General features: G+C 58.7%; 54 protein-coding genes and 1 riboswitch (1 of these 55 cut by a window edge). Of the genes, 14 read left to right on the top strand and 40 right to left on the bottom strand.

The window, feature by feature from the left end; genetic code table 11:
- Positions 1-429: the 3' portion of a TetR/AcrR family transcriptional regulator gene (locus K5E40_RS19740; protein ID WP_221732214.1), read on the top strand. 111 nt of this gene lie to the left of the window's left edge; the window shows 429 of its 540 coding nt (coding positions 112-540); the start codon falls outside the window, past its left edge; the stop codon is at positions 427-429.
- Positions 430-651: 222 nt separating this feature from the next.
- Complete coding sequence (locus K5E40_RS19735; RefSeq protein ID WP_221732213.1) at positions 652-4122, top strand: PAS domain-containing hybrid sensor histidine kinase/response regulator; 3471 nt, start codon at positions 652-654, stop codon at positions 4120-4122.
- 92 nt (positions 4123-4214) lie between these two features.
- Here K5E40_RS19735 and rmuC read toward each other — a convergent pair whose 3' ends face one another.
- Both rmuC and K5E40_RS19725 read right to left on the bottom strand, forming a co-directional pair.
- Entirely contained in the window at positions 4215-5579 is a 1365-nt protein-coding gene (gene rmuC, locus K5E40_RS19730) for a DNA recombination protein RmuC (protein ID WP_221732223.1), read from the bottom strand.
- 175 nt (positions 5580-5754) lie between these two features.
- Entirely contained in the window at positions 5755-6078 is a 324-nt protein-coding gene (locus K5E40_RS19725; RefSeq protein WP_221732212.1) for a sel1 repeat family protein, read from the bottom strand.
- Between the two features lie 964 nt (positions 6079-7042).
- Here K5E40_RS19725 and K5E40_RS19720 point away from each other — a divergent pair.
- The 3 genes from K5E40_RS19720 (at position 7043) to K5E40_RS19710 (ending at position 9444) form a co-directional block, all read left to right on the top strand.
- Positions 7043-7267, top strand: a complete 225-nt coding sequence (locus tag K5E40_RS19720; protein WP_221732211.1) for a hypothetical protein — start codon at positions 7043-7045, stop codon at positions 7265-7267.
- A 276-nt stretch (positions 7268-7543) separates the two neighbouring features.
- A complete protein-coding gene (locus tag K5E40_RS19715; protein ID WP_221732210.1) occupies positions 7544-8026 on the top strand; it encodes a hypothetical protein in 483 nt (160 codons plus the stop codon).
- Positions 8027-8172: 146 nt separating this feature from the next.
- Positions 8173-9444: an OmpP1/FadL family transporter gene (locus K5E40_RS19710; protein ID WP_221732209.1), complete on the top strand. Its 1272-nt coding sequence runs from the start codon at positions 8173-8175 to the stop codon at positions 9442-9444.
- A gap of 75 nt (positions 9445-9519) precedes the next feature.
- Here K5E40_RS19710 and K5E40_RS19705 read toward each other — a convergent pair whose 3' ends face one another.
- The 14 genes from K5E40_RS19705 to cobO all read right to left on the bottom strand — a co-directional run bounded on the left by K5E40_RS19705 (position 9520) and on the right by cobO (position 20968).
- On the bottom strand, positions 9520-10080 hold the full coding sequence (locus K5E40_RS19705) for a glutathione peroxidase (protein ID WP_221732208.1): 561 nt from the start codon (positions 10078-10080) through the stop codon (positions 9520-9522).
- 54 nt (positions 10081-10134) lie between these two features.
- On the bottom strand, positions 10135-10257 hold the full coding sequence (locus K5E40_RS35065; RefSeq protein WP_260455855.1) for a hypothetical protein: 123 nt from the start codon (positions 10255-10257) through the stop codon (positions 10135-10137).
- On the bottom strand, positions 10254-11462 hold the full coding sequence (locus tag K5E40_RS19700; RefSeq protein WP_221732207.1) for an MFS transporter: 1209 nt from the start codon (positions 11460-11462) through the stop codon (positions 10254-10256). Before K5E40_RS19700 ends, K5E40_RS35065 begins: the two co-directional genes overlap by 4 nt.
- Positions 11463-11514: 52 nt before the next feature.
- Positions 11515-11919, bottom strand: a complete 405-nt coding sequence (locus K5E40_RS19695) for a MarR family winged helix-turn-helix transcriptional regulator (protein ID WP_221732206.1) — start codon at positions 11917-11919, stop codon at positions 11515-11517.
- Between the two features lie 89 nt (positions 11920-12008).
- Positions 12009-12740 carry an adenosylcobinamide-GDP ribazoletransferase gene (locus K5E40_RS19690; RefSeq protein ID WP_221732205.1) on the bottom strand — a complete coding sequence of 244 codons (732 nt, stop codon included), beginning with the start codon at positions 12738-12740 and terminating at the stop codon, positions 12009-12011.
- Between the two features lies 1 nt (position 12741).
- Positions 12742-13317, bottom strand: a complete 576-nt coding sequence (gene cobC, locus K5E40_RS19685) for an alpha-ribazole phosphatase family protein (protein ID WP_221732204.1) — start codon at positions 13315-13317, stop codon at positions 12742-12744.
- Positions 13314-14369, bottom strand: coding sequence for a nicotinate-nucleotide--dimethylbenzimidazole phosphoribosyltransferase (gene cobT, locus K5E40_RS19680; RefSeq protein WP_221732203.1), 1056 nt, complete (start codon positions 14367-14369; stop codon positions 13314-13316). Before cobT ends, cobC begins: the two co-directional genes overlap by 4 nt.
- Positions 14366-14887 (bottom strand): bifunctional adenosylcobinamide kinase/adenosylcobinamide-phosphate guanylyltransferase, encoded by a 522-nt coding sequence (gene cobU / locus K5E40_RS19675; RefSeq protein ID WP_221732202.1) that lies wholly within the window; start codon positions 14885-14887, stop codon positions 14366-14368. Before cobU ends, cobT begins: the two co-directional genes overlap by 4 nt.
- Before the next feature lie 87 nt (positions 14888-14974).
- On the bottom strand, positions 14975-16426 hold the full coding sequence (locus K5E40_RS19670; RefSeq protein ID WP_221732201.1) for a cobyric acid synthase: 1452 nt from the start codon (positions 16424-16426) through the stop codon (positions 14975-14977).
- A complete protein-coding gene (cobD, locus tag K5E40_RS19665; protein WP_221732200.1) occupies positions 16423-17415 on the bottom strand; it encodes a threonine-phosphate decarboxylase CobD in 993 nt (330 codons plus the stop codon). Before cobD ends, K5E40_RS19670 begins: the two co-directional genes overlap by 4 nt.
- Positions 17408-18316 (bottom strand): adenosylcobinamide-phosphate synthase CbiB, encoded by a 909-nt coding sequence (cbiB, locus tag K5E40_RS19660; protein ID WP_221732199.1) that lies wholly within the window; start codon positions 18314-18316, stop codon positions 17408-17410. The genes cobD and cbiB overlap by 8 nt, the downstream gene beginning before the upstream one ends.
- On the bottom strand, positions 18313-18963 hold the full coding sequence (bluB, locus tag K5E40_RS19655) for a 5,6-dimethylbenzimidazole synthase (RefSeq protein ID WP_221732198.1): 651 nt from the start codon (positions 18961-18963) through the stop codon (positions 18313-18315). The genes cbiB and bluB overlap by 4 nt, the downstream gene beginning before the upstream one ends.
- Complete coding sequence (locus tag K5E40_RS19650) at positions 18960-20360, bottom strand: cobyrinate a,c-diamide synthase (RefSeq protein WP_221732197.1); 1401 nt, start codon at positions 20358-20360, stop codon at positions 18960-18962. Before K5E40_RS19650 ends, bluB begins: the two co-directional genes overlap by 4 nt.
- The gene (cobO, locus tag K5E40_RS19645) at positions 20357-20968 is read right to left on the bottom strand and encodes a cob(I)yrinic acid a,c-diamide adenosyltransferase (RefSeq protein WP_221732196.1); all 612 of its coding nucleotides are present in this window, start codon (positions 20966-20968) and stop codon (positions 20357-20359) included. Before cobO ends, K5E40_RS19650 begins: the two co-directional genes overlap by 4 nt.
- A gap of 81 nt (positions 20969-21049) precedes the next feature.
- A riboswitch (cobalamin riboswitch) is annotated at positions 21050-21276 on the bottom strand.
- Positions 21277-21429: 153 nt separating this feature from the next.
- Here cobO and K5E40_RS19640 point away from each other — a divergent pair.
- Positions 21430-22014 carry a hypothetical protein gene (locus K5E40_RS19640; protein WP_221732195.1) on the top strand — a complete coding sequence of 195 codons (585 nt, stop codon included), beginning with the start codon at positions 21430-21432 and terminating at the stop codon, positions 22012-22014.
- 66 nt (positions 22015-22080) lie between these two features.
- Complete coding sequence (locus K5E40_RS19635) at positions 22081-23394, top strand: sorbosone dehydrogenase family protein (protein WP_221732194.1); 1314 nt, start codon at positions 22081-22083, stop codon at positions 23392-23394.
- A gap of 66 nt (positions 23395-23460) precedes the next feature.
- Here the strand turns inward: K5E40_RS19635 and K5E40_RS19630 are convergent, their stop codons facing one another.
- The 5 genes from K5E40_RS19630 to K5E40_RS19610 form a co-directional block, all read right to left on the bottom strand.
- Positions 23461-23997, bottom strand: a complete 537-nt coding sequence (locus tag K5E40_RS19630) for a C40 family peptidase (protein ID WP_221732193.1) — start codon at positions 23995-23997, stop codon at positions 23461-23463.
- A 220-nt stretch (positions 23998-24217) separates the two neighbouring features.
- Positions 24218-24832: a C40 family peptidase gene (locus K5E40_RS19625; protein WP_221732192.1), complete on the bottom strand. Its 615-nt coding sequence runs from the start codon at positions 24830-24832 to the stop codon at positions 24218-24220.
- A 214-nt stretch (positions 24833-25046) separates the two neighbouring features.
- A complete protein-coding gene (gene hda / locus K5E40_RS19620; RefSeq protein ID WP_221732191.1) occupies positions 25047-25751 on the bottom strand; it encodes a DnaA regulatory inactivator Hda in 705 nt (234 codons plus the stop codon).
- Positions 25752-25968: 217 nt separating this feature from the next.
- Entirely contained in the window at positions 25969-27042 is a 1074-nt protein-coding gene (locus tag K5E40_RS19615) for an AI-2E family transporter (protein ID WP_221732190.1), read from the bottom strand.
- A 34-nt stretch (positions 27043-27076) separates the two neighbouring features.
- A complete protein-coding gene (locus tag K5E40_RS19610) occupies positions 27077-28135 on the bottom strand; it encodes a DUF2066 domain-containing protein (RefSeq protein ID WP_221732189.1) in 1059 nt (352 codons plus the stop codon).
- Between the two features lie 370 nt (positions 28136-28505).
- Here K5E40_RS19610 and purM point away from each other — a divergent pair, with 370 nt between their 5' ends.
- The 3 genes from purM to K5E40_RS19595 are packed head-to-tail and all read left to right on the top strand — an operon-like array spanning position 28506 to position 30936.
- Entirely contained in the window at positions 28506-29564 is a 1059-nt protein-coding gene (gene purM, locus K5E40_RS19605; RefSeq protein ID WP_221732188.1) for a phosphoribosylformylglycinamidine cyclo-ligase, read from the top strand.
- Positions 29564-30214, top strand: coding sequence for a phosphoribosylglycinamide formyltransferase (gene purN / locus K5E40_RS19600; protein ID WP_221732187.1), 651 nt, complete (start codon positions 29564-29566; stop codon positions 30212-30214). The genes purM and purN overlap by 1 nt, the downstream gene beginning before the upstream one ends.
- Before the next feature lie 8 nt (positions 30215-30222).
- The gene (locus K5E40_RS19595; protein WP_221732186.1) at positions 30223-30936 is read left to right on the top strand and encodes a DUF3108 domain-containing protein; all 714 of its coding nucleotides are present in this window, start codon (positions 30223-30225) and stop codon (positions 30934-30936) included.
- Between the two features lie 111 nt (positions 30937-31047).
- Here the strand turns inward: K5E40_RS19595 and K5E40_RS19590 are convergent, their stop codons facing one another.
- On the bottom strand, positions 31048-32673 hold the full coding sequence (locus K5E40_RS19590; protein WP_221732185.1) for a methyl-accepting chemotaxis protein: 1626 nt from the start codon (positions 32671-32673) through the stop codon (positions 31048-31050).
- A 130-nt stretch (positions 32674-32803) separates the two neighbouring features.
- A complete protein-coding gene (locus K5E40_RS19585; RefSeq protein ID WP_260455854.1) occupies positions 32804-33859 on the bottom strand; it encodes an amidohydrolase in 1056 nt (351 codons plus the stop codon).
- A gap of 128 nt (positions 33860-33987) precedes the next feature.
- Between K5E40_RS19585 and K5E40_RS19580 the strand changes: the two genes are divergently transcribed.
- Both K5E40_RS19580 and K5E40_RS19575 read left to right on the top strand, forming a co-directional pair.
- Positions 33988-34404 carry an OsmC family protein gene (locus K5E40_RS19580; protein WP_221732183.1) on the top strand — a complete coding sequence of 139 codons (417 nt, stop codon included), beginning with the start codon at positions 33988-33990 and terminating at the stop codon, positions 34402-34404.
- 61 nt (positions 34405-34465) lie between these two features.
- Positions 34466-35329 carry a pirin family protein gene (locus K5E40_RS19575; protein WP_221732182.1) on the top strand — a complete coding sequence of 288 codons (864 nt, stop codon included), beginning with the start codon at positions 34466-34468 and terminating at the stop codon, positions 35327-35329.
- Positions 35330-35429: 100 nt separating this feature from the next.
- Here K5E40_RS19575 and K5E40_RS19570 read toward each other — a convergent pair whose 3' ends face one another.
- The 4 genes from K5E40_RS19570 to K5E40_RS19555 all read right to left on the bottom strand — a co-directional run bounded on the left by K5E40_RS19570 (position 35430) and on the right by K5E40_RS19555 (position 39139).
- The gene (locus tag K5E40_RS19570; RefSeq protein ID WP_221732181.1) at positions 35430-36158 is read right to left on the bottom strand and encodes a dienelactone hydrolase family protein; all 729 of its coding nucleotides are present in this window, start codon (positions 36156-36158) and stop codon (positions 35430-35432) included.
- A gap of 69 nt (positions 36159-36227) precedes the next feature.
- Positions 36228-38132, bottom strand: coding sequence for a molecular chaperone HtpG (htpG, locus tag K5E40_RS19565; RefSeq protein ID WP_221732180.1), 1905 nt, complete (start codon positions 38130-38132; stop codon positions 36228-36230).
- Between the two features lie 81 nt (positions 38133-38213).
- On the bottom strand, positions 38214-38666 hold the full coding sequence (locus K5E40_RS19560) for a PaaI family thioesterase (protein ID WP_221732179.1): 453 nt from the start codon (positions 38664-38666) through the stop codon (positions 38214-38216).
- A complete protein-coding gene (locus tag K5E40_RS19555; protein WP_221732178.1) occupies positions 38663-39139 on the bottom strand; it encodes a PaaI family thioesterase in 477 nt (158 codons plus the stop codon). The genes K5E40_RS19560 and K5E40_RS19555 overlap by 4 nt, the downstream gene beginning before the upstream one ends.
- 158 nt (positions 39140-39297) lie before the next feature.
- Here K5E40_RS19555 and K5E40_RS19550 point away from each other — a divergent pair, with 158 nt between their 5' ends.
- On the top strand, positions 39298-39534 hold the full coding sequence (locus tag K5E40_RS19550; protein WP_221732177.1) for a hypothetical protein: 237 nt from the start codon (positions 39298-39300) through the stop codon (positions 39532-39534).
- A gap of 77 nt (positions 39535-39611) precedes the next feature.
- Here the strand turns inward: K5E40_RS19550 and K5E40_RS19545 are convergent, their stop codons facing one another.
- The 12 genes from K5E40_RS19545 to sdhC form a co-directional block, all read right to left on the bottom strand.
- Entirely contained in the window at positions 39612-40013 is a 402-nt protein-coding gene (locus K5E40_RS19545) for an MAPEG family protein (protein WP_221732176.1), read from the bottom strand.
- Positions 40013-40750 (bottom strand): DUF599 domain-containing protein, encoded by a 738-nt coding sequence (locus tag K5E40_RS19540; RefSeq protein WP_221732175.1) that lies wholly within the window; start codon positions 40748-40750, stop codon positions 40013-40015. Before K5E40_RS19540 ends, K5E40_RS19545 begins: the two co-directional genes overlap by 1 nt.
- Before the next feature lie 195 nt (positions 40751-40945).
- Positions 40946-42259 (bottom strand): branched-chain amino acid transport system II carrier protein, encoded by a 1314-nt coding sequence (gene brnQ, locus K5E40_RS19535; protein WP_221732174.1) that lies wholly within the window; start codon positions 42257-42259, stop codon positions 40946-40948.
- Positions 42260-42589: 330 nt separating this feature from the next.
- Entirely contained in the window at positions 42590-43471 is an 882-nt protein-coding gene (gene sucD, locus K5E40_RS19530; protein ID WP_003172813.1) for a succinate--CoA ligase subunit alpha, read from the bottom strand.
- Positions 43471-44637, bottom strand: a complete 1167-nt coding sequence (gene sucC, locus K5E40_RS19525; RefSeq protein WP_085732277.1) for an ADP-forming succinate--CoA ligase subunit beta — start codon at positions 44635-44637, stop codon at positions 43471-43473. The genes sucD and sucC overlap by 1 nt, the downstream gene beginning before the upstream one ends.
- A gap of 183 nt (positions 44638-44820) precedes the next feature.
- Positions 44821-46257, bottom strand: a complete 1437-nt coding sequence (lpdA, locus tag K5E40_RS19520; RefSeq protein ID WP_221732173.1) for a dihydrolipoyl dehydrogenase — start codon at positions 46255-46257, stop codon at positions 44821-44823.
- 97 nt (positions 46258-46354) lie between these two features.
- Complete coding sequence (gene odhB, locus K5E40_RS19515) at positions 46355-47578, bottom strand: 2-oxoglutarate dehydrogenase complex dihydrolipoyllysine-residue succinyltransferase (protein ID WP_221732172.1); 1224 nt, start codon at positions 47576-47578, stop codon at positions 46355-46357.
- A 42-nt stretch (positions 47579-47620) separates the two neighbouring features.
- Positions 47621-50452, bottom strand: a complete 2832-nt coding sequence (locus tag K5E40_RS19510) for a 2-oxoglutarate dehydrogenase E1 component (protein ID WP_221732171.1) — start codon at positions 50450-50452, stop codon at positions 47621-47623.
- Positions 50453-50703: 251 nt separating this feature from the next.
- Positions 50704-51408: a succinate dehydrogenase iron-sulfur subunit gene (locus tag K5E40_RS19505; RefSeq protein WP_003223007.1), complete on the bottom strand. Its 705-nt coding sequence runs from the start codon at positions 51406-51408 to the stop codon at positions 50704-50706.
- 11 nt (positions 51409-51419) lie between these two features.
- Entirely contained in the window at positions 51420-53192 is a 1773-nt protein-coding gene (gene sdhA / locus K5E40_RS19500; protein ID WP_221732170.1) for a succinate dehydrogenase flavoprotein subunit, read from the bottom strand.
- Between the two features lie 3 nt (positions 53193-53195).
- The gene (gene sdhD, locus K5E40_RS19495) at positions 53196-53564 is read right to left on the bottom strand and encodes a succinate dehydrogenase, hydrophobic membrane anchor protein (RefSeq protein ID WP_221732169.1); all 369 of its coding nucleotides are present in this window, start codon (positions 53562-53564) and stop codon (positions 53196-53198) included.
- On the bottom strand, positions 53558-53932 hold the full coding sequence (sdhC, locus tag K5E40_RS19490; RefSeq protein ID WP_015096190.1) for a succinate dehydrogenase, cytochrome b556 subunit: 375 nt from the start codon (positions 53930-53932) through the stop codon (positions 53558-53560). The genes sdhD and sdhC overlap by 7 nt, the downstream gene beginning before the upstream one ends.
- Positions 53933-54294: 362 nt before the next feature.
- Here sdhC and gltA point away from each other — a divergent pair, with 362 nt between their 5' ends.
- Positions 54295-55584 carry a citrate synthase gene (gltA, locus tag K5E40_RS19485; RefSeq protein WP_221732168.1) on the top strand — a complete coding sequence of 430 codons (1290 nt, stop codon included), beginning with the start codon at positions 54295-54297 and terminating at the stop codon, positions 55582-55584.
- Positions 55585-56006: 422 nt separating this feature from the next.
- Here the strand turns inward: gltA and K5E40_RS19480 are convergent.
- A partial coding sequence (locus K5E40_RS19480) for a hypothetical protein (RefSeq protein ID WP_221732167.1) occupies positions 56007-56278 on the bottom strand: 272 nt, incomplete at its 5' end.

Raw genomic sequence — 56278 nt, 5'->3', positions numbered from 1 at the left:
GTCCCGCAAATCGCGGCGCGCGCAGGCGTTACGCCGTCGACGATCTATCGGCGCTGGGGTGATTTGGCTGCGTTGCTGGCCGACGTCGCCCTCGCCCGCATGCGCCCCGACAGCGCGCCGGCTGAAACCGGCAGCCTGCGCGGCGATATTCGCGCGTGGGCCGAGCAGTATCTCGATGAAATGAGTTCCGAGCCTGGGCGCAACATGATGCGCGACGTGCAGGCGAGCGCGACGCCAGGCCATTGCGTGACGATTATCGGGGCGCAGTTGCAGACCATCATTGAGCGCTACCCCGATGAGCCGGCACCAAGCGTTGATCGGCTGATCAATCTGGTGGTGTCGCCGGTGGTGTTTCGCATTCTGTTTTCGGCGTCGGCGCTTGAGGTGCAAGAGCTGCATCGGTTGATTGATATCGCGTTGCAGGGCTGACGTCTTCGCGAGCACGCTCGCTTCCACAGGGGAATACGTTCCAAATGTGGGAGCGAGCCTGCTCGCGAAAAAGCCCGACAAGTCACCATGAAAACCACCCGGTTCCACATCTGCGACACCCCGCCACGCCAAGACCTTGGTCGACACTGACTAACCGCCACACTCATGCGAGACTGTCCGCCCGGGCAGGAGTGCCAGGGAGTCTTCTGTCGGGAGTGTTGCATGTCGTTGTCCACCGGGCTGATCGCCGCCGTCGCCCTGGCCTATATGGCCATCATGTTCGCCATCGCCTTCTACGGCGACCGTCGCAGCACACCGCTGCCACCGCGAATGCGTGCCTGGGTGTACAGCCTGTCGCTGGCCGTTTACTGCACCAGTTGGACATTCTTCGGCGCAGTCGGCCAGGCCGCCGAGCAATTGTGGGCATTTCTGCCGATTTACCTCGGGCCAATCCTGCTTTTAGTGGGCGCGCCGTGGGTTCTGCAAAAAATGGTGATGATCAGCAAACAGGAGAACATCACCTCCATCGCCGACTTCATCGCGGCGCGCTACGGCAAATCACAATCGCTGGCGGTGGTCGTGGCGCTGATCTGCCTGGTTGGCGTCCTGCCCTATATCGCCCTGCAACTCAAAGGTATCGTCCTGGGCGTTAACCTGTTGATCGGCGCCGGCGTCGACGCCATGGGCACTCGCGGCCAGGACACGGCGCTGATCGTGTCACTGGTGCTGGCGCTGTTCACCATTGTCTTCGGCACCCGCAACCTCGATGCCACGGAACACCACCGGGGCATGGTGTTGGCGATTGCGTTCGAATCACTGGTCAAACTCTTCGCGTTTCTGGCCGTCGGCGCCTTCGTGACCTATGGCCTCTACGACGGTTTCGACGATCTGTTCAACCAAGCGATGCTCGCCCCGCGCCTTGAGCAATACTGGAAAGAGACCATTAACTGGCCTTCGATGGTGGTGCAGACCGGCGTGGCGATGATGGCGATCATCTGTCTGCCCCGGCAGTTCCACGTCACGGTGGTCGAGAACATTGATCCGCAGGATCTGCGCCTGGCCAAATGGGTGTTCCCGGCATACCTCGCCTTGGCCGCGCTGTTTGTGGTACCGATCGCCCTCGCCGGTCAGATGCTGCTACCGAGCGACGTGCTGCCCGATTCGTTCGTGATCAGCCTGCCACTGGCGCAGGCCCATCCGGCGCTGGCGTTACTGGCGTTTATCGGCGGCGCTTCGGCGGCCACCGGCATGGTGATTGTCGCCAGTGTGGCGCTGTCGACGATGGTCTCCAACGACATGCTGTTGCCGTGGTTGCTGCGACGCAATAACGCCGAGCGCCCGTTCGAAGTGTTCCGTCAGTGGATGCTCTCGGTACGGCGCGTAAGCATCGTGGTGATCTTGCTGCTGGCTTACGTCAGCTATCGCTTGCTGGGCTCGACGGCGAGCCTGGCGACCATTGGCCAGATCGCCTTCGCCGCGGTCACCCAACTCGCCCCGGCCATGCTCGGCGCCTTGTACTGGAAACAGGCGAACCGCCGTGGCGTCTTTGCCGGCCTCGCCGCTGGCACGTTCCTGTGGTTTTACACGCTGGTTCTGCCTATTGCTGCCCACAGTCTGGGTTGGTCGCTGAGCAGCTTCCCGGGGTTGGCTTGGCTGCACGGCAACCCGCTGAACCTGCCGATCTCGCCGTTGACTCAAGGCGTGGTGCTGTCACTGGCGGGTAACTTCACCCTGTTTGCGTGGGTCTCGGTGTTATCCCGCACACGGGTGTCGGAGCACTGGCAGGCCGGGCGTTTTATCGGCCAGGAAATCAGCGCCCGCCCGAGCGCGCGCTCGATGCTGGCGGTGCAGATCGACGACTTGCTGCAACTGGCGGCGCGGTTTGTCGGTGAAGAACGCGCGCGGCAGAGCTTCATTCGTTTCGCTTATCGTCAGGGCAAAGGCTACAACCCGAACCAGAACGCTGACGGCGAATGGATCGCCCACACCGAGCGCTTGCTGGCCGGTGTACTCGGCGCTTCTTCGACGCGCGCTGTAGTAAAAGCCGCTATTGAAGGTCGGGAGATGCAACTGGAGGACGTCGTGCGTATCGCTGACGAAGCTTCCGAGGTCCTGCAATTCAATCGTGCGCTGCTGCAAGGTGCGATTGAAAACATCACCCAAGGCATCAGCGTGGTCGACCAGTCGCTGAAACTGGTGGCCTGGAACCGTCGTTATCTGGAACTGTTCAACTACCCGGAAGGTTTGATCAGCGTCGGCCGGCCGATTGCCGACATCATTCGCTACAACGCCGAGCGCGGTTTGTGTGGCCCCGGCGAAGCGGAAGTACATGTTGCCCGACGCCTGCACTGGATGCGCCAGGGTCGCGCGCACACTTCCGAACGACTGTTCCCCAACGGCCGGGTGATCGAGCTGATCGGCAACCCGATGCCCGGCGGCGGTTTCGTCATGAGTTTCACCGACATCACCGCGTTCCGCGAAGCCGAGCAAGCACTGACCGAAGCCAATGAAGGATTGGAGCAACGGGTCAGCGAACGGACGCAGGAATTGTCGCAACTCAACGTCGCGTTGACCGACGCCAAGGGCACCGCCGAGGCGGCGAACCAATCGAAAACCCGTTTCCTCGCCGCCGTCAGTCATGACCTGATGCAGCCATTGAACGCCGCACGACTGTTCTCTGCCGCCCTCTCCCATCAGGACGACGGCTTGAGCAGCGAGGCGCAGAAACTGGTCCAGCACCTCGACAGTTCGTTGCGCTCGGCTGAAGACTTGATCAGCGATCTGCTGGACATTTCGCGCCTGGAAAACGGCAAGATCAATCCGGATCGCAAGCCGTTTGCAGTCAATGAACTGTTCGACACGCTGGGGGCGGAGTTCAAGGCGCTGGCCCAGGAACAAGGTTTGACGTTCCGCGTGCGTGGGAGTCATTTGCGCATCGACAGCGACATCAAGTTGCTGCGCCGGATTTTGCAGAACTTCCTCACCAACGCTTACCGTTACGCCAAAGGCCCGGTTTTACTGGGTGTGCGGCGACGTGACGGGGAATTGTGTCTGGAGGTCTGGGATCGTGGGCCTGGTATTCCGGAAGACAAGCAGCACGTTATTTTCGAGGAGTTCAAACGCCTCGACAGCCACCAGACGCGCGCCGAAAAAGGCCTCGGCCTTGGGTTGGCGATCGCCGATGGCTTGTGTCGCGTGCTCGGTCATACGCTGCGGGTGCGCTCTTGGCCGGGGCACGGCAGTGTGTTCAGTGTCAGTGTGCCGTTGGCTCGCACGCAAACCACACCGGTGGGCGTGGTTGCCGAGATCAATGGCAAGTTGCCGAGCGGCGCTCAGGTGCTGTGCATCGACAACGAAGACAGCATTCTGATCGGCATGAACAGCTTGTTGAGCCGCTGGGGCTGCCAAGTGTGGACGGCGCGCAATCGTGAAGAATGCGCCGCACTGCTCAGCGAGGGGGTGCGGCCGCAACTGGCGTTGGTCGACTATCACCTTGATCACGGCGACACCGGGACCGAGTTAATGGCGTGGTTGCGCACAACTCTGGGCGAGCCGGTGCCGGGCGTGGTGATCAGCGCCGATGGGCGCCCCGAGATGGTCGCGCAGGTACACGCGGCGGGCCTGGATTATCTGGCAAAACCGGTGAAACCGGCGGCGTTGCGGGCGTTGTTGAGTCGGTATTTACCGCTGTAAATCTCGGTTTGCAGCGAAACGGCTGATGCCTTCGTGAGCAAGCTCGCGCGCCCAGAGTTCAGGTGACCCTCGTGGGCGCGCACTGGTGGTGATTATTCGGGTAGCTCGACCAGCCCATCGACATCCGTCATTGCCCGCTCGAGCAAACCTGCCGGCAAGCTCTTACTGGCCCGCGCACCCAGCAGCTTGAGCTGTTCACTGCGACTGACCAGATTGCCGCGCCCTTCTGTCAGTTTGTTACGCGCTGAGCTGTAGGCTTTGTCCAATTGCTGCAGGCGATTGCCAACCTCGTCCAGATCCTGAATGAACAGCACGAACTTGTCGTACAGCCATCCGGCGCGCTCGGCGATTTCCCGGGCGTTCTGGCTCTGGCGTTCCTGCTTCCACAGGCTGTCGATCACTCGCAGAGTCGCCAGCAACGTGGTCGGGCTGACGATGACGATATTGCGGTCGAACGCTTCTTGAAACAGGCTGGGCTCAGCCTGCAATGCTGCGGAAAACGCCGCTTCGATCGGTACGAACAGCAAGACGAAATCCAGGCTGTGCAAGCCCTCCAGGCGCTTGTAATCCTTGCCGGCCAAGCCTTTGACGTGATTGCGCAGGGACAGCACATGTTGCTTGATTGCCACCTGCCCCAGCGTGTCGTCATCCGCTGCCACATATTGTTGATAGGCCGTGAGGCTGACCTTGGAGTCGACCACCACTTGCTTGTCGCCCGGCAGGTAAATGATCACGTCGGGCTGGAAGCGCTCACCGTCCGGGCCTTTGAGATTGACCTGGGTCTGATATTCGCGGCCCTTCTCCAGACCTGCGTGTTCCAGCACCCGCTCAAGAATCAGCTCACCCCAGTTACCTTGGGTTTTCTGGCCTTTCAGGGCGCGGGTCAGGTTGGTCGCCTCGTCGCTCAAACGCAGGTTGAGCGCTTGCAAACGCTCCAGTTCCTTGGCCAGCGAGAAACGCTCACGGGCCTCGGCCTGATAGCTTTCTTCCACGCGTTTTTCAAAGGACTGAATGCGTTCTTTCAGCGGATCGAGCAACTGGCCGAGACGCTGCTGACTGGTTTCGGCGAAACGTTGTTCACGCTCATCGAAGATCTTGCCCGCCAGTTCGGCAAACTGCGCACGCAGCTCATCGCGCGAGCCTTGCAGGTCGTTGAGGCGTTGTTGATGGCTTTCCTGCTGCTCACGCAGTTCGGCGTTCAGCGAAGCCGCCTGAGCGTCGAGGCGCCGCAGTTCAGCCTCTTTGTTGGCACGCTCGATATTCCAGGCATGGGAGGCGTCACGGGCATCGTCGCGCTCGATTTGCAGCAGTTCGACTTCGCGGCGCAGTGCCGCCAGATCGGCCTGTTTGGTCGCGTTGGCCTGCCCTAGGTCAGCGACTTCGTCGCGGCTGGCATCAAGCTGAGCGTTGAGCCCGTCCTGCGCCAGTTGCGCCATGGCCAGCCGCTCTTCGAGCAAGGCCACCTCGGCTTGTCCGGTGCTCGCCCGCCGTTGCAGTTGCCAGGCCAGCGCCAACAATGGCAGCCCAGCGCCTGCGAGACCGAGCAATACGCTGGTCAAGTCCATAGCCATAGCGACTCCTGCCGATCCGATAAAGCCTGAAGGGTAACGAAGGTGTCAGAACTTGGACAGCTCAGTCTTCGATGAGACCAAGTTCCTGTTGAGCACGACGGTCGCCGGCACGGGCCGCCTGACGCAGCAGTTCCTGACCGATGCGACGGTCCCGGGCATTACCGCACTCGCGGCACATCAACTGACCGAGGCGGCTTTGTGCGGCAACCACGCCTTCACGCGCCGGTTGCTTCAGCAAGCGCCCCGCCAAGTGTTTGGCGTTATGGCTGTCACTCAGGCGCGGACTGTCGAGCAACCATTCGGCCACACGCACGGAAAATCGCTTGGGAGAGGTAACACGGAGATGTTCTGAGGTAACAGAGTCTGGTACTGAGCGAAACTTCATAAAGCACTGTGGGACAGATCGGAAGGCGCGCCACTCTACTCTCTTTTTCTTACAGGTAAAGTCGAAAAATAACCCGGCACGCCCGTGCTAGAGCAAGCGCTCGGGACAATCCACAGAAGCTGTGGATAACTCAGTGGACAACCGCTCTCCAACCCTCGCAAAGCCTTGTGGAATGGGGCCCGCAGTCAAACTGACGATTTTTTCACCAACAAAAAAAAGCGATGTTTTTCATTGACTTAAACTTTCGATACAGGCAGCCACTGGAGTCAGGATTGATGTGACAGCGTCGTTACAGCCTGCGCAACTAATGTGCACAAGTGCCTGTTACCCGGTTATATCAATGCGCTTTTTCGGTTCGTTTTGGCACCCTGACTGGGGATAAAGGGCTCTGAGGCGCCGTTTCACGGATATATCTTCGCCGACCGACGGTCGAGATGTGTGCCAATACGGGGCGCCCTGCGGGGTCGTATCGCGAACTCCGCTCGCTACTGCAATCTTTTTCAACGCAGGGTTTGCTTTGTCCAATTCGATCCGTTAGTATCCGCAGCGTTAGTACCAAGCTGAAAGTCAATTCCGGTCGAACACATCCCCACGGTCAACCTTCTTCCAAGAAGCCACTACCGAAAAAAGCGGGACCGACCCCTCGATGGTTTCCAGGTAAATCTTGCGACAACACAGCCTTTGAATGAATGCAAAGGGTGTTGCGAAGGGCACTTACTCTGACCGAACCAACCTGCAAATTGATCAGGATCTTCACCCCGGGCCCAGAACCTTTGCCCTTGATGTGTTGCCTGCCCTCCTAAGTACCTACCTGCCAGCCCAAGCGCGCCAACTTAATAGCGCTTCAAACTGGCTGCTTTGTTCCAGTCGGGTTCTTCGTTCGACCAATGGTGGTCGACGTTACTGGAACGTTTTAACGTTGCACGGTTCTTATCCGTGTCATTTGTAGGAACACCTAATAACTATGTCTGCTCAAATTCATACTCAGGATGCCATTCGCACCCTAACCAACGCTTTTGCACCAATGAACTGCCTGATCATGGCCGCTCGCAAAGGCTGCTTCAGCTTCACCGTGGTCAATGAACACGGGATCGCCCGCCACAGCGAGCGTCTGTACCCCGATCAATACTCCAGCGCCGAACCGCTGCAGGCCGTGATCGATCGTACACGTCAGGCCTTGATTGCCTGAGAGCCGAAAAGGCTGCAAAAAGCAAAAGCCCTGCTTAAAACGCAGGGCTTTTTATTGCCTGATGTTTCACTTTTCACCCTCGACGCCTAAGCACTATCGGATATAACGGTTATAACTCACTGCCGGAAATATTTTAAAAACAGGCCTTTACGTCGCAAATATGACACTACACTTCAACTCAAGCGGCGTGATCCGCTTCCGGCGAGCCTGAGTCGATCCACCGCTGCCAAGGCCACCTTCAGGTATCGCCGCCCAATAACAAGATCCGAGGGTTTTATGGGTATCGCTGCCAGCGAACTGTGTCGCTACGTGATCCGTCCTACGCTGATTTATCTGGGACGCCACTGCGCAACTGCCGAATCCCTTTTGCTGGGCATTGCCGCCAGCCAGTCCGACCTCGGGTCCGCCCTGCATGACCGCCGAGGCCACGGCCTCTACCGCATCGCCGAGCATCGCCATCAGGCACTCTGGGATGACTATCTGGCGCTCGATCCGGAACGCGCCAGCCTGGTTCGCGGACTGGCCAGCCAGCATGCCTTTCTCAGCAGCCCGCACCTGGAATTGACCGTCAACCTGCGTTACGCCACGGCCATCGCCTGGCTGCTGGTGGAAGAACAAAACCCCACCCTTCCCGCCCCCAATGATCTGCTCGGCATGGCGCGTATCTGGCGTCAGACTTTTCAACCCCAGGGTCGCTTGCGGGACTTCACTTATGCATGGCAAACCTGTGTTTCACCACTGAATCAGGTCGCTTGCTGACTGACCAGTTTTTCAAGATCGCCCATCATGTCGCCATTCTGGTCGGATTGTCCTACAAAACCGCTCTAACTCAACGCATACGGACTATAGCGCCGGAACGAAAATGTTGGTAATTTTCGCCCCGGTGATCACCAGGAGTTCTAATAATGAAAAAAGTAATGCTCAAAACCACCCTTAGCCTCGCCGTTGCCATGGCATCCACGCAGATTTTCGCCGCCGGCTTTGCCATCAACGAACACAGCATTAGCGGGATGGGGACGGGTTACGCCGGGCGATCTTCTTCTGCCGACGACGCAAGCACTGTTTATGGCAACCCTGCCGGCATGTCGCGCCTCAAGCGCGAACAAGTCACTGGCGGTGTTGCATTCCTCGACGCCAAGACCGATATCAGCGACGGTAGCTCCAGCCCTAACGGCGGCAGCAACAAAGGCGACATGGTGCCCTTCACCTCCGTACCTATGGGCTTCTACGTCAAACCGATCGATGAACATTGGGCATTTGGTCTGGGGGTTTATGTACCGTTTGGCCTGATTACCGACTACGAAAAAGGGTTTGCCGGTCGTTACTTCGGCAGCAAGTCCGAAGTACAGGTCATCACCTTTCAGCCAACTGTCAGCTACGCCTTCAACGACAAGGTGTCGATCGGTTTCGGCCCGACCATCAACCGCATCGACGGCACGCTGGAATCCAACCTGTCGATCACTCAGGCCCTGCCGGATGGCAAGGTCAAGATCAAGGGTGACGACACCGCACTGGGCTACAACATCGGCGTGCTGGTACAAGCCACCGACACCACGCGACTGGGTCTGACGTATCACTCCAAAGTCGACTACAAGCTTGAAGGCAACACCAAGGTCAACTACGGCGCATTGGCCCTGGCAGGCCTTAGCGCCAGCCAGAAGTACGATGCTTCGCTGAAGATCACCACGCCTGAGTCCATCGACTTCTCGGTCACCCAAGCGATCAACGACCGCTGGAACGTCTATGCCGGTTCCACCTGGACCCGTTGGAGCCAACTGGAAAAAATCACCGTCAAGAACTCCGGCGTACAGCCTGCATTGGCCGGTCAGTTCGGTGAAATCACCGAAGACCAGAACTGGCACGATTCCTGGGCTTATGCCGTCGGCACGTCGTACCAGTTGAACAAGGAGTGGGTACTGCGTACCGGCCTGACGTTCGACCAGTCGCCGACCAACAACGTCGACCGTTCGCCACGCATTCCTACCGGCGACCGGACGATCTTCAGCATCGGCGCTGGCTGGAGCCCGACCGAAGACCTGACGATCGACGTCGCTTATTCGTACCTGAAGGAAGAGTCGGTCAAGATCCGCAACGAAAACGATCGCGGCCAGACCTACAACTCCAAGTATGAAAACTCGGCAAACGGTTTCGGTCTCGGCGCAACCTACCGCTTCTGATGCTGTCAGGCGAGGCTAACCCCTCGCCCACTAAAAAGCCCCGCCTCGGTAAAGAGCGCGGGGCTTTTTTATGGATCAGGGTTTCAGCGGCTTTGAGGCAATGGCTTTCTCGATCGCGGCGAGAAACTCCGGATCATCCGGCTTGGTCAGGCTGGAGAAATTGGCGATCACTTTGCCTTGGCGATCCACCACGTATTTATAGAAATTCCACTTCGGCGCACTGCTCTGCGCAGCCAATACCTGAAACATATGCGTAGCGCCATCACCCCGAACCTTCTGCGGCTCGGTCATGGCGAATGTCACGCCGTAGTTGGCATAGCAAACCTTGGCAGTCTCAGCGCTGTCCTTGGACTCCTGCTTGAAGTCGTTGGAGGGCACACCGAGCATTTCCAGACCTTGCGCCTTGTAGCGCTGATTGAGTGCCTCGAGGCCTTCGAACTGTGGCGCGAAACCACAGAAACTGGCGGTATTGATCACCACCAGCGGTTTGTCGGCGTACTGCTTGCACAGATCAATGGAATCCTTGGCACGCAATTTCGGCAATGAGCCTTGCAACAATTCCGGACAGTCAGCGGCCTGGGCCAAGCCAGTCAACGCCATCAGCAACGCGGGAACAGCACACCAGCGCATCAGCATTTCGAGCATCCTTGAGCAGTCGTCAGAGTTCGACGTTACTCGCCAGGCCTGTTTCTAGCAAATACTCATGCCCAACTGCATCAAGGCCAGGCCTCCCTGATGCCAGCCCCACCACACCAGCGCCAGCAAGGCGACGCCGAGCGCGGTGAGGGCAATTCGTGACCACAAACGGCTCATGCAGCGCCAGCACTGGTTTGCAGGCGTGCGACAGGACGCTCGCGCACCGGCCAGTTCAACGCCGCCGCCAACAGGCTCAGAAGTATCGCCACTTGCCAGATCAAGTCATAACTCCCGGTACGGTCATACACCACCCCGCCCAGCCACCCTCCGAGGAACGCACCGAGCTGATGGAACAGAAACACGATGCCACCAAGCATGGATAGATTTCGCACGCCGAACAAGGTCGCTACCGTACCGTTGGTCAACGGCACCGTCGACAGCCACAGAAAACCCATGGCCATGCCAAACACATACGCCGATGTCGTTGTCACCGGCAGCCAGAGGAACAACACGATCACCACCGCTCGCAGCAAATACAACGCTGTCAGTAAACGTGGTTTGGACATGCGGCCACCGAGCCAACCGGCGGTGTAGGTGCCGAAGATATTGAACAGTCCGATCAGCGCCAGCACCGTGGTGCCAACCGTGGCCGGCAAGTGTTGATCTACCAGATAGGCCGGCAAATGCACGCCGATGAACACCACCTGAAAACCACAGACGAAAAAGCCGAAGGCCAACAGCCAGAATCCAGAGTGCGAACAGGCTTCACGCAGGGCTTCAGAGAGTGTCTGTTCATGACCGAGTACTGGCAATGGGTTGTCTTTGAGCATGCTTACCAGCGGCACAATAAGCGCCACCAATAGACCCAACACCAGCAGTGCAGCCGACCAACCGAGCCAGCCGATCAGACCCAGCGTGCCCGGCAACATGGCGAACTGGCCGAAGGAGCCAGCAGCGCTGGCAATGCCCATGCCCATGCTGCGTTTTTCCGCGGGCACCGCGCGACCGACTACGCCCAGGATCACCGAGAACGAGGTGCCAGACAGACCAATGCCAATCAACAGGCCAGCGCTCAGGGACAGCGTCAACGCCGAATCCGACAGGCCCATGCACACCAGCCCCGCGGCGTAGAGCACGCCACCGACCAGCACCACTTTCGCCGCGCCGAAGCGGTCAGCCAGTGCGCCGGTGAACGGCTGGGCGAGGCCCCAGATCAGGTTCTGCAAGGCGATGGCAAAGGCGAACACCTCGCGCCCCCAACCAAACTGCGCACTCATCGGCGACAGGAACAGACCAAAACCGTGCCTTATGCCCAATGACAACGCCAGGATCAGCGCACTCCCCAGCAACACCCAACCGCACGTACGCCACATCGATGTCATTGTTGTTCTCCATTCGCGGGTATATACCCGCTTGAGCCCGAAAAAACCGGCGCTACGCCAGTTCGTCGAGCAATCTGAGCAAGGTTTCACGCTTCTCGGCGCCCAAGCGATCAATCAACCGCTGCTGCGCCGCTTCCCAGGCCGGCAATGCCGCTGCCAGTCGCTGTACACCGGCCTCGGTGAGCCGGACGATGCGGTTACGCATGTCCTCGCCTTCGGCCAGCGCGACCAATCCCTCGCCCTCCAGCACGCGCACATTGCGTCCCAGGGTGCTGCGGTCCAGGCCCATGGCTTCGGCCAGTTCCGAGATGCTCGGTTGCTCCAGACGCTGCAGATTGCACAGCAAAGAATACTGGGCAACGTTGATCCCGAAGCCGTCGAGAGCGCCGTCGTAATGCCTGCTGACGCCACGCGCGGCGCGACGCAGGTTGGTGCACAAACACTGAGAAGGAAGCATGGTGCGTGTATATACCCGTGACTGTGTTAAATCAAGTTACACATCAGTTTATCAATACGGTTTGTGCCGCGTGATAAGCCAGCCATCTGTCAGACCAAGACCAACCCCACCAACACCGCCATCTCCAGCAATTCAAGCAACGCCCCCGCCGTATCCCCGGTCGTCCCGCCCAGCCGTCGCATCATCACTTGCCGCAGCCAGAAAAACACAACGAGCGCTACAACCAAAGCAACCATCGCTTTGAATCCGGCGATCAGCAAACAAGCCGCCGTACTCAACCCAAGCACCTGCCAACCCGCCTTGCGCGGCAGATGATCGGCCAGCGCTTGCCCCAAACCACCGGCGCGCACATAGGGCGTGGTCAGAAACAGCCCGAGCAACGCCGCCCGCCCAAGCAGCGGCACGATGATCAGCGCCATCGCTTGATGCTGTTCAATCAACGCCAGCAAGGCCGAGAATTTCAGCAGCAACACCAGCACCAGCGTCACCACAGCGATCGGCCCGCTGCGCGGGTCTTTCATGATCGTCAACGTACGTTCGCGATCACCAAAGCCGCCCAGCCAGGCATCGGCACTGTCGGCCAGCCCATCAAGGTGCAAGGCGCCGCTGAGCAACACCCAAACCGCCAACAACAGCGCCGCGTGGAGCAGCAAGGGTGCACCGGCCAACGCCAGGTTCAGCGCCCAAAGGATCACGCCGAACAGCAATCCCACCAGCGGATAGAACAACAGGGAGCGCCCAAGCTGTTCCGGCTCTGGCATGCCCGGCAAACGAATCGGCAGGCTGCTCAGAAATTGCAGGGCGATCCACAGCGGCAGCATGTCAGTGACCTTCCTTGAGCAAACCGTCAACCTCGACCGTCAGCGAGAACAACGCGCCGTGACCGACTTCAACATTGAGCAACTGTTCACGCGGCAATCCTCGCGCTTGCGCCAGCAACAGGCGCATCACGCCGCCATGACTGATCAGCAGCACCCGCTCACCCGCATACGCCGCTTGCAGCCGCGCCACCGCCGTCAACACCCGCGCAGAAAAATCACTGACCGGCTCGCCCTGCGGTGGCGTAAACCCATACGGGTCAGCCCAGAACAGCCCTAGCGCCTCGGCATCCGTCTCCATCAGCGCCGCCGCGCTCTGCCCTTCCCAAGCGCCGAAATGCAGTTCTTGCAGATCCTTGTCCAGTTGCACCGGCAGATTCAGTTCTTCACCGAGTTCAGCGGCAAACCGCGCGCAACGCTGCAATGGCGAACTGACCAAACGATCCCACGGTCCGCCCGCGACAACAGCTTCACGCATCTGTGCCCAACCCTTTTCGGTGAGCGCGTCATCGAGACTGCCGCGCAAACCACCGCCGAGTTCGGTCTCACCGTGTCGCAGTAAATCCAGACGCAACGTCATGCCGGACGATCCGCCACCGCAGCCTCAGCGAACGTCGCCATCTGTCCGTGCAGGTCGCAGGCCAGACGCAGCAGTGGCACCGCCAGCGCGGCGCCACTGCCCTCGCCAAGACGCAGGCCGAGTTCCAGCAACGGTTCGGCGCTCAGGGTTTCCAGCACATGGCGATGCCCCGGCTCGGCACCGCGATGCCCGAACAGCAGCCACTCGCGGCAGGCCGGATTCAAGCGCACCGCGACGAGCGCGGCGACGGTGCAGATAAAGCCGTCGACCAGCACTGCTACGCCTTCCTGCGCGCAGGCCAGATACGCGCCGACCAGCGCGGCAATCTCGAAACCACCAAGGTTGAACAGTGTCTGCAACGCATCACCACGCTGTGCGGCGTGCAACGCCAATGCGCGCTCGATCACTTGCGCTTTATGGCTGACACCTTCGGCATTCAAACCGGTGCCGGGGCCGGTCAGGTGCGCCACCGGGCAATCGAGCAACGCACAGGCGAGCGCACTGGCAGCGGTGGTATTACCGATGCCCATTTCGCCACCGATGAACAACTGCGTACCCGCCGCTTTGGCACGCAACACGCTGTCGCGACCGGCCAGCAACGCGAGTTCGCCTTGCGATTGAGTCATCGCCGAACCCTGAACGAAATTCGCCGTGCCTGCGCCGATATTCAAGTGACGCACTCCCGGCAGATTCAGCGTGGGCGTTACCGTGCCCAGGTCCACCACTTCCAGTTGTGCGCCGAGCGTGCGCGCCAGCACGCTGATCGCCGCGCCGCCGCTGACGAAGTTGAGCAGCATCTGCCCGGTCACTTCCTGCGCAAATGCCGACACACCTTCAGCCACAACACCGTGATCACCGGCAAAAATCGCAATCCAGACCTGTTCAAGCGTCGGTTTCACCTGCCCTTGCAGACCGGCTAACTGCACCGCCACCGACTCAAGCCGCCCCAGAGAGCCGGCTGGTTTGGTCAATTGCTGTTGCCGCGCCGCCGCTTGTTCAACGATATCGGCGCTCACCGGTTTGCACGGGTTCAGCCACCAGGTTTGGGTCATAAGGCAGGTCCTTTCAGGGTCAGGGGCAGGCCGGCGACGGTCAGGACGACACGCTGACAGCGCTCAGCCAGAGCTTGATGCAGCCAACCGGCTTCATCGACGTAGCGGCGAGTCAATTCGCCCAGCGGCACGACACCCATTCCGGTCTCGTTGCTGACAAAAATGATTTCACCCGGCAGTGACGCCAGGCAGTCCAACAGAGCATCGCGTTCGGCGGTCAGCCGCTCGGCGTCGTCGAGCATCAGCAGATTGGTCAGCCACAGGGTCAGGCAATCGACCAGCAGGCAACGCTTGGCACTGGCGCTTTCGCGCAGGACGCGGGCCAGTTCCAGCGGTTCTTCGATGAGTGACCATTCGGCTGGACGACGGGCGCGGTGGTGGGCGACGCGCTCGTTCATTTCACCGTCCAGCGGTTGGCTGGTGGCGATGTAGGTGACTGACAGGTTGCTGTCGGTGGCGAGTTTTTCCGCCAGGCGACTTTTGCCGGAGCGGGCGCCGCCGAGGATCAGTTGGAGCATGGGAACATCCTGAAAGTTATGTATTGAGGCCACCGGCCTCTTCGCGAGCAAGCCCGCTCCCACAGAGAACGCGGCAGCCGAAACACCCTAGATCCCACAGAGCTGACGCAACAGATCAGTATCGAGGTGCTTCTCCACCAGATCCGCCAACCGCTCGATATCGCGCTCGCGCAACCCGTGATAATCCACTTCCTGCACATCGCTCAGCCCCGCCCAGCGCAGCAACGCCGCACTGGCCGCCGGCGATTCGAACAAGCCATGCAGATACGTGCCGAACACCTGCCCATCAAGGCTCTGCGCACCATCACAACGACCGTCATACAGCCGCACTGCGGCGTTCTCGAGCGCCGGCCCGGTCGTCACCCCGGCATGAATCTCATAGCCACTGACTTCAGCATCTTCCAGCGCCAGACGCCCGCGCACATTGCGTAATTGCTTCTCGGCCTCAAGCTGCGTTTCAAACGCCAGCAAACCGAGACCGGCACTGGACCCCGGCGAGCCTTCCAGCCCCAGCGGGTCATGCACCTGCTGACCGAGCATTTGCAGGCCACCACATATCCCCAGCAGCTTGCCGCCGTAACGCAAGTGACGGCAGATGGCCGTGTCCCAGCCGTTGGCGCGCAGATAGGCCAGATCACTGCGCACGCTTTTCGAGCCGGGCAGGATGATCAGGTCAGCCGGCGGAACCGCCTGCCCCGGGCCGACAAATTGCAGATCAACCTGTGGATGCAAACGCAGCGGATCGAAATCGGTGTGGTTGCTGATGCGCGGCAGCACCGGCACCACCACTTTGAGCACTTGATCGGCCTTGTCGGTCTGGCGCTGGTCGATGCCGTCTTCAGCCTCCAGATGCAGATCCATCACATACGGCAACACGCCGACCACCGGTTTGCCGGTGCGCTGCTCAAGCCAGTCGAGGCCTGGTTGCAGCAAGGCGATGTCACCGCGAAAACGGTTGATGATGAAGCCTTTTACCCGCGCCTGCTCGCTCGGCGACAGCAACTCCAGCGTGCCAACCAAATGAGCAAAAACACCACCGCGATTGATGTCGGCAATCAGTAGCACCGGGCAATCGACCGCCTCGGCGAACCCCATGTTGGCGATATCGCCAGCGCGCAGATTGATCTCCGCCGGCGAGCCTGCGCCCTCGACCATGACCAACGGGTACGCCGCGCTCAATCGCTCGTGAGAGACCAGCACAGCCTTCATGGCGATGGCTTTGTAATCGTGATAGGCCACGGCGTTCATGCTGGTGACGGCGCGGCCATGGATGATCACTTGCGCGCCGGTGTCGCTATTGGGTTTGAGCAGTACCGGGTTCATGTCGGTGTGCGGCTCAAGAAACGCTGCTTGTGCCTGCACCGCTTGCGCCCTGCCGATTTCGCCGCCATCGGCGGTCACCGCGCTGTTGAGTGCCATGTTTTGCGGCTTGAACGGCACGACGGCGACACCCTGGCGCGTCGCCCAACGGCACAGTGCGGTCACCAACGTACTTTTGCCCGCGTCGGAGGTGGTGCCCTGCACCATCAGGGTTGTCATTTCAATTCCTTGGAAAAGGCCTGCAGCGCTTGTTCGAGACGTGCCTCTTCAGCCGCGTCGGCAGGCAAGCCGAAACGCAGGCTGCTGTTGTGGGTGAAGAGGCGCAGAAGGATGCCGCGACGGGCCATGAATTCATGCAGCGCGGCGGCGTGCTCGGTGATCAGCCACTGGAACAAGGCGCAGCCACCCTGCGGTTGGAAACCGTGACGCGCAAGCAAGGACGCCAGTCGTTCGCTGGTTTCATCGCTACGAATGCGTTGCCGGGTGTGACCTTGCGTGTCTTGCAAACAAGCCTGACCCAGCACCCGCGTCGGACCACTGACCGCCCAAGGTCCGACTTGCTCGGCGAGCAATTTAAGCAACTTGCGCTCGGCCAGGACAAAACCCAGTCGCACCCCGGCCAGACCAAAAAACTTGCCGAATGAACGCAACACAATCAAACCGACCTGATGGGTATGTGCTGCCAGGCTCAACTGCGGGGTGTTGTCCATGAACGCTTCGTCGACCACCAGCCAACCACCGCGCTGGGCCAGCCGTGCATGCCAGTCGAGCAGCCGCGCCGGGGTCAGACTCAGGCCGGTGGGGTTGTTCGGATTGACCACCACCAGCACGTCAAGGCTGTCGATAAAGAAGTCGACTTCCTGTTCCAGCACTTCGCGCACGATGTAGCCACTACGGCGCCAAGCCTCGGCGTGCTCGGCATAGCACGGCGACAACACGCCAACTTTTCCAGCCCGACGCAAGCGCGGCAGCAACTGGATGGCCATCTGCGAACCGGCCACCGGCAACACCTGCGAAGCGCCGTAATAATCGCACGCGGCTTGTTCCAGACCGTCATCGGCCTCCGGCAATCGCGCCCAGGCTCGCAACGCAATGTCGGGGATCGGAAACGGCCACGGCGCCAGACCGCTGGACAGGTCCAGCCAATCCGTTTCGGCGATGCCGTAATCGAGTGCAGCCTTGCGCAGCCGGCCACCGTGCTCAAGCATAGAATTCAGCCCCCACGCAGAGAATCAGCAGCCATAACCATACGCCGCGCTGAACCAATTGCCAGCCGCGGTCGATCGAATCGGCATCGGCCTGAGCGCCCTCGCCCAGTTGCGCACGCTCATGCAGTTCGCCTTGATAGATCGCCGGGCCGCCAAGCTCGACACCGAGCGCGCCGGCCCCTGCCGCCATCACCGGGCCGGCGTTGGGGCTGTCCCATTTCGGCGCCTGGGTGCGCCAGCATTTCAATGCCAGTCGGGTTTTACCGAGCAGTGCGTAGGTCAACGCCACAAGGCGTGCAGGAATGTAGTTGAGCACGTCGTCGATTTTTGCCGCGCACCAGCCAAAACGCTCGAAGCGTTCGTTGCGATAGCCCCACATCGCGTCGAGCGTGTTACTCAAACGGTAGAGGACAACGCCCGGCGCACCCGCCACAGCAAACCAGAACAGCGCGGCGAACACCGCATCGCTGCCGTTCTCCAGTACTGACTCGGTGGCCGCACGGGCGACGGCGGTGCTGTCCAGTTCACTGGTCTGGCGGCTGACCAGATAACCGACACGCTTACGCGCCTCTTCCAGATTATCGGCGCGCAGCGCCTGGGCCACCGGTTCGACGTGCTCGCCGAGGCTGCGCATGCCAAGGGCGCAATACAGCGCGAGGATCTCGACGACCCAACCCACATACGGTGCCCAGGACAATGCGGTGGCCAGCAAGGTCAGCGGCAGCACCGCGATCACCCACGCGGTCACGCCGTGGCTGCGCCAGCCCCGGCCACCAGCGTTGAACCGTTGCTCGATGCGCCCGGCAAAATTGCCGAACGCTACCAGCGGATGCCAGCGTTTCGGTTCACCCAGCAGCGCATCCAGCGCGACCGCGGCGACACTCAACAACGCCACACTCATTGACTCACTCCCCAATAATTTTCATACAGCAACTCATTGAGCGGACGCGCCTGCGCCCACCCTTCGAGTACCAGCATCGGCGCCGGATAGAATTCCTTGACCGGGCCCAGGCACAAAACCGCCAAAGGCTTGGCCCCGGCCGGCAGTTTCAGCAGATCGGCCAGTGCTTGCGGCTCGAACAACGAGACCCAGCCCATGCCCAATCCTTCGGCACGGGACGCCAGCCACAGATTCTGAATCGCACAGGACAACGAAGCCATGTCCATTTCCGGCAGCGTGCGTCGCCCGAAAATGTGTTTATCGCGATCATCCATCAGCGCCGCGACCAGCACTTCGGCGCAGTCATTGATGCCTTCGACCTTGAGCTTCATGAACTCGTCACTGCGCTCGCCGAGGGCTTCAGCGGTGCGGATGCGTTCTTCTTCTACGAGATTGCGGATCTGCCCGCGCAGTGCGCGATCACTGACCCGGATGAAACGCCAGGGCTGCATCAAGCCGACACTTGGCGCTTGATGTGCGGCGTCCAATAAACGGCGCAGCAACTCGGGCTCGACGGTGCCGCCAGTGAAGTGGCGCATGTCGCGGCGTTCGGCGATGGCTCGATAGACCGCTAGGCGCTCGGCCTCAGTAAATGCGTTGTCGGTCATGGCCCCATCGCTGGCAAGCCAGCTCCCACAGTGGGCGGTGTAGTACCTGACGAAACACAATCCCCTGTGGGAGCTGGCTTGCCAGCGATGGCGGCCTCAAGGTCCGGCGCAAACAGCGCGGCAATCGCAGTCGGATTCGACGGGAAATAAAAGTGCACGTAAGAAGCCGTCATCCGCCCTTCCCGATAAACCGCCTCCGCACCACGCCCGCCATTCGGGCTCAGGCCTCGGGCAATCGGCGTCAATTCAGTCGTCGTCAGGGAATGGTGATAGGTGTGGCCACGCAACGTGCCTTCCGGCAGATCAACCGCTTGCAGCGCCAATGCCGCCAGGCGCTTCTGCATCACCGCATCGCCCGCGAGCAAGCCGACCAGTTCGGCGCGACTGCCCTCAACATCCGTCAAAGAGTCGAGCAGATACAGCATGCCGCCACATTCAGCGAGCAACGGTTTTCCCGCCGCATGATGGTCGCGGATGGCGTCGAGCATTGCGGTGTTCTGCGATAACGCAACGTGGTGCAATTCCGGGTAACCGCCGGGCAGATAGAGGCTTTCAGCCTCTGGGAACTGCGTGTCGCGGATCGGCGAGAAGAAACTCAACACAGCGCCCATCGCCCGCAACAGGTCGAGGCTTGCGCCATAAGTGAAGGCAAACGCTTCATCGTGGGCGACGGCGATTCGCACACCTTTTAATAAGGGCTCTACGATGATGACTTCAGGCGCGGCAAATTCCACGGCGGGTGGCAGCGCTACCTCGCAACTGCTGGCAAGCGCTTGTGCAGCGGCGTCCAGGCGCATATCGAGATCATTGAGTTCGCTGGCCTGAACCAGACCAAGATGACGGCTTGGCAGTTCGATGCCAGTCTCGCGAGACAATGCGCCATACCAGCGCAAGCCTTCGGTCAGACTGCCTTCAAGCAATTGTGCGTGACGCAACGTACCGACCCGGTTGGCCAGCACGCCAGCGAACGGCAGATCCGGCTGATATTTCGCCAAGCCCAGCGCCAACGCACCAAAGGTCTGCGCCATCGCCGTTCCATCAATCACACCCAGCACCGGCACGCCGAAATGCCGGGCCAGATCAGCGCTCGACGGCGTGCCGTCAAACAACCCCATCACGCCTTCGATCAGAATCAGATCGGCCTCGGCTGCGGCCTCCCACAGCAGACGACGGCTTTCCTGCTCCCCGACCATCCACATGTCCAATTGATAGACCGGCGCACCGCTGGCGCGCTCGAGAATCATCGGATCGAGAAAGTCCGGTCCGCACTTGAACACGCGCACCTTACGCCCTTGATTGCGGTGCAAACGGGCCAGCGCGGCCGTGACGGTGGTCTTGCCCTGACCGGAGGCCGGCGCGGCAATCAGTACCGCCGGGCAATGACGTGACTGATTCAAAGTTCGACGCCTTTCTGCGCTTTGATGCCGGCCTGGAAGGCGTGTTTGATCATGCCCATTTCGGTGACGGTGTCGCCCATCTCGACCATTTCAGGCTTGGCGCCGCGACCCGTGACGATCACATGTTGCATCGGCGGACGCGCCTGCAAGTCGCTGAGCACCTGATCGAGATCGAGGTAGCCGTGCTTGAGGGCGATATTCAGCTCATCCAGCACCACCAGGTCAATCGACGGATCGCGCAAAAGCTCTCGGGACACGGCCCAAGCGGCTTCGGCGGCGGCGATGTCGCGTTGACGGTCCTGGGTTTCCCAAGTGAAGCCCTCGCCCATCACATGAAAGCGCACCTGCTCGGGGAAGCGACGAAAAAACAGCTCTTCGCCGGTGCTGAAGCGGCCCTTGATGAACTGCACCACGCCGCACTGCATGCCGTGCCCCATGGCACGGGCGAGCATGCCAAACGCCGAACTGCTTTTGCCTTTGCCATTGCCGGTGAGCACCAGCACCAGGCCGCACTCATCAGGCGAATTGGCGATACGTTCATCGATCACGGCTTTTTTGCGCTGCATACGCGCCAAATGGCGTTCGTCACGCTCGGGGGAATCAGTCATGGGGGAGCTCTCCGTTGAGGCTGGATAACGGCGGGCAGGCACAAGAATAGAAGGCAAAAAAGCCTGGCATCGCCCACCGTGATGCCGTTGGATGAATCAGGCCGGTCTCCGGGCTCATGAGCGGCGAATCGCCTGGCTGCGCGCCTTCCCGCTTTGAGCAGTGGCATTCGACGCAGTTTTCACTCATTTACCGTTGCGGGGGCAGCGCCGGGATCGTGGTTGTGCTTGCTCTGAAGACAACCCTCACCGGCTTCCCTGTTTCACTCTGTCGACGCACGTCACAGAGCACCTGAAACAAGCCGCGAAGGTTAGAGGGTTGGGGATGGAGCGTCAATTAAAGAGGGGGCTGTCGGGCGAATAACTGCCGTCGATCAATTATCTGACGCCAATCTTGTGCCACACTCTCAAGAGTGATATCAAAGAGCCACAATCTCACATCACACAAGAATAAGGTGAGCCACATGCAAGGCATGATCATCAGCAATCCGCGCCTGGAATTTCTGCGCCCGATGCTGGAACGCTGGTTTGACTGTATCGACCGTTACAACGCCGTGCGCGGCGACAGCGACACGCCCTACTGGCATGACGAGAAAGCCAATCTCGGATTGCTTTCCGCTGCGGCCTGGATGGCCGAGCTGGTGACGCTTGAGCAGACCGCTACCCGCAAGCAAAACGAGGATGGCGAGCGCAATGCCCGCGCCGACCTGTTCCTGGCCGGCGCCGAAAATCGTGCGTTCATTCAAGCCACCCAGCGCTGGCCACGCGTGAACAACCTCAACCTGACACAAGCCCTGCTGGAGATCACCAGCGACGCCAAACGCATCAGCTTCGCCAGCGACCTCAAGCTCGGCTGCCTGTTTGTCGCCCCGCAAAAAGCCCAGCACAGCGCCACCCCCGAAGAGCTGCAAGACATGGTCGACGACCTGCAAAAAGAACACACCTGCGCCGTGGCCTGGTATTTCCCTTATGCCTATCGCAAATTGCGCAGCGATGCCGGCAACTATCACCCGGGCATTGCCGTGCTCTTCAAGGAGGCCCACGGCTAAGCGGTTGAACCATCGGGCTTGCGCGTGCCTCTATGATTAAGAATGCATTCATAGGGAAGATCAGCAATGCGCAAGATCCAGCTCGCTCTCGTTATCGCGCTCGCCGGAGGGCTCGCCGCCTGTGGTGAATCCTCAAGCCTTCAAGTCTCCGACGGCACCGGCCCGTCACCGAAACTGCCCGAACCCAACAACACCCTGATCCCAACCGTGAATATCGCCCCGGCGATCGGCTGGCCCGAAGGCGCTAAACCGACTGCAGTGGCAGGCACGCAAGTGGCGGCATTCGCCGAAGACCTTGACCATCCGCGCTGGCTTTACGTGCTGCCCAACGGCGACGTGCTGGTGGCGGAAACCAATGCCCCGCCGAAACCTGACGACAGCACGGGCATTCGTGGCTGGGTCATGAAGAAAGTCATGGGCAAGGCTGGCGCCGGCGTACCGAGCGCAAATCGCATCACACTGCTACGTGATGCCGATCACGATGGCGTGGCTGAAACGCGTACGGTGTTTCTGCAAAATCTCAACTCACCGTTCGGCATGACCCTGGTCGGCAATGACCTGTACATCGCGGACACCGACCGCCTGCTGCGCTTCCACTACGAAACTGGCGCGACAGAAATCAAAACGCAGCCGATCAAGGTCACCGACCTGCCGGGCGGCACGCTGAATCATCACTGGACCAAAAACGTTATTGCCAGCAAGGACGGCAGCAAGCTGTATGTCACTGTCGGCTCGAACAGCAATGTCGGCGAAAACGGACTGGATAAAGAAGAAGGTCGCGCAGCGATCTGGGAAGTGGATCGGGCCACCGGCGATCACCGAATCTTCGCTTCAGGCATCCGCAATCCCAACGGCCTGGCTTGGGAGCCAACCAGCGGCGCATTGTGGACAGCAGTCAATGAGCGCGACGAGATTGGCAGCGACCTGGTGCCGGACTACATCACCTCGGTCAAGGATGGTGGTTTTTATGGCTGGCCGTTCAGCTATTACGGGCAGCATGTCGATGTGCGCGTCAGTCCGCAGAATCTCGATCTGGTGGCCAAGGCCATCGTCCCGGATTACGCCGTCGGCCCGCACACCGCCTCACTGGGCCTGACTTTCGCCGAAGGCAACACACTGCCCGCGCAATTCAAGGAAGGTGCGTTCATCGGCCAGCACGGTTCTTGGAACCGCAAGCCGCACAGTGGTTATAAAGTGATTTTCGTGCCGTTTACCGGCGGCAAGCCGAATGGCAAACCGGTGGATGTGCTGACCGGCTTCCTCGACAAGGACGAGAACGCTCTGGGTCGCCCGGTAGGCGTGGTGATCGATCAGCAAGGTGACTTGCTGGTGGCCGATGATGTGGGGAACAAGGTTTGGCGGGTGTCTTCCGCTCAATAAATCAGGGGCCGACACATAACAAATGTGGGAGCGGGCTTGCTCGCTTCCACATCTCTTTTCCCAGCGCTACGGGTTATGCGCCAGATGCTCAGGCTGCAACACCCGCTTGGCACTCAGGTACGCCTTCTGCCAATACGCTTTCGACAGGCTATCGAGTTTCACCGTGCCGCCGGTAGCCGGCGCATGCACGAAACGCCCCTCCCCGACATAAATCCCGGCATGACTGACCTGCGAGCCGCCATTGGTGGCGAAGAAAATCAGGTCGCCCGTCTGCAAGCCTTCTTTGCTGACATTCGGCGCCTGCATGACGATCAGCTCGCGGGTAGAGCGCGGTAGAGAAATACCCGCCGCATCCCGGTAAACAAAACCGATCAAGCCACTGCAATCAAACCCCGAATCCGGCGTATTGCCGCCCCAGCGATAAGGCGTGCCGACCAGGCCAAGCGCGCGGAACAACACGTCGTCAGCAGCAGGTGAAAAAGACTGAGAGGGACCGAACGCTACCGGAGCGCGAACAATCGGCGCAGGCGGTGGCGTGCGACTGGCGCAGGCGCTGAGCAGCGCTGCGAAAAACATCAATGCAAGGCGGGCCGACATGGTCATAAGCAGAACATCCTGATCTGGCTGCGGCTTTCTCTGCCGGATGGACAGAAAACAAAACCGCCTGCGTGAACACGCAGGCGGTTTGCCATCAATATAGGATCAGATTCTAGCGGCTACACGACAAACTTCAAGTAAGACTTTAACTTCACCTTGTAAAGTTTAGGTCTACTGCGTTGCCGATGGCAGATTGTCGCCGCGAATGCAGCGACAAAGGGCGGTATTACTTGCGAGCGGTGACCACGGTCGGTGCCATCGCGAGCGCGCGCTTGGCCTCGATGAAGGTCTTGCTCCAGTAGCTGTCACCCAGGTTATCGATACGAACACCACCGCTACGACGACTGCTGGAGTGAATGAACTGGTTGTCACCCAGGTAGATCCCGGCGTGACTGACACGACCGCGACGACCACTGGTGGCGAAGAACAGCAGATCACCCGGTTCGAGGTTGCTGCGCGATACCAGCGGTGCGTCAACGTTGATCATTTCGCGGGTAGAGCGCGGCAGATTCATGCCAGCTTCTTCGCGGAACAGATAACCGATGAAACCACTGCAGTCGAAACCAGCTTCCGAGGTACCGCCGAAACGGTAACGGGTACCGATCAGGGACATGCCGCGCTCAAGGATGCTGTCGGCGAGAACTGGCAACTCATAGGGCTTCTTGTTGAAGTCAGAGAGTTCTTTTTCGGTATCCAGCTCTTCCTGATAGATAACGGAAGACTGGGCAGTAGCAGAATTTTTAACCTGTTGTGACTGCTCTTGAATTGGAGAATGAGCAGCGCAACCGTACAACAGGGTGACGAGTGCGAGAGGCACGAGGGGTGCGAAGCGCTTTAGCATGGGCACGACCGTGGCTGGTAGTTGTAAAGAAGCCGAGACTATGCCCGCTATCGACTTCATTTGCAAATTCAATCGATCTTTTTGTGACTTCCCGGTTTCTCGTTTACATCTAAGCGCTTAAGCCCATTTGAAACGAAACGCGGCCTGCACAGCCTGCAGGAAAGCGGATTTTCTGGCGCCTGAAATATGCCGAGACCCAATGAAACCCAAGGTTTCACCAGCCCAAGGTTTCCTTGAGGAAAGGAATGGTCAGCTTGCGTTGAGCCTGCAATGAGGCCTGATCGAGTTGCTCAAGCAGATCAAACAACGCGCTCATGCTGCGAGTGCCGCGAGTCAAAATAAAATGTCCGACCTCATCCGTCAGGTGCAGACCGCGACGCGACGCACGCAATTGCAGCGCACGCAATTTGTCTTCATCGGAGAGAGGACGCATCTGGAAAATCAGCGCCAGGGTCAGGCGTGATTTCAAGTCAGCCAGTTTCACTGGCAGCTCACGCGGAGAGGTTGAAGCGGCAATCAGCAAGCGGCGACCGCTGTCACGCAGACGGTTGAACAGATGAAACATCGCCTCTTCCCAGTCAGGCTTGCCGGCAATCACCTGCAAGTCATCCAGGCAGACCAGTTCGTACTGCTCAAGGTTGTCGAGGATTTCGACGCCACGATCCATCAACTCGGCCAACGGCAGGTACACCGCAGGTTCACCCATCTGCTCGAATCGCAAGCAAGCGGCCTGCAACAGATGCGTACGCCCTACGCCGTGTTTGCCCCACAGGTAGATCAGGCTTTCTGTCCAGCCGGCGTCGGCTTCGCATAGGCGCTCGACATAGCCGAGTGCAGCGGCATTGGCGCCTGGGTAGTAGTTGATGAAGGTGGCGTCGTCACGCAGACGCACACCTAGGGGCAGCTGAATCGGTTTCATGCTGACTGAACAGTTCTCAAGGAACCGTTAGTGGCCTCTGTGTAAAGTTTGCGAAGTTTATACCCGTGAAGCTGAGCGCACAATGCGACAGAGTCCAAGCAAAATCAAAGGTTTGCGTTAACGCATTGGTTTTATGACAGATTCTCTGACGCTGCCAGACCCGCATCACCCGCAAGACACGGGCCAACCCGGCTATCCGCCGGGCCGCCAGCCTCGATCACAACTCGAGTTCGTCCACGCCACTATAAATGTCGGAATCCTTATACAAGTCGTGCACATGTCGCACCAGCACCATGATCACAGCGGCTACCGGCAGCGCCAGCAGTACCCCGGTGAAACCAAACAACTCGCCGCCAGCCAGAATCGCAAAGATCACTGCCACCGGGTGCAACCCGATCCGGTCGCCCACCAGCAGCGGTGTCAGCACCATGCCTTCCAGCGCCTGACCAACCATGAATACCGCGACGATCCCGACCATTGGGTACAGATCCCCTCCGAACTGGAACAACCCGGCAATCAGCGCCGCACCAATGCCGATCACGAATCCCATGTACGGCACAATCGCCGCCAGACCCGCAATCAGACCGATCAAAAGACCCAACTCCAGACCGACGATCATCAGCCCTGCCGCGTAAATCACACCCAACGCCAGCATCACCAGCAACTGACCGCGAACAAACGCTCCCAGCACCTCATGGCATTCGCCAGCCAGCGTTACCACGCGCTCCTCACGATCACGCGGCAGCAGGCTACGGATCTTGGCCATCATCAAGTCCCAGTCTCGCAGCAGATAAAAACCCACCACCGGGATCAGCACCAGATTGGCCAACCACCCAATCAGCGCGAGCCCCGAAGCCGTCGCCTGACTCAGCACCACGCCGACAATGTCGCTGGTCTGGCCCATGTGCTCGCTGATGGCCGCCTTGACCTTGTCGAATTTCCAGAAGCCATCCGCCAACCCCAGCTTCGACTGCGCCCATGGCACCGCCGTGTGCTGCAACCAGTCCAGCATTTGGGGGGTGAGTTCATACAGTCGCAGCATCTGTTTGGCCAGCATCGGCACTAAAACCAACAAAAGCGCCGTCACGATGAGCGAGAACAAGGCAAACACGGTGATTACGCCCCAGGTTCGGGACAGCCCGAGCTTTTCCAGTCGATCAACCAGCGGATCGAACAGATAAGCGAGCAGCAGCGCCACCAAAAACGGCGTGAGGATCGGGTGCAGCAACCACACAAACGCGCAAAGCAGGACCACCCCACCGAGCCAGAACCAACGCCGCGTATCGGCCATTTACCACTCCTGCTTCTTCTATATAAGGAAAGACTTACCAGCGAAACCGCAGAGATGGCGCCGCAGGTGTCGGGGCCGGAGCAGCAACCGGCGCTGCACCCTGGACCGACGCTTGCGGCGCAGCCACAGGCACCGGCGCTTCGGCCGGCAACTCCTGCAACTTCGCCAGCGACAACTGAGCACGCAACTGATCGGCACTGCCATTGACCCGATAGACGATACGATCGCCATCAACACTCTGCAGACGCACCCCATACGGCTCGAGCAACCGCAGCAGCGTCGCATAATGCTCCAGATTCATGCCCTGCACCTCCAGCGTCTGCTGACCTGAAGTGCCGGGCTTGACCACATAACGCGGCGCCAGTCGCTCGGCAACCGCCAGCATTACGGCATCAGCCACGGCGGCCTGATCGGCACCCTGCACGCTCCCCGCGTCTTTTTGATCACCCATCCACAAGTGCCATTTGGCCTGCCACTGCCCGCCCTCTTCGCGGGCATGCACTGCCAGCAAGGCGTCAGCATTGTAACGTTCCGAAGCGCCCTGCAATGGCGCAGGATCGGAACCCTCCAGTACTGGCGCGGTAGCAACCAATTGTTCGCCGAGGTCCGCCAGCGGCAAACGCAATGGCAAACCGCGATGCTGTGCAGCTGCACGCAGCGGTGCAGCAGCGGCCTGACCATCACCGACCAGACTCGAACCCTCGGTCGAGTCACTCAGCCACCAACCCAGAATCGACGGCCGACTGGCACCCCACAGGGATAACCCGGCGCGGCGCAATGCCTGCTCGGTGGTATTGGGGTCGAAATCGACTTTCAGCACCTCAGGTGGACCGGCATCAAAGCCGAACCGGCTGATGATCTGCTGCGGATCCTTCCTGATCGGCGCCAACCCGGGATTTTGCGGGGCTTTAGGATCACCGGTCAGGCGTAACACCAATGTATCCAGCGCAGCCTGGGTCGCGCGATCGCGCTCTTGCGGCGCTTGGCCGCTGACCGGCTCACGCACTTGATAAAGGCCTTTGAGGTTTTCGGCATGACTCGCCAGGCTGACCACAGACAAACAGCCCACAAACAACAATTTACAAAAACGCATGGAAAATTCCCGTCGACAGGAGCGGCTGGAACAGGCCGCGTGAACCGATTGAGCAAGGCTGTGACCACCGGCCGCTGCAAAACATTCACACAGCGCCGATAAGTTTTTGCACAGTGATAACGATAGACGGTTAATTGCAACACCTTATACAGGCACCCAGACGGCTCAATTGCAAAAAATTTCGGCCGATATGCCCCTGCCCGTCGGTGCGAGGATGGCCGCTGCCCCTCAAGCCTGATAAAATCGCGCGCCTTCGCAGACCGGCAACAGCCGGGCACCTCGAAACTCGCGTGAGGCAATCGCCCCATCGACTTCGGCGTTCCCGCTGGACTCGGTCGTTACCCCTGAATCCCCCCTAAAGGCCTGGATCATGAGCAAGCAACCCTCCCTGAGCTACAAGGACGCCGGTGTAGACATCGACGCCGGTGAAGCATTGGTCGAACGCATCAAGAGCGTCGCCAAGCGCACTGCGCGCCCGGAAGTCATGGGCGGCCTGGGCGGTTTCGGCGCCCTCTGCGAAATCCCGGCCGGCTACAAGCAGCCTGTGCTGGTCTCCGGCACTGACGGCGTTGGCACCAAATTGCGTCTGGCACTGAACCTGAACAAGCACGACAGCATCGGCATCGACCTCGTGGCCATGTGCGTGAACGATCTGGTGGTGTGCGGCGCCGAGCCTCTGTTTTTCCTCGACTACTACGCCACCGGCAAACTCAACGTCGAAACCGCGACACAGGTCGTTACCGGCATCGGCGCTGGCTGCGAACTGTCCGGTTGCTCGCTGGTGGGTGGCGAAACCGCAGAAATGCCTGGCATGTATGAAGGCGAAGACTACGACCTGGCCGGCTTCTGCGTCGGCGTGGTGGAAAAAGCCGAAATCATCGACGGCTCGAAAGTCGCGACCGGCGACGCCCTGATCGCCCTGCCATCGTCCGGACCGCACTCCAACGGCTACTCGCTGATCCGCAAGATCATCGAAGTGTCCGGCGCCGACATCGAGAACATCCAGCTCGACGGCAAACCGCTGACCGACCTGCTGATGGCGCCAACCCGCATCTACGTCAAGCCGCTGCTCAAGCTGATCAAAGACACCGGCGCCGTCAAAGCCATGGCCCACATCACTGGCGGCGGCCTGCTCGACAACATCCCGCGCGTTCTGCCAAAAGGCGCCCAGGCCGTTGTTGACGTGGCCAGTTGGACTCGCCCGGCCGTCTTCGACTGGTTGCAAGAGAAAGGCAACGTTGACGAAACCGAGATGCACCGCGTACTGAACTGCGGCGTCGGCATGGTCATCTGCGTGGCTCAGGAGCACGTTGAAGTAGCTCTGAACACCCTGCGTGAAGCGGGCGAGCAGCCTTGGGTCATCGGTCAGATCGCTGCTGCCGCCGAAGGCGCAGCTCAGGTTGATCTGAAGAACCTTAAGGCTCATTAATGTCCGCAACCTGTGATGTCGTGGTGCTGTTGTCCGGCACCGGCAGTAACTTGCAGGCCTTGATCGACAGCTCGCGGACCGGCGACAGCCCGGTTCGCATCGCTGCGGTGATTTCAAACCGCGCCGACGCTTACGGCCTGCAACGCGCCAGTGACGCGGGTATCGCCACCCGCTCGCTGGATCACAAGGCATTCGAAGGTCGCGAGGCCTTCGATGCTGCCCTGATCAAACTGATTGACGAATTCAATCCCAAACTCGTGGTGCTGGCCGGTTTCATGCGCATTCTCAGCGCTGATTTCGTTCGCCACTATCAGGGTCGCCTGCTCAATATCCATCCGTCGCTGCTGCCCAAATACAAAGGGTTACACACTCATCAGCGCGCGCTGGAAGCCGGCGACACCGAGCACGGCTGCTCCGTACACTTCGTCACCGAGGAACTCGATGGCGGACCACTGGTCGTACAGGCAGTATTACCGGTAGAGTTGCACGACACGCCGCAGAGTCTGGCGCAGCGAGTTCACGCCCAGGAGCACCTGATCTATCCGATGGCGGTACGCTGGTTTGCCGAAGGCAGGCTGACGCTCGGAGAACAAGGTGCTTTACTGGATAGCCAGCTACTCGCGGCCAGCGGCCACTTGATTCGAAACTAGGAGATATTATGCGTCGCGCCCTGCTCTTCGCTTGCGCTCTGCTCGCCCTGCCTTTTGCGCAGGCAGCAGACCTTCAACCGTTCTCCGCCAGCTATACCGCAGACTGGAAACAACTGCCCATGAGCGGCACTGCCGAACGCAGCCTGACCAAGGGTGCCAATGGCGTCTGGACGCTCAGCTTCAAGGCTTCGATGATGATTGCCAGCCTGAGCGAGAAAAGCACCCTGACCCTGGACAAGGACACCTTGCTGCCGCAGTCCTACCACTTCGAACGGGGTGGCCTGGGTAAAGCCAAGAAGGCTGATCTGGATTTCGACTGGAACAGCAAAATGGTTACCGGCACTGATCGTGGCGACGCGGTGAAGATCCCGCTCAACCGTGGCATGGTCGACAAATCCACTTATCAGTTGGCGCTGCAACATGACGTAGCGGCCGGCAAAAAGACCATGAGCTACCAAGTGGTCGATGATGGCGAAGTCGACACCTATGACTTCCGCGTACTGGGTTCGGAAAAAGTCGACACCAAGGCTGGCAAGATCGATTCGATCAAAGTCGAGCGCGTGCGCGACCCGACACAAAGCAAGCGCATCACCGTCCTGTGGTTCGCCAAGGACTGGGACTACCTGCTGGTTCGCCTGCAACAGGTTGAAACCGACGGCAAGGAGTACAACATCATGCTCCAGGACGGCACGGTCAACGGCAAGGCTGTCAAAGGCAGCTGATCCAGCGCGATATTGAAGAGCCCCGCACATGCGGGGCTTTTTCATGCCTGCAATTTGCGCAACAACACACAATCACTGTGAGTGGGTTCACCGTTGCGATCGGCTATCGAGTCATACCGAGAATTTGGCCACCATGCTGTTGAGATCCACCGCCAACCGCGATAACTCCTGACTCGCCGCACTGGTTTGATTAGCCCCCGCCGACGACTGCATCGCCAGATCGCGGATGTTCATCAGATTGCGATCCACCTCCCGCGCTACCGCCGCCTGCTCTTCCGAAGCGCTGGCGATCACCAGATTGCGTTCATTGATCAACGTAAACGCCGAAGCAATCTCCTCCAACGCCACTCCCGCAGCTTTGGCCAACTCCAGTGTTGAACGCGCCCGCCCATTGCTCTGCTGCATCGAATTGACCGCCGAATCGGTACCCTGCTGAATACCGCCAATCATCTGCTCGATTTCCTGCGTCGACTGCTGGGTACGATGGGCCAGCGCCCGCACTTCGTCGGCCACCACTGCAAACCCACGCCCGGCATCGCCGGCCCGCGCCGCCTCTATCGCAGCGTTAAGGGCCAGTAGATTGGTCTGCTCGGCAATCGAACGAATGACATCCAGCACCTTGCTGATGCCATGAACCTTCTGCGCCAAATCCTCCACCTGAATCGCATTATTGGTAACGTCCTCGGCGAGACACTCAATCGACGTCACGGTCTGGCGTACCTGTTCACGACCATGCTGGGCAATACGATCGGATTCGCGCGAGGCTTCGGACGTCGCCACCGCATTGCTGGCCACCTCCTCCACTGCAGCCGTCATCTGATTGACCGCCGTGGCCGCCTGCTCAATTTCGAGACTCTGCTGATGCAACCCGCGCGTAGCGTCTTCCGTGACGCAACTGAGCTCTTCCGATGCCGAAGCCAACTGGCTGGATGACTCGGAGATATGCCGAATCGTGTCGCGCAGATTGTGCTGCATGCTTTGCAGCGCTTGCAGGAGTCGCGCCGGCTCGTCCTTGCCTGCAATGTCGATCTCTCCAGTCAGATCACCTGCGGCCACCACTTGCGCCACGCCCAACGACTGCGCCAACGGCATCACGATGCTGCGGGTCAGTAACAACGCCAGGCCTATGGTGATCAACGCCGTGACGGCGATCATCACACCGACCCACACCCGCGAATTGATGAACACTAACCGTGCAGCTTCGGTAGCAAGGTTGGCGTTGTGCTTGTTCAGTTCGACCAGTTCCCGCAGGGTGACCGTGATGTCATCGGCCAACGGGCTCATCTGAATATTGAGAATCGCCGCCGCCTCCTCCACCCGATTCTGTGCGGACAACTGCATCACCTGCGCCTGAAACTCCAGGTACTTGTGCTCGGCAACTTTGAAACGATCAAACAACTGACGCTCCTCGGGCAGCACGATCAGCACGTCATATCGTTGCTGGGCTTCACTGAGCACGCCGCGCAACTCATTGAGCTTGGCAACATTCTGCTCAAGCGCCTGCCGATCACGGTCGATCAACAGGCGCATGGTCAACGCCCGCAGGCGCAGCATGTCCTGACTCATCTCGCCGACGGCCATCACGCTCGGCAGCCAGTTTTTATCGACCTCATCAGACTGGGCACGCATGTTGGACATTTGCAGCAAGGCGAACGCCCCCAGGGCAAACACCATGAGGGCCAACAGGCCAAAACCCAATCCGGCGCGCGGGGCAATATTGAGACTACGGATACTCATTGCTCTGGTTCCTTCCAAAAGCGCTGCATCAACCCTGCAGCTGGTTGCTCTAGAAGGTATCGGCCCGGCGGAAATTTGCGTAAGACCAAAACGTGATATCAAAACGCCTTAATACTCCGAACACGCGGCATTATCGATTCAGCGTGGTTTTAGCGGATTTGAGCTCCGTTCGCGGCAAGATCGCCAGGAAGTTGTCCTTTGCGACTTTATGGGCGACGTCTTCCGGTAGCGCATCGAGAAACGGTTTAAAGCTGTGCATTTCCTGACCGAGCCTGTTGAATCGCCCGACCACGTCCGAACCGAGCATGAAGCGCTCCGGATAACGCTCTACCAGTGCCAGCCATGCCGGGCGCGGCTTCCCCTGCGCATCCAGCAGATATGGAGTGAGCATGGTCCAAGACAGGTCGATGTAGAGATTCGGATAGGCCTCAAGCATCCGCGTCAAGGTCGCAAGCAGGAATTTCAACTGTGTCTGATGCCGATGAATCTCGGCGCTTGTCCCCGCGTGCGCCCAGATAAACCGGGTGTGCGGATGATTACGCAGCGGCTCTTCGATTTCCCTCAGATAAAGCGGATTTTTCTCACGTTTGGAGGTGATGTTGGAGTGCAGCATCACCGGCAGATCGTTTTCCGCCGCCAGATGATAGATCCTGGTCATCGCTTCGTTATTGGCGCGTGGCGTGTCACCAGACGTCAGCGCCGTCAGATCGTCATGGCGGGTGAACACCTCGCCGATGCCCTGCCATAGCCCCGGGTACAGATCGAGCATGCGCTGGATGTGCGCAGCAGAGTTTTTGTCGTTGGGGTTGAAACCTGAAAGGAAGGGATGGAAAAAGGGGCGTTGCTCAGGCGTTAGTTTTTGCACCGCATCCGCAACGATCACGTCGGTGGCGCTGTACCAATACGCATCGGCATCATCGCCGGCGTAATAACGCGGGCGTTTGGGTTCGTCTTCGTGCCACTTTTTGGCCACGGGAATACCGGAAATCATCACATGCTCGACGGAGTTGTCCTTCATGGCTGTCAGCAGTTTCGACATGCCGGCCGTTTCCTGGAAAAAATCCACGTAGTGCAGGTGCGCGTCGCTGTAGGTGTATTCGCGGGCACTGGCCGAACTGGCAAAGGCCAAAAGGCAGGCAAAACTCAAACGATACAGGGACACAATTAATCTCCGACAAGTAGGCATAACCTAGACCCCGCCCTGACGACAAGGGTTCATCCCGCAGGAAAGTGGAACGCGTGCCGGTGGGAATGCTCTATAACTGCAAGGTCTTTTTTGATCGAACGACTTTTCCTACTGCCAGTGAGGTTCCCATGACCGTTACCGTCAATACCGTCTCCGCTGAAGGCTTTCGTCACACCGTAAAGATCGATGACCACGAACTGTTTGCCGACGTACCGAAATCTGCCGGCGGCGAAGGCTCGGCACCCGAGCCGCACGATTACTTCGACGCTGCCCTCGGCGCCTGCAAGGCAATAACCCTGAAGATGTACGCAAAGAAGAAAGACATCCCGCTGACTGGCGTAGGTGTCGAAGTCAAACGCGACAACAGCGAAGAACAAAAAGGCAAATACGTCTTGCACGTCACACTCACCCTCAAAGGCGTATTGACTGACGCCCAGCGTGAAGAACTGCTGCGCGTTGCCGACCGCTGCCCGGTCCACAAGCTGATGACCACCACCGACGTGACGATCGAAACCCACGCACCACAAGGCTTCGACAGCCAATAATCAACACGCGGGCTGCGGCGGGTTATGCTCTGCGCATCACCCGCTCAGCCTGGAATGCACCATGGACACGCAACCTCTGATCATCCGCGCGCGAGCCGAAGACGTCGAAGGCCAGCCGATTCTGCGCCCACTGCCGTCAGCCAAATGCCGCAGCGTCGGGCCTTTCGTATTTTTTGATCACATGCTCGAGACGATTTATCCGACGGGCAAAGGCATGAACATCCGACAGCATCCGCACATCGGCCTGTCGACCCTCACCTATTTGTTTGAAGGGCAAATCCAGCATAAGGACAGCCTCGGCTCCGATCAGGTGGTCAGCGCCGGCGATGTCAGTTGGATGACCGCTGGCAGCGCCATCGCTCACGTCGAGCGCACGCCCGAGAAGTTGTGGGAGCAAAGCTTCACCATGCACGGTTTGCAGATCTGGCTGGCCTCGCCCAAGGATCATGAGCAAGGGCCAGGACACTACAGCCATCACCCGGCGGCGACGTTACCCGTCAGCGATAACCTCGGCGTGCAGATTCGGATGATTGCCGGGTCAGGCTTTTGTCTTGAATCGCCGGTACCGGTGCTTTCTCCTACGCTGTACGCCGAAGTAAAAATGCAAACGGCGACCACGCTGCTCATACCGACCGAGCATGAAGAGCGGGCGGTGTATGTGCTCAGTGGTGATGCGCAATTGAATGGCGAACCCATCGAGCCGCATGTGTTGGTGGTGTTGCCGGCAGGGCAAGAGATGAGTTTGTTTGCCGAGAGTGACTGTCATGCTGTGGTGTTCGGCGGTGCGCCGCTGGACGGACCTCGGCGGATCAACTGGAATTTTGTCGCGAGCGATCCGGCGGCCATTGATGAGGCTCGGCGCAAGTGGGCGGCCGGGGATTGGCCGACAGTGCCGGGGGAAAGTGAGCGGATTGAATTGCCCTGAGTCTTGTGCCGCTGACTAACATCTCTTCGCGAGCAAGCCTGTTCCCGCATTGGAACGCGTTCCAATGCGGAAGAAGAAGCCAGAGCAGGCGCTGCCTGAATCAGCCCCTGAACACTTCATCCAACAAGTCATGCATCGACTTGAAGGCGCGCGCAGCGGTCTTCGCGTCGTACATCATTTTGCCCGGCATATTGGCGTGCGGATCGGTAAACGAGTGCACCGCACCGCCGTAGCTCAGCAACTGCCAATCCACGTTCGCCGCGTTCATCTCATCTTCGAAAGCAGGCAATTGCTCTTTCGGCACCAAGGGGTCGGAAGCACCATGCAACACCAGCACCGAGCCCTTGATGTTCTTCGCATCCGCCGGGTTTGGCGAATCCAGCGTACCGTGGAAGGATACCGTCGCCTTCACCGGCGCACCGGTACGCGCCAGATCCAGCGCACAACAGCCGCCAAAACAGAAGCCGAACACCGCCAGTTTCGAAATATCGACCGCTGCTTCACCTTGCGCGTGCAACTGCTCGAACGCCGCTTGCATGCGCTTGCGCAGCAAGGCCCGATCATCTTTCAGCGGCATCATCGCCGCGCCAGCCTGATCGGCGTTCTGGGGACGCACCGCCTGACCGTAAACGTCAGCGATCAACACCACGTAGCCTTTGGCTGCGACCGATTTGGCGATCTCTTCGGCGCCGGCACTGACGCCCATCCAGTTCGGCGCCATCAACAGACCCGGACGCGCGTTCTTATGATCGGCATCGAAGGCCAACCGGCCTTCATAAGGCTGACCATCAATCTGATAGACCACGGAACGTACAGTGACTTGGCTCATTTCTGACTCCTGATTTGTTAAACACCAGAATGAAAAAACCCGCCGAAGCGGGTTTTTTTTGCAACGTGATTAAACCGACAGTTCAACCAGCAGCTTGTTCAGTCGGCGCACGTAAGCGGCCGGGTCCTTCAAGCTGTCGCCGGCAGCCAGGGCTGCCTGATCGAAGAGGATGTGCGACAGGTCGCCAAAACGCTCTTCGCTCTGCTCACCGTCGAGTTTTTCGATCAGCGGGTGCGCCGGGTTGAATTCGAAAATCGGCTTCGAATCCGGCACTTTCTGACCGCTGGCTTCGAGGATCTGACGCATTTGCAGACCCAGATCCTGCTCGCCGATGGCCAGAATGGCCGGGGAATCGGTCAGACGATGAGAAACACGCACTTCAGCCACGGAATCGCCCAGCGCAGTTTTCAGACGCTCAACCAGACCTTCTTTGGACTTGGCAACTTCTTCCGCAGCCTTCTTGTCCTCTTCCGAGTCCAGATTGCCAAGATCGAGATCACCGCGTGCCACGTCGACAAACGTCTTGCCGTCGAAATCGCTGAGGTAGCTCATCAGCCACTCGTCGATACGGTCGGTCAGCAGAAGCACTTCGATGCCTTTCTTGCGGAAGACTTCCAGGTGCGGGCTGTTCTTGACCTGCGCGTAGGTTTCGCCGGTGAGGTAATAGATCTTGTCCTGACCTTCCTTGGCGCGCGCCAGGTAGTCAGCCAGACCGACAACTTGCTCGCCGTCTTCGTCATGGGTCGATGCGAAACGCAGCAGCCCGGCGATTTTTTCCTTGTTGGCGAAATCTTCTGCCGGGCCTTCTTTCATGACCTGACCGAAGTTTTTCCAGAAGCCTTTGTATTGCTCAGGCTCGTTCTTCGCCAGTTTTTCCAGCATGTCGAGTACGCGCTTGGTCAGCGCCGACTTCATCGAGTCGATGATCGGGTCTTTCTGCAGGATTTCCCGCGACACGTTCAGCGACAGGTCGTTGGAATCGACCACACCCTTGATGAAGCGCAGGTACAACGGCAGGAAGGACTCGGCTTGATCCATCACGAACACACGCTGCACGTACAGCTTCAGGCCTTTCGGCGCTTCACGCTGGTACAGGTCGAACGGTGCACGGGCCGGCACGTACAGCAACGAGCTGTATTCGAGCTTGCCTTCAACTTTGTTGTGGCTCCAGGCCAGCGGGTTTTCAAAGTCATGGGCGATGTGCTTGTAGAACTCCTGGTATTCCTCATCCTTCACTTCGGTGCGAGGACGGGTCCACAGGGCGCTGGCGCGGTTGACGGTTTCCCACTCAACGGCTGGCGGCTCTTCGCCTTCGGCTGCGGTGACTTCTTTCGGCAGTTCGATCGGCAGGGCAATGTGGTCGGAGTACTTCTTGATGATGTTGCGCAGACGCCAGCCATCGGCGAACTCGTCTTCCGCCGCTTTCAGGTGCAGGACAATGCGAGTGCCGCGCTCAGGTTTTTCGATTGTGGCAACTTCGAACTCACCCTCGCCTTTCGACGACCAGTGCACGCCTTCGCTGGCAGGTGTGCCGGCGCGACGGCTGTACACGTCAACCTGGTCTGCAACGATGAAGGCCGAGTAGAAACCGACGCCGAACTGACCGATCAGGTGCGAATCCTTCTTCTGATCGCCCGAGAGGTTTTTCATGAAATCGGCAGTGCCCGACTTGGCGATGGTGCCCAAGTGGGTGATCACATCGTCACGGTTCATGCCGATACCGTTGTCTTCGAGGGTGACGGTTTTGGCGTCTTTGTCGAAGCTCACACGGATTTTCAGGTCTGCGCCACCTTCGAGCAACTCAGGCTTGGCCAAGGCTTCGAAGCGTAGCTTGTCTACAGCGTCAGAGGCGTTCGAGATCAATTCGCGAAGGAAGATTTCCTTGTTGGAATACAGCGAATGGATCATGAGGTGCAGCAGTTGCTTCACCTCGGTCTGGAAGCCCAGGGTTTCCTTTTGAGTTTCCACACTCATGGTCATCAAACTCCAATCAGATGGCATTGGCCGCGACCCGAATGGTCTGCGGCGGGTTGTCATCAGAGTTTGGGGCAGTGTTCAGGATTTCAAGGGGTCATCGATTTTGAAGTGCGCGCGGGCAGTGGCAATCGGTTCGTTTTCGGTGCTTTGCCATGCTGTGACCGCGACATTCGCGACTCGCCGCCCCTGCCGGCAGACCTCGCACTTGGCCCAGGTGTCGCGAAATTGCCCGGCTCGCAGGTAATCGAGGGAAAAGTCGATGATCTTCGGCACGCCCGGCGCACCGGTAAAAATCAATAAATGCAGGGCAGCGGCCAGCTCCATGAACCCGGCAATAACGCCGCCGTGGATCGCCGGCAATAAAGGGTTACCAATGTTGTCCTTGTTCGCCGGGAGCTTGAAAAGCAACTCATCACCGACCCGCGAGCATTCGATGCCGATCAGCCCGGCGTAGGGGATCAACTTCAGCAGCGGCGCGTAGTCACCCTGTTCGTGGGCCTGCTGCAGTTGATCCTTCAATTCATCACTCATTGACCTTCCCCCTTGATCGCACCGCCGAAACCTTTGGTGCCCCTGAGACCCTTACCCATACGCATGAACGTGCCAACGACATGGGCGATCGGCTGTTCGGGATCATCCTGATAAGCAAAGCCACGAGCGAAGATCACATCGGTCGTTACCCGGTAGCACTGAGCGAAACCATAAACATCTTTGCCGGGTTCAGCGGCGTGCATGTAGTCGATGCGCAGATCAAGAGTCGGGCAAACCTCGAACTCTGGTAGTACACACAAAGTGGACATCCCGCAGGCCGTGTCCATCAACGAGGTAATTGCCCCGCCGTGAATCACTCCGGTTTGCGGATTGCCCACGATTTTCGGGCTGTACGGCAGGATAACCGTGAGCCCTTCGGTGGAGGCGCTGTGCACCTGCAAACCAAGAACCTGACAGTGACGCAACGCCGACAGGAATCGTGTCGCACGCTCAAAAACGGGGTTTTCGGCCATTTGATAATTACTCTCGTTAATCCCATTTACCCGTAGTAAGAAACACAGCAAAAGTTCCGTGGCAAAACAAACTTATATATCTGAAACAAATGAGGAACTTAACCCTCAGGCGTGAGTTCTTAAGGCCAGTAGTTATTTTCCATAAGGAGAAACACCCCATGCGTAAGACTTTAGCTATTGCCTTGATGTTGACCGCGTCCCTCGGTCTCGCTGCCTGCGATAAAAAATCCGAGGACAAAGCTCAAGATGCCACCGAACATGCTGAACAAGCTCAACAAGACATGAGCAAAGCTCAGGATAAAGTGAACGACGCAGCAAAAGAAAATGCCGAAGCCGCCAAAGCTCAGGCAGAATCGAACGAAGCTGCAAAAGACGAAGCTGCCAAGACGCAATAAATCGCCTCTTGATGCAGAAAAAGAAAACCCGCCAAGTGCGGGTTTTCTTTTGTCTGTCACTTTTCGGTAATGCGCTGTTAAAGCAACACAGTTCTAAAAGTCGGACTAATCATCAATAACAACGAACACAATAAACCAATCCCCCAGACCAGACTGCGCAGTCGCGGCAGATCGGCCAGGTAAAACCACAGGTAGATGATCCGGGCTATTACAAAAATGATTGCCAATGTATCGATCAACCACCCCGCCGTTTGCGTGGTATGCGCCATCAGCACGCCTACCGCAAACAACATGAACGCTTCGATGCTGTTCTGGTGAGCCGCCAGCGCCCTGGCGCCGTAACCGGTGAGCTGCGCTTGTTGTTGGCGCGGCAGGTGATTGTTGTAACCACCCTGCTCTTTCATGGCCTTGGCCACCGGCATACGCGCGATATAAATCAACAGCGCACTGATAAACACACACCAGAACGGAATACTCATCAAGCAGCTTCCTTGTTCGCCTCGGGGATGGGCGCCTCTGTAGGGGTATACACCATTACATCGAGGACGTCGGAATGAAATTCGCGGCGGTATAACACCACCACGACCCCGGCGCTCATCATCATGAACAGCCAGGGGCTGACGAACCACGCCAGCATGCTCATGCCGAAGTAATAGGAGCGCAGCCCAAAGTTGAACTGGTTGGCCGCCATCGAAATCACCCGCGCCGCCCGCAAAGCAAAGGCCTTGCGCTCCTGCTCCGATACTTGTCGCTCACCGATCATGGGCGCTGAGCCCACCAGAATCGCCGCAAAGTTGTACTGGCGCATGCACCAACTGAACGTAAAGAACGCATAGACGAACACCAGGGCCAGACACAGCAACTTGATCTCTGACATGCCTTGCGACGCCTGCTGCACCATCGGAATATCCGCCAGCAACGACACCGCCCGCTCGGACGCTCCAAGCACAGTGAGAATACCGGCAAGAATAATCAGGGTACTGGAGGCGAAGAACGAGGCATTGCGCTCCAGATTACCGATCACGCTAGCGTCTGCGATGCGGTTGTCGCGCAGCAACATGCGGCGCATCCAGTCTTCACGATACAGGTGCAGCACACTGGCCAGGCAGGCGGTGTCGCGAGCCTTCCAACTGGCGTATCGGGTATAACCGCCCCAGCAGATGACAAACCAGAGTGCGGCGAGCAAATGGATCAGGTTAGCTTGGATGAACGACATGCAATTCCTTGTCAAATATGAGCACTTTATCTGGGGAAGCGGGCTTGCTCGCTCCCACCAGAATCGATGTAATCGTTCGACGTTAGCTCAGGAAAAAAGACACTGCCTGATGTCCATAAAAAATGCCCCGTATCGATTGATACGGGGCATTTCTGTTTAATCGCCCAAGACCCGCTTGTGGCGGGTCAGGAAACGTCAGGCAATGGCTTCACTACGCTTGCCCAGCACGCGATCGCAGATCACTGCAACCACCAGGGTCATTACACACGGCACCAACCACGCCAAGCCCTGCTCACTCAGTGGCAGATGCGACAGTTGCGATGGCAGCCAGTCGGCCAGGCCGGCGCCTTTCAGAGCGTCGATGGTGCCAAACACGAAGGACACCAACATGACTGGGCCGATGATGCGGCCATGCTCATGCCAGAAGTCTTTGCAGAAGCTCAGCGCTACCAAAACGATGCACGGCGGGTAGATCGCGGTCAGCACCGGAATGGAGAAGGCAATCAGCTTGGTCAGGCCCAGGTTGGACACCAGCAGCGAGAACGCCGCCAGAATGATCACCAGCGTCTTGTAGGACAGTGGCAGCACTCGGCTGAAGTATTCGGCACACGCGCAGGTCAGGCCCACGGCCGTCACCAGACACGCCAACGAGATCAGTACGGCAAGGAAACCGCTGCCCAGCGAGCCGAAGGTGTGTTGCACGTAAGCGTGCAGTACCGCGGCGCCATTGGTGGCACCAACGGCCACTTCGTGGCTGCCGGAACCAAGACGGAACAGGCTGATATACACCAGCGCCAGACCGACGCCGGCAATGAGCCCGGCGATGATCGCATAACGAGTGATCAGCGCAGGCGACTCGACACCACGGGAGCGGATCGCGTTAACGATGACGATGCCGAACACCAGCGCACCGAGGGTATCCATGGTCAGGTAACCATTGATGAAGCCCTGGGAGAACGGTGCAGCCACATATTCCGGAGTACCGCTACCGATATCTCCGGCGGGCAAGGCGAATGCAGCGATGCCGAGTACCGCCAGCGCAATGATCTTCAACGGCGCGAGGAAGCGACCTACGGTATCGAGCAGACGGCCCGGATAGAGCGAGATGAAGAACACCAACAGGAAGTAAACCGAGCTATAGAGGAACAGCGCCAACGGGCTCTCGCCAGTCAGTGGCGCCAGACCGACTTCGAACGACACGGTCGCGGTACGCGGAGTGGCGAACAACGGGCCGACCGCCAGGTAGCAAGCGGCCGCCAGCACACCGCCGGCAATCTTGCCGATCGGGCTGCTCAACGTGTCCATTGCGCCGCCGACCTTGGCCAGCGCAATGACGGTGACCACTGGCAAACCGACCGCCGTGATCAGGAAGCCCAGCGCCGCCATCCAGACATGAGGTCCGGCCTGCAAGCCGACGATCGGCGGGAAGATAATGTTGCCAGCCCCAACGAACAGGGCAAATGTCATAAAACCAAGTGCCAGGATGTCCTGACCTTTCAAAACTTTCATTAAGGTAATACCACACTACTGAATCGGAATTTAGAGGGGGATTGCCCTGTGGGATTAGGGAAATGCTGTCGATCCGTATGGGACTGACCCGTATAGCGCGTTGCATGCCTTGTGGGCGGCAGACGCAAAAATGGCGGCTAGCCTAACGAATTTGGCTTACAAACGCACTGTTAGAGGGCGAACTATCCGATACGCGACGTTTCCGTGTCGCGTTTTTGCATGTAATTGGGCGGATGCCTATAAATAGCCACCATCGACTCAAATGCCAGAAACGACAAAGGCCACCCGAAGGTGGCCTTTGTTTGGTGAAGCGTCAGTTAAGCACGAGGCTTACTTGACAGCCCAACCAGTCAGCTCGGCCAAGGCCTTGCCGATGTCTGCCAGCGAACGCACGGTTTTTACGCCTGCGTCTTGCAGAGCAGCGAATTTCTCGTCTGCAGTGCCTTTGCCGCCAGAGATGATTGCGCCAGCATGGCCCATGCGCTTGCCCGCAGGAGCAGTCACACCAGCGATGTAGGAAACAACCGGCTTGGTCACGTGTGCCTTGATGTAGGCAGCCGCTTCTTCTTCAGCCGAACCGCCGATCTCACCGATCATTACGATCGCTTCGGTCTTCGGGTCTTCCTGGAACAGCTTCAGGATGTCGATGAAGTTCGAACCCGGGATCGGGTCACCACCGATGCCGACGCAAGTCGACTGACCGAAACCGGCGTCAGTAGTCTGCTTCACAGCTTCGTAGGTCAGGGTGCCGGAACGGGAAACGATACCGACCTTGCCTGGCAAGTGAATGTGACCTGGCATGATGCCGATCTTGCATTCGCCTGGGGTGATCACGCCTGGGCAGTTAGGGCCGATCAGGACTACGCCCAGTTCGTCGCACTTAACTTTAGCGTCCAGCATGTCCAGGGTAGGAATGCCTTCGGTGATGCAGACGATCAGCTTGATACCGCCGAAAGCAGCTTCCAGGATCGAATCTTTGCAGAAAGGAGCTGGAACGTAGATCACGCTAGCGGTAGCGCCAGTGGCAGCTACGGCGTCTTTAACGGTGTTGAACACTGGCAGACCCAGGTGCTCGGTGCCGCCTTTGCCCGGAGTTACGCCGCCAACCATCTTGGTGCCGTATTCGATGGCTTGCTGGGTGTGGAAACTACCTTGCGAACCGGTAATACCCTGGCAGATAACTTTGGTGTCTTTATTGATCAGGACGCTCATTATTTGCCCTCCGCAGCTTTGACAACTTGTTGAGCAGCGTCGGTCAGGCTGGTAGCAGCGATGATGTTCAAACCGCTTTCTGCCAGTACTTTAGCGCCCAGCTCAGCGTTGTTGCCTTCAAGGCGAACAACAACCGGGATTTTCACGCCGACTTCTTTCACAGCGCCGATGATGCCTTCGGCAATCATGTCGCAGCGAACGATGCCGCCGAAGATGTTGACCAGTACTGCCGCGACGTTAGTGTCGGACAGGATGATCTTGAACGCTTCGGTCACGCGTTCTTTGGTAGCGCCACCACCTACGTCGAGGAAGTTGGCTGGCTTGCCGCCATGCAGGTTGACGATGTCCATGGTACCCATGGCCAGGCCAGCACCGTTGACCATGCAGCCGATGTTGCCTTCCAGTGCTACGTAGTTCAGTTCGAACTTGGCAGCGTGCGCTTCGCGCGGATCGTCTTGAGACGGATCGTGGAAAGTCTTCAGCTTAGGCTGACGGTACATGGCGTTGGCGTCGATGTTGATCTTGGCGTCGAGGCAATGCAGATCGCCGTCAGCCTTGATCACCAGCGGGTTCACTTCCAGCAGAGCCAGGTCGTGATCCTTGAACAGTTTGGCCAGACCTACGAAGATCTTGGCGAACTGAGCAACCTGCTTGCCTTCCAGACCCAACTGGAATGCCAGCTCGCGACCCTGGAATGGCTGAGCGCCAACCAGTGGATCGATAGTGGCTTTCAGAATTTTTTCTGGAGTGTCGTGAGCGATTTTCTCGATGTCCACGCCACCTTCGGTGGAAGCCATGAACACGATGCGACGGCTCGAACGGTCAACGACAGCGCCCAGGTACAGCTCTTTAGCGATATCAGTGCACGATTCAACCAGGATCTTGGTGACTGGCTGGCCATTGGCGTCAGTCTGGTAAGTCACCAGACGCTTGCCCAGCCACTGCTGTGCGAAGGCTTTGGCGTCTTCTTTGCTGCGAACCAGCTTAACGCCGCCCGCTTTACCGCGACCACCGGCGTGAACCTGGGCTTTGACAACCCACTCGTTGCCGCCGATTTTGTCGCAAGCTTCTGCTGCTGCTTCCGGGGTGTCTACTGCGTAACCAGTGGAAACTGGCAGGCCGTATTCAGCGAACAGCTGCTTACCCTGATACTCGTGAAGATTCATGCTTTTTACCGTCTTCGTTAGGTACTGCGCATTCGGCGCTGCGCTCTTGATGAGTGCCGCGCCACCTGTGACTGCTGCTTGCGTAGCTGTGCTACGCAAGACTGCGTCCAGCGGACATTCCGCGGTGAGACTTGCTCGCAAGGCTCACGACGGGCCGTTACCGCCGTGGTTTCTTATTGTCTGTTAACGCTTCTTGCGGTTGGCAATGTGGATGGCGCCGCCATTCACAGCCAGAGCAGCTTCGTGCAAGGCTTCAGACAGGGTCGGATGGGAGAAAACCATCATGCCCAGGTCTTCAGCGCTGGTGCCGAATTCCATACCGATCGCGCCCTGCTGAACCAGTTCTGCAGCGCTCGGGCCAATGACGTGCACGCCCAATACGCGATCAGTCTTGGCATCGGCGATGACCTTGACGAAACCACCGGTATCGTTGGCGGCCATGGCACGGCCGGAAGCGGCGAACGGGAAGGTGCCAACGTTAACTTCAACGCCTTCAGCTTTCAATGCCTGCTCGGTTTTGCCAACCCACGCGATTTCCGGGTGAGTATAAATAACCGAAGGAATCAGGTCATAGTTCATCTGAGCCTTGTGACCCTTGATGCGCTCAACAACCATGATGCCCTCTTCCGAGGCTTTGTGAGCCAGCATCATGCCGCGAACCACGTCGCCGATGGCGAAAACGCCCGGTACGGTGGTAGCGCAGTGATCATCAACGTGCACGAAACCGCGCTCGTCCAGGGTCACGCCGCTGTCGGCAGCCAGCAGATCAGTGGTCACCGGACGGCGACCAACGGCTACGATCAGCTTGTCGAAAGTGATGGTCTGTTCGCCGTTGGCATCGGTGTAGTTCACAACGACTTCGTCGCCGTTCACTTTCGAACCGGTGACGCGAGCGCCCAGCTTGATGTCCAGACCCTGTTTGGTCAGGGTTTTCAGCGCTTCCTTGGATACAGCGGTGTCCGCTGCCATCAGGAAGGTGTCCAGGGCTTCCAGGACCGTCACTTCTGCACCCAGACGCGACCATACCGAACCCAGTTCCAGACCGATCACGCCAGCGCCGATCACGCCCAGACGCTTAGGCACGGATTGGAATTCCAGCGCGCCAGTCGAATCGACGATAACGTTCTGATCAACCGGAGCCGGTGGAATGTCGATCGGACGCGAACCTGGCGCTAGAATCACGTTTTCAGCTTCGATGACTTCAACCGAACCGTCCGGTTTGGTGACTTCGACTTTCTTGCCAGCCAGCAGCTTGCCGTGGCCCTGGATCGAAGTAACGCCGTTGGCCTTGAACAGAGTGGCAACGCCGCCGGTCAGGTTCTTGACGATGCCAGCCTTGCGGCCGACCATCGCAGCGACGTCCATTTTGACTTCGCCGGTCGAGATACCGTGAACGTTGAAGCTTTCTTTCGCTTCCTTGTATTTCCAGGAGCTGTCCAGCAGCGCCTTGGAAGGAATGCAGCCGACGTTCAGGCAGGTACCGCCCAAGGCTTGCTTGCCTTCGGCGTCGGTGTACTTCTCGATGCAGGCAGTGCTCAGACCCAGCTGTGCGGCCTTGATGGCAGCCACATAGCCACCAGGGCCAGCACCAATCACTACTACGTCAAATTTCTGCGACATTCAAAAAATCCTCTTTAGCGAAAAGCTTCAAGCCACAAGCTTCAAGCCAAGCCGCCCTTTCTTGCGGCTTGTTGCTCGAAGCTTGCAGCTGCTTCTATCAGATATCCAGCAACAGACGAGCCGGATCTTCCAGCAGGTTCTTGATGGTCACCAGGAAGGTCACAGCTTCTTTGCCATCGATCAGACGGTGATCGTAGGACAATGCCAGGTACATCATCGGACGGATAACGACCTGACCATTGATGGCCATAGGACGCTGGATGATGTTGTGCATGCCCAGAATAGCTGCCTGCGGCGGGTTGACGATCGGGGTCGACATCATCGAACCGAAGGTACCACCGTTGGTGATGGTAAAGGTACCACCGGTCATCTCGTCCATCGACAGTTTGCCGTCACGGGCCTTCTTGCCGAAAGTGGCGATGCCACCTTCGATTTCAGCCAGACTCATCAGCTCGGCGTTACGCAGGACTGGTACAACCAGGCCACGGTCGCTGGAAACGGCAACGCCGATGTCAGCGTAGCCGTGATAAACGATGTCGCCGCCGTCGATCGACGCGTTCACAGCCGGGAAGCGCTTCAGTGCTTCGGTGGCTGCCTTCACGAAGAAAGACATGAAGCCCAGGCGTACGCCGTTGTGGGACTTCTCGAACAGATCCTTGTACTTCGAACGCAGTGCCATGACTTCGGTCATGTCGACTTCGTTGAAAGTGGTCAGCATCGCCATGTTCGATTGTGCTTCAACCAGACGCTTGGCCACGGTGGCGCGAACGCGGGTCATCGGTACGCGCTTCTCGATGCGATCGCCAGCGGCGAACACCGGAGCGGCAGCCGAAGGTGCAGCAGCCTTGGCAGGCGCGGCAGCCGGAGCGGCTTTCTTGGCAGCAACGGCTGCAACCACGTCTTCCTTGGTCACGCGACCGCCCTTGCCGGTGCCGGCAACGGAAGCGATGTTGATGCCGTTTTCTTCAGCCAGCTTGCGAGCAGCCGGAGCAGCAACAGGATCGTCTTCGCCTTCGGCGGCAGCCGGTGCAGCGGCAGTAGTGGCCGGAGCAGCAGCGGCGGCTGGAGCAGCGGCAGCAGCACCGCCCGCTTCGATCGAGCCCAGGACTTCGTCGGACAGAACGGTGTCGCCTTCGTTCTTGACGATTGCGCCCAGCACGCCGTCAGCAGTAGCCAGAACTTCCAGTACGACTTTGTCGGTTTCGATGTCGACGATCAGGTCGTCGCGCTTGACAGCGTCGCCCGGTTGTTTGTGCCAGGTGGCAACGGTGCCATCGGCAACCGATTCCGGGAAAGTGGGGGCTTTGATCTCGATAGCCATTATCTGTAGTTCCTTAAATTCGGTTTCAAGTGCGCGAAGGCGTTAAACGGTAAACGCGTCTTGCAGCAGTTTTTCCTGCTGCTCGGCGTGCATCGATGCGTAACCACAAGCAGGTGCAGCAGAGGCATCACGGCCCGCGTACTCGAGTACGAGAGATTTGTCGTGTTTGCCAACGATGCGGCGCATGTGGTGCTGACTGCAGTACCAGGCACCCTGGTTCATCGGCTCTTCCTGACACCAAACGATATGTTTGAGGTTGGTGTAGGGAGCCAGGACTTCAATCAAGTCGTCCTCAGGGAATGGGTACAGCTGCTCGATACGCACGACGGCGATATCGTCACGGCCTTCGGCACGGCGTTTTTCCAGCAGGTCGTAGTAGACCTTGCCGCTACACAGAACAACGCGCTCGACCTTTTGCGGGTCTTGAACATCGATTTCCGGGATAACGGTCTGGAACGAACCTTCGGCCAGATCTTCCAGCGTCGAGATGGCCAGCTTGTGGCGCAGCAGCGACTTCGGCGTCAGGACGACCAATGGTTTGCGCAGCGGGCGAATCACCTGACGACGCAGCAAGTGGTAGATCTGCGCCGGCGTGGTCGGTACGGCTACCTGAATGTTGTGCTCGGCGCACAGCTGCAGGTAACGCTCCAGACGTGCCGAGGAGTGCTCAGGACCCTGACCTTCGTAACCGTGCGGCAGCAGCATGGTCAGACCGCATAGACGGCCCCACTTGTGCTCGCCACTGGTGATGAACTGGTCGATAACCACTTGAGCACCGTTGGCGAAGTCGCCGAACTGGGCTTCCCAGATCACCAGCGCATCCGGCGTGGTGGTCGAGTAGCCGTATTCGAACGCCAAAACGGCCTCTTCCGACAGGAACGAGTCGTACAGGTCAAAGCGTGGCTGACCGTCGTACAGGTGCTGCAGCGGAACGTAAGTGCCAGCGTCTTTCTGGTTGTGCAGAACAGCATGACGGTGCGAGAACGTACCGCGGCCGATGTCCTGACCGGTCATGCGAATCGGGTGACCTTCGAACGCCAGGGTCGCGTACGCCATGGTTTCAGCGTAACCCCAGTTGATCGGTAGGCCGCCGGCTTGCATCTTCTGACGGTCTTCGTAAATCTTCGCAACCTGGCGTTGAACCACGAAGCCATCCGGAATTTCCAGCAGCTTGGCGGACAGTTCCTGCAGGGTTTTCAGATCGAAACGGGTGTCGTGACGCGCAGTCCAGGCGTGGCCCAGATACGGACGCCAGTCCACGAACAGCTCTTTGTTCGGCTCTTTGACCAGCGACTTCACAACGTGCAGACCGTTGTCCAGCGCGTTGCGATATTCGTCGACTTTCGCCTGAACACGCTCTGCATCAAGAGTACCGTCCTGAGTCAGACGATCAGCGTACAGCTCACGGGTAGTGCGCTGTTTGGTGATCTGCTGATACATCAGAGGCTGAGTGCCGCTTGGCTCATCGGCCTCGTTGTGGCCGCGACGACGGTAGCAGACCAGATCGATCACCACGTCACGCTTGAACTGCATGCGGTAGTCGATGGCCATTTGGGTCACGAACAATACAGCTTCCGGATCATCACCATTCACATGGAGGATCGGCGCCTGGATCATCTTGGCAACGTCGGTAGCGTACTCGGTGGAACGCGAGTCCAGCGGGTTGCTGATGGTGAAACCCACCTGGTTGTTGATCACGATGTGAACAGTACCGCCGGTTTTGAAACCACGGGTCTGCGACATCTGGAAGGTTTCCATGACCACACCTTGACCTGCGAATGCAGCGTCACCGTGGATGGAGATCGGCAGAACCTTCTCACCGGTCGAATCGTTGCGACGATCCTGACGGGCACGAACCGAACCTTCCACCACCGGGGAAACGATTTCCAGGTGGGACGGGTTGAACGCCATGGCCAGGTGAACTTCACCGCCGGTGGTCATTACGTTGGACGAGAAGCCCTGGTGGTATTTAACGTCACCGGAACCCAACTCGACCTTCTTCTTGCCTTCGAACTCGTCGAACAGCTCGCGCGGGTTCTTGCCGAAGGTGTTGACCAGTACGTTCAGACGGCCACGGTGGGCCATGCCGATGACGACTTCCTTGGTGCCGTAAGAACCGGAACGCTGGATCAGTTCGTCGAGCATCGGAATCAGGCTCTCGCCGCCTTCCAGACCGAAACGCTTGGTGCCTGGGTATTTGGTGCCCAGGTATTTTTCCAGGCCTTCACCGGCGGTCACGCGCTCAAGCAGGTGGCTCTTGATGTCGGCGGAGTACGTCGGACGACCACGCACGCTTTCCAGACGCTGCTGGAACCACTGGCGCTGCTCGGAATCGGTGATATGCGTAAATTCAGCGCCGATGGTGCGGCAATATGTCTGCTGCAACGCTTCGTGAATTTCGCGTAGGCTCGCTTCCTCTTTGCCGATGAACAGGTCGCCGGCACGGAAGGTCGTATCAAGATCGGCATTGGTCAAGCCGTAATGATTGATCGACAGGTCTGCTGGTGCAGGACGCTGCCACAGCCCCAGCGGGTCAAGCTGGGCTGCCTGGTGGCCACGCATACGGTAGGCCTGGATCAATCGCAGCACTTCAACTTGCTTCTTCTCGTGCTCGCTGCTCACGCTACCGGCGGAAACCGGTTGGGCGCGGCGCTGGTTCTTTGCCAGCAGCACGAAATGATCGCGAATTGTGGAGTGCGAAACATCAGTGGCAGAGTTGCCGTCGGCAGGCAACTTCTGAAAGTAGGTGCGCCACTCTTCTGGCACAGCGTTAGGGTCGTGCAGGTAGAGCTCATAAAGCTCTTCCACATAGGCAGCGTTTCCACCTGAAAGGTAGGCGCTGTTCCACATGCGCTGCATCACGCTTTCTTGCATGCTTGGTCACCCTCGGTTAGGGGAACACCATCGGCGTCAATACCGAGCAAACTTGCAGAAGTCCGAATGCAGCGACCAAAACAAGCCACTTAGGATCACGCTGATAGTCCGGGTACCAGCCCGGATGCCCCTGCTTGTCTCATTTCTTCAAAATAAGAGCCGCAGCTTATGGCTGCTGCTCTGGTTATAGCCATGACGCGGGTTGAAGCCCGCGCCACAGCCTCTACGGTGCAGCGGTTACAGCAGCTGAATCACACGCCGCTAGAAAGCAGCATGTTACGGATGTGACCGATGGCCTTAGTCGGGTTCAGGCCTTTGGGACATACGTTGACGCAGTTCATGATGCCCCGGCAGCGGAATACGCTGAACGGGTCATCGAGCGAAGCCAGACGCTCGCTGGTCTTGGTGTCACGGCTGTCTGCCAGGAAGCGGTAGGCTTGCAGCAGAGCAGCAGGACCCAGGAACTTGTCCGGGTTCCACCAGAAGGACGGGCAAGAGGTCGAGCAGCAAGCGCACAGGATGCACTCGTACAGACCGTCAAGCTTTTCACGCTCTTCTGGCGACTGCAGACGCTCGATGGCCGGAGCCGGCGTGTCGTTCTGCAGGTAAGGCTTCACCTTCTCGTATTGCTTGTAGAAGATGCTCATATCGACGACCAAGTCACGGATAACCGGTAAACCTGGCAACGGACGAACAATCAACTTGTTACCCTTCACAACGGCGGACAGCGGCGTGATGCACGCCAGACCGTTTTTGCCGTTGATGTTCATGCCGTCGGAGCCACAGACGCCTTCACGGCAGGAGCGACGATAGGAGAAACCCTCGTCCTGCTCTTTGATCAGGGCCAGCACGTCCAGCACCATCAGGTCTTTACCACCGGTATCGACCTGGAATTCCTGCATGAACGGCGCGGCGTCCTGATCAGGGTTGTAGCGATAAACACTGACTTGCAACATGGCGGTCACCCTTAATAAGTCCGGACTTTAGGTTCGAAAGTCGGAACAGTCTTCGGCGAGAAGTTAACGGCACGCTTGGTGACGCGCTTGTCACCCGGGAAGTACAGGGTGTGGCACAGCCAGTTTTCGTCGTCACGATCTTCGAAGTCTTCACGGGCGTGCGCACCGCGGGACTCTTTACGAACTTCGGCAGCGATGGCAGTTGCTTCAGCCACTTCCAGCAGGTTTTGCAGTTCCAGCGCTTCGATACGCGCAGTGTTGAACGCCTGCGACTTATCGTTGATCTTCACGTTAGCAATACGCTTACGCAGGTCGGCCAGTTGAGCAATACCTTTCTGCATGTATTCGCCAGTACGGAATACACCGAAGTAGTTCTGCATGCAGCTTTGCAGCTCGCGACGCAGGGTTGCCACGTCTTCGCCATCAGTACGGCTGTTCAGTGAGTTCAGGCGCGACAGGGCCGCTTCGATATCGGCTTCGGTAGCGTCGTCGTATTCGATGCCATCGGTCAGCGCCTTCTCGAGGTGCAGGCCGGCAGCACGACCGAATACCACCAGATCGAGCAGCGAGTTGCCGCCCAGACGGTTGGCACCATGAACCGATACACAAGCCACTTCACCGACCGCGAACAGACCAGGAATGACCTGATCCACCCCTTCGTCGTTCTGGGTGATCGCCTGGCCATGAATGTTGGTAGGAACGCCGCCCATCATATAGTGGCAAGTTGGCACAACCGGAACTGGAGCAACAACCGGGTCAACGTGCGCGAAAGTCTTCGACAGCTCGCAAATGCCTGGCAGACGGCTGTGCAGCACTTCCTCGCCCAAGTGGTCGAGTTTGAGCATCACGTGGTCGCCATTCGGACCGCAACCGTTGCCGGCGATGATTTCTTTAACCATCGAGCGAGCAACCACGTCACGACCGGCAAGGTCTTTGGCGTTCGGAGCATAACGCTCCATGAAACGCTCGCCGTGCTTGTTGATCAGGTAACCACCTTCACCACGGCAACCTTCTGTAACCAGTACACCGGCGCCGGCGATCCCGGTCGGGTGGAACTGCCACATTTCGATGTCTTGTACCGGTACACCAGCACGCAGAGCCATGCCGACGCCGTCACCGGTGTTGATCAGGGCGTTGGTGGTGGAAGCGTAGATACGGCCTGCACCGCCGGTCGCCAACACGGTGGCTTTGGCGCGAATGTAGGAGGTTTCGCCAGTTTCGATGCAGATTGCGATCACACCGACGAAATCGCCTTCCTGGTTTTTCACCAGATCGACAGCGTAGTACTCGTTCAGGAACGTGGTACCGGCTTTCAGGTTGCCCTGATAAAGGGTGTGCAGCAGCGCGTGGCCAGTACGGTCGGAGGCTGCACAAGTGCGTGCAGCCTGACCGCCCTTACCGTAGTCCTTGGACTGACCGCCGAACGGACGCTGATAGATACGGCCTTGTTCGGTACGCGAGAACGGCAGACCCATGTGGTCCAGCTCGAAAACCGCGGCCGGGCCTTCCTGACACATGTATTCGATAGCGTCCTGGTCACCGATGTAGTCGGAGCCCTTGACGGTATCGTACATGTGCCAGCGCCAGTCATCGTTCGGGTCGGCGGACGCGATAGCGCAGGTGATGCCGCCCTGGGCGGATACAGTGTGCGAACGGGTCGGGAAAACCTTGGTGATCACGGCAGTCTTGTGACCACCCTGCGCCAGTTGCAGCGCAGCGCGCATGCCGGCACCGCCACCACCAATAATGATAGCGTCGAAAGAAATCGTTGGAATGTTAGCCATGAATCAGATACCCCAGAGAATCTGCACACCCCAGACGAAGTAGGCGAACATTGCAACGCCGCATACTGCCTGGAAAAGGAAACGTACTGCAGTCGCGGACTTGCCCAGCGCCATAGGCGTCAGGTAGTCGGTCGCGATGGTCCACATGCCGACCCAGGCGTGAGCGCCCAGAGCCACCAGTGCCAGCAGACTGAAGATACGCATCCCGTTGTGGCTGAACAGGCCGTGCCATTGGTCGAAGCCAATGCCCGGGTTCACTGCGAGATAGCCGATCAGGAAAATGAAATAAGCCGCGAGAACAACCGCAGACACACGTTGCGCCATCCAGTCATAGAGGCCCGAACGCGAAAGGTTCGTAACGCTGGTTACCATATCCAAACTCCTGCCAGAACGATCAACACCACGGAAACCGCGATGATAATTTTCGAGCCCAGGCGGCCGCCTTCCAGCGTCTCACCGATGCCCATATCCATAATCAAGTGGCGCACACCGGCTACCAGGTGATACAGAAGAGCGGAGAGCAGACCCCATGCTACGAACTTGGCCAGCGGGCTGGTCAAGCATGCCTTCACCTCGGCGAAACCTTCCTCGGAACCCAGGGATTTGCCCAATGCATAAAGCATGAAGCCGAGGCCCAGGAAGAGAATGATGCCGGAAACACGGTGAAGAAACGACGTAACGCCGGTGATGGGGAGTTTGATGGTCCTTAGGTCTAGGTTTACAGGTCGTTGGCTTTTCACGGCTTTTTTTTCACACTGAAGAGCCCCTAACAATCAGGGCAAAGTTGTTGGGGAGTGCACTGGTCAGGTAACCACCACCCAGGGATGCGACCCCCAATAAAGCAGGCCCAAAAGCCCTTGGCGGTCGGTGGCCGAGTATAGACAGTTAGGCTACTAATGACAACGCAATCACCTACCCCCAATAGCTGATTGCACAAGTCGCATAAAAGGCGTAAACGGCAGTCAATTTCGAGGAAAAAGTGCGCTTAAAGCCTTCTGGAGCAAGACTTTAGGCAAATTGACATTCAAATTTATCTCACTATAGTGGTGCGGGCCCTGCGTGGGGGGTCTGTCTGATGGTTCAAGCATAAATAGGAGGCCACATGGCTGACAAAAAAGCGCAGTTGATCATCGAGGGCGCAGCCCCCGTCGAGCTGCCCATTTTAACCGGCACCGTTGGTCCCGATGTTATTGATGTTCGGGGCCTGACGGCCACGGGCCGCTTCACTTTCGACCCGGGTTTCATGTCGACCGCTTCGTGCGAATCGAAGATTACCTATATCGACGGCGACAACGGCATTCTGTTGCACCGCGGCTACCCGATCGAACAGCTGGCTGCAAAGTCAGACTACCTCGAAACCTGCTATCTGCTGCTCAACGGCGAACTGCCGACGACAGAACAGAAAGCCCAGTTCGTCAGCACCGTGAAAAACCACACCATGGTTCACGAGCAGCTGAAAACCTTCTTCAACGGCTTCCGTCGCGACGCCCACCCGATGGCCGTCATGTGCGGTGTAGTTGGCGCCCTCTCGGCCTTCTACCACGACTCCCTGGACATCAATAACCCGCAGCATCGCGAAATTTCCGCGATCCGTCTGGTTGCGAAAATGCCGACCCTGGCAGCGATGGTTTACAAGTACTCCATGGGCCAGCCCATGATGTACCCGCGCAACGACCTGACGTACGCGGAAAACTTCCTGCACATGATGTTCAACACCCCGTGCGAGATCAAACCGATCAGCCCGGTACTCGCCAACGCCATGGACAAGATCTTCATCCTCCATGCCGACCACGAGCAGAACGCATCGACTTCCACCGTACGCCTGGCAGGCTCTTCGGGTGCCAACCCGTTCGCCTGTATCGCCGCCGGTATCGCCGCACTGTGGGGCCCTGCTCACGGCGGTGCGAACGAAGCCGTTCTGACCATGCTTGACGAGATTGGCGATGTTTCCAACATCGACAAATTCATCGCCAAGGCCAAGGACAAGAACGACCCGTTCAAACTGATGGGCTTCGGTCACCGGGTTTACAAAAACCGCGACCCACGCGCAACAGTCATGAAGCAGACCTGCGACGAAGTGCTGAAAGAACTGGGCATCACCAACGATCCGCAACTCGAACTGGCCATGCGCCTGGAAGAGATCGCCCTGACCGATCCGTACTTCATCGAACGCTCTCTGTACCCGAACGTCGACTTCTACTCGGGGATCATCCTCAAGGCGATCGGCATTCCGACCAGCATGTTCACCGTGATCTTCGCTTTGGCGCGGACTGTCGGCTGGATCTCCCACTGGAAAGAAATGCTCTCCAGCCCGTACAAGATCGGCCGTCCGCGCCAGTTGTACACCGGCTACGAGTCGCGTGACATCACCAAGCTGGAAGACCGAAAATAAGACTTGTCTTGCGATAACGTCTTGAAGTTGCACCGGGAACGGCCTCTTATATAGAGGCCGTTTTTGTCTGTTTGGGGTTTGGGGGGCATATCCGTTGCCGCGGTAACGGCCTCCTATGGTTTCGCGCTTACAGCGAGTCACTTTTTCCAAACGCCGAAAAAGTAACCCAAAAGGCTTTGCCCCGGCGTACGGCACTTCGCTGAGGCTCAGTGTTCCCTCGCTACGGTGTCCACCAGGGGTCATCGCCTCCGGTTTGCTTCGCTGCACCTCCTCTCGATGCATGCGGCTTCGCCGCACGGCGCTGCGCGCCTTCCCCCTGACGAACACCTTCGCTCGGCCTGCCGATGGGACTGGAGATCAAGAACAAAAGCCAAAGCCAAAGCCAAAGCCAAAGCCAAAGCCAAAGCCAAAGCCAAAGCAGATCAAAAGATCGCAGCCTTCGGCAGCTCCAGGGAAATCGGCAACCCCTTTGGCCGGCTGTCAGACCGCCGTCGCGAGCAAGCTCGCGCCCACAGAAAATCAAAAGCCGACCGCACGCTCTTCCACCGCTCATCACAATGAGCGTTAGCTCGAGTAAAGCTCTTGATCTTAAAGCGCCCGTCGGCAGGCTGAGTGGAGGGATTGATCCGGGGGGGGGGGGAGCGCAGCGACCGTTTGGCGAAGCCAAACACATCGAGAGGAGGTGCAGCGAAGC

This window comes from Pseudomonas baetica, assembly GCF_019733355.1.
GTDB lineage: Bacteria > Pseudomonadota > Gammaproteobacteria > Pseudomonadales > Pseudomonadaceae > Aquipseudomonas > Aquipseudomonas baetica_A.
Note: the sequence above shows the minus strand (reverse complement) of the source record. Positions and strands in the feature narration are given on the sequence as shown.

Excerpts from the sequence above, each read along its gene's own strand:
- K5E40_RS19735 (WP_221732213.1), top strand. The coding sequence starts at position 652 with ATGTCGTTGTCCACCGGGCTGATCGCCGCCGTCGCCCTGGCCTATATG.
- K5E40_RS19725 (WP_221732212.1), bottom strand. The coding sequence starts at position 6,078 with ATGAAGTTTCGCTCAGTACCAGACTCTGTTACCTCAGAACATCTCCGT.
- K5E40_RS19720 (WP_221732211.1), top strand. The coding sequence starts at position 7,043 with ATGTCTGCTCAAATTCATACTCAGGATGCCATTCGCACCCTAACCAAC.
- K5E40_RS19715 (WP_221732210.1), top strand. The coding sequence starts at position 7,544 with ATGGGTATCGCTGCCAGCGAACTGTGTCGCTACGTGATCCGTCCTACG.
- K5E40_RS19710 (WP_221732209.1), top strand. The coding sequence starts at position 8,173 with ATGAAAAAAGTAATGCTCAAAACCACCCTTAGCCTCGCCGTTGCCATG.
- K5E40_RS19705 (WP_221732208.1), bottom strand. The coding sequence starts at position 10,080 with ATGCTGATGCGCTGGTGTGCTGTTCCCGCGTTGCTGATGGCGTTGACT.
- K5E40_RS35065 (WP_260455855.1), bottom strand. The coding sequence starts at position 10,257 with ATGAGCCGTTTGTGGTCACGAATTGCCCTCACCGCGCTCGGCGTCGCC.
- K5E40_RS19700 (WP_221732207.1), bottom strand. The coding sequence starts at position 11,462 with ATGACATCGATGTGGCGTACGTGCGGTTGGGTGTTGCTGGGGAGTGCG.
- K5E40_RS19695 (WP_221732206.1), bottom strand. The coding sequence starts at position 11,919 with ATGCTTCCTTCTCAGTGTTTGTGCACCAACCTGCGTCGCGCCGCGCGT.
- K5E40_RS19690 (WP_221732205.1), bottom strand. The coding sequence starts at position 12,740 with ATGCTGCCGCTGTGGATCGCCCTGCAATTTCTGAGCAGCCTGCCGATT.
- cobC (WP_221732204.1), bottom strand. The coding sequence starts at position 13,317 with ATGACGTTGCGTCTGGATTTACTGCGACACGGTGAGACCGAACTCGGC.
- cobT (WP_221732203.1), bottom strand. The coding sequence starts at position 14,369 with ATGACCCAAACCTGGTGGCTGAACCCGTGCAAACCGGTGAGCGCCGAT.
- cobU (WP_221732202.1), bottom strand. The coding sequence starts at position 14,887 with ATGCTCCAACTGATCCTCGGCGGCGCCCGCTCCGGCAAAAGTCGCCTG.
- K5E40_RS19670 (WP_221732201.1), bottom strand. The coding sequence starts at position 16,426 with ATGACAACCCTGATGGTGCAGGGCACCACCTCCGACGCGGGCAAAAGT.
- cobD (WP_221732200.1), bottom strand. The coding sequence starts at position 17,415 with ATGCTTGAGCACGGTGGCCGGCTGCGCAAGGCTGCACTCGATTACGGC.
- cbiB (WP_221732199.1), bottom strand. The coding sequence starts at position 18,316 with ATGAGTGTGGCGTTGTTGAGTGTCGCCGCGGTCGCGCTGGATGCGCTG.
- bluB (WP_221732198.1), bottom strand. The coding sequence starts at position 18,963 with ATGACCGACAACGCATTTACTGAGGCCGAGCGCCTAGCGGTCTATCGA.
- cobO (WP_221732196.1), bottom strand. The coding sequence starts at position 20,968 with ATGACTGATTCCCCCGAGCGTGACGAACGCCATTTGGCGCGTATGCAG.
- K5E40_RS19640 (WP_221732195.1), top strand. The coding sequence starts at position 21,430 with ATGCAAGGCATGATCATCAGCAATCCGCGCCTGGAATTTCTGCGCCCG.
- K5E40_RS19635 (WP_221732194.1), top strand. The coding sequence starts at position 22,081 with ATGCGCAAGATCCAGCTCGCTCTCGTTATCGCGCTCGCCGGAGGGCTC.
- K5E40_RS19630 (WP_221732193.1), bottom strand. The coding sequence starts at position 23,997 with ATGACCATGTCGGCCCGCCTTGCATTGATGTTTTTCGCAGCGCTGCTC.
- K5E40_RS19625 (WP_221732192.1), bottom strand. The coding sequence starts at position 24,832 with ATGCTAAAGCGCTTCGCACCCCTCGTGCCTCTCGCACTCGTCACCCTG.
- hda (WP_221732191.1), bottom strand. The coding sequence starts at position 25,751 with ATGAAACCGATTCAGCTGCCCCTAGGTGTGCGTCTGCGTGACGACGCC.
- K5E40_RS19615 (WP_221732190.1), bottom strand. The coding sequence starts at position 27,042 with ATGGCCGATACGCGGCGTTGGTTCTGGCTCGGTGGGGTGGTCCTGCTT.
- K5E40_RS19610 (WP_221732189.1), bottom strand. The coding sequence starts at position 28,135 with ATGCGTTTTTGTAAATTGTTGTTTGTGGGCTGTTTGTCTGTGGTCAGC.
- purM (WP_221732188.1), top strand. The coding sequence starts at position 28,506 with ATGAGCAAGCAACCCTCCCTGAGCTACAAGGACGCCGGTGTAGACATC.
- purN (WP_221732187.1), top strand. The coding sequence starts at position 29,564 with ATGTCCGCAACCTGTGATGTCGTGGTGCTGTTGTCCGGCACCGGCAGT.
- K5E40_RS19595 (WP_221732186.1), top strand. The coding sequence starts at position 30,223 with ATGCGTCGCGCCCTGCTCTTCGCTTGCGCTCTGCTCGCCCTGCCTTTT.
- K5E40_RS19590 (WP_221732185.1), bottom strand. The coding sequence starts at position 32,673 with ATGAGTATCCGTAGTCTCAATATTGCCCCGCGCGCCGGATTGGGTTTT.
- K5E40_RS19585 (WP_260455854.1), bottom strand. The coding sequence starts at position 33,859 with ATGCCTACTTGTCGGAGATTAATTGTGTCCCTGTATCGTTTGAGTTTT.
- K5E40_RS19580 (WP_221732183.1), top strand. The coding sequence starts at position 33,988 with ATGACCGTTACCGTCAATACCGTCTCCGCTGAAGGCTTTCGTCACACC.
- K5E40_RS19575 (WP_221732182.1), top strand. The coding sequence starts at position 34,466 with ATGGACACGCAACCTCTGATCATCCGCGCGCGAGCCGAAGACGTCGAA.
- K5E40_RS19570 (WP_221732181.1), bottom strand. The coding sequence starts at position 36,158 with ATGAGCCAAGTCACTGTACGTTCCGTGGTCTATCAGATTGATGGTCAG.
- htpG (WP_221732180.1), bottom strand. The coding sequence starts at position 38,132 with ATGAGTGTGGAAACTCAAAAGGAAACCCTGGGCTTCCAGACCGAGGTG.
- K5E40_RS19560 (WP_221732179.1), bottom strand. The coding sequence starts at position 38,666 with ATGAGTGATGAATTGAAGGATCAACTGCAGCAGGCCCACGAACAGGGT.
- K5E40_RS19555 (WP_221732178.1), bottom strand. The coding sequence starts at position 39,139 with ATGGCCGAAAACCCCGTTTTTGAGCGTGCGACACGATTCCTGTCGGCG.
- K5E40_RS19550 (WP_221732177.1), top strand. The coding sequence starts at position 39,298 with ATGCGTAAGACTTTAGCTATTGCCTTGATGTTGACCGCGTCCCTCGGT.
- K5E40_RS19545 (WP_221732176.1), bottom strand. The coding sequence starts at position 40,013 with ATGAGTATTCCGTTCTGGTGTGTGTTTATCAGTGCGCTGTTGATTTAT.
- K5E40_RS19540 (WP_221732175.1), bottom strand. The coding sequence starts at position 40,750 with ATGTCGTTCATCCAAGCTAACCTGATCCATTTGCTCGCCGCACTCTGG.
- brnQ (WP_221732174.1), bottom strand. The coding sequence starts at position 42,259 with ATGAAAGTTTTGAAAGGTCAGGACATCCTGGCACTTGGTTTTATGACA.
- sucD (WP_003172813.1), bottom strand. The coding sequence starts at position 43,471 with ATGAGCGTCCTGATCAATAAAGACACCAAAGTTATCTGCCAGGGTATT.
- sucC (WP_085732277.1), bottom strand. The coding sequence starts at position 44,637 with ATGAATCTTCACGAGTATCAGGGTAAGCAGCTGTTCGCTGAATACGGC.
- lpdA (WP_221732173.1), bottom strand. The coding sequence starts at position 46,257 with ATGTCGCAGAAATTTGACGTAGTAGTGATTGGTGCTGGCCCTGGTGGC.
- odhB (WP_221732172.1), bottom strand. The coding sequence starts at position 47,578 with ATGGCTATCGAGATCAAAGCCCCCACTTTCCCGGAATCGGTTGCCGAT.
- K5E40_RS19510 (WP_221732171.1), bottom strand. The coding sequence starts at position 50,452 with ATGCAAGAAAGCGTGATGCAGCGCATGTGGAACAGCGCCTACCTTTCA.
- K5E40_RS19505 (WP_003223007.1), bottom strand. The coding sequence starts at position 51,408 with ATGTTGCAAGTCAGTGTTTATCGCTACAACCCTGATCAGGACGCCGCG.
- sdhA (WP_221732170.1), bottom strand. The coding sequence starts at position 53,192 with ATGGCTAACATTCCAACGATTTCTTTCGACGCTATCATTATTGGTGGT.
- sdhD (WP_221732169.1), bottom strand. The coding sequence starts at position 53,564 with ATGGTAACCAGCGTTACGAACCTTTCGCGTTCGGGCCTCTATGACTGG.
- gltA (WP_221732168.1), top strand. The coding sequence starts at position 54,295 with ATGGCTGACAAAAAAGCGCAGTTGATCATCGAGGGCGCAGCCCCCGTC.